Annotated in this window: 58 protein-coding genes and 1 tRNA gene (1 of these 59 running past the window's edge); 29 read left to right on the top strand and 30 right to left on the bottom strand. The window is 42.3% G+C overall.

Going from position 1 to position 57,671, the window contains the following annotated elements:
- Both AACV20_RS01070 and AACV20_RS01065 read right to left on the bottom strand, forming a co-directional pair.
- On the bottom strand, positions 1–83 hold the beginning of the coding sequence (locus AACV20_RS01070) for a siderophore-interacting protein (protein ID WP_094164972.1). The gene continues 709 nt to the left of window position 1, outside the view; the window shows 83 of its 792 coding nt (coding positions 1–83); its start codon is at positions 81–83; its stop codon lies beyond the left edge, outside the window.
- Between the two features lie 187 nt (positions 84–270).
- Positions 271–1,755, bottom strand: coding sequence for a peptide MFS transporter (locus tag AACV20_RS01065; protein WP_170907811.1), 1,485 nt, complete (start codon positions 1,753–1,755; stop codon positions 271–273).
- 305 nt (positions 1,756–2,060) lie between these two features.
- On the opposite strand from AACV20_RS01065, the gene AACV20_RS01060 reads away from it, so the two are divergent.
- Complete coding sequence (locus tag AACV20_RS01060) at positions 2,061–2,933, top strand: YdcF family protein (protein ID WP_170907810.1); 873 nt, start codon at positions 2,061–2,063, stop codon at positions 2,931–2,933.
- Between the two features lie 107 nt (positions 2,934–3,040).
- Here AACV20_RS01060 and focA read toward each other — a convergent pair whose 3' ends face one another.
- Complete coding sequence (gene focA / locus AACV20_RS01055; RefSeq protein WP_026027789.1) at positions 3,041–4,492, bottom strand: formate transporter FocA; 1,452 nt, start codon at positions 4,490–4,492, stop codon at positions 3,041–3,043.
- A gap of 239 nt (positions 4,493–4,731) precedes the next feature.
- Here focA and AACV20_RS01050 point away from each other — a divergent pair, with 239 nt between their 5' ends.
- Together AACV20_RS01050 and AACV20_RS01045 are read left to right on the top strand one after the other, a co-directional pair.
- Complete coding sequence (locus AACV20_RS01050; protein ID WP_013867825.1) at positions 4,732–5,637, top strand: LysR substrate-binding domain-containing protein; 906 nt, start codon at positions 4,732–4,734, stop codon at positions 5,635–5,637.
- Positions 5,638–5,966: 329 nt separating this feature from the next.
- Positions 5,967–6,473: a DUF1097 domain-containing protein gene (locus AACV20_RS01045; RefSeq protein WP_170907809.1), complete on the top strand. Its 507-nt coding sequence runs from the start codon at positions 5,967–5,969 to the stop codon at positions 6,471–6,473.
- A gap of 162 nt (positions 6,474–6,635) precedes the next feature.
- Here AACV20_RS01045 and AACV20_RS01040 read toward each other — a convergent pair whose 3' ends face one another.
- Positions 6,636–8,267 carry an ATP-dependent endonuclease gene (locus tag AACV20_RS01040; RefSeq protein WP_170907808.1) on the bottom strand — a complete coding sequence of 544 codons (1,632 nt, stop codon included), beginning with the start codon at positions 8,265–8,267 and terminating at the stop codon, positions 6,636–6,638.
- 259 nt (positions 8,268–8,526) lie between these two features.
- Between AACV20_RS01040 and AACV20_RS01035 the strand changes: the two genes are divergently transcribed.
- The 3 genes from AACV20_RS01035 (at position 8,527) to AACV20_RS01025 (ending at position 12,230) form a co-directional block, all read left to right on the top strand.
- On the top strand, positions 8,527–10,266 hold the full coding sequence (locus tag AACV20_RS01035) for a bifunctional metallophosphatase/5'-nucleotidase (protein ID WP_170907807.1): 1,740 nt from the start codon (positions 8,527–8,529) through the stop codon (positions 10,264–10,266).
- 498 nt (positions 10,267–10,764) lie between these two features.
- Positions 10,765–11,715 carry a TerC/Alx family metal homeostasis membrane protein gene (locus AACV20_RS01030; RefSeq protein ID WP_170907806.1) on the top strand — a complete coding sequence of 317 codons (951 nt, stop codon included), beginning with the start codon at positions 10,765–10,767 and terminating at the stop codon, positions 11,713–11,715.
- A gap of 323 nt (positions 11,716–12,038) precedes the next feature.
- Complete coding sequence (locus AACV20_RS01025; RefSeq protein WP_170907805.1) at positions 12,039–12,230, top strand: hypothetical protein; 192 nt, start codon at positions 12,039–12,041, stop codon at positions 12,228–12,230.
- 150 nt (positions 12,231–12,380) lie between these two features.
- On the opposite strand, the gene AACV20_RS01020 is transcribed toward AACV20_RS01025, so the two are convergent.
- The gene (locus AACV20_RS01020) at positions 12,381–12,947 is read right to left on the bottom strand and encodes a PhnA domain-containing protein (protein ID WP_026027787.1); all 567 of its coding nucleotides are present in this window, start codon (positions 12,945–12,947) and stop codon (positions 12,381–12,383) included.
- Between the two features lie 203 nt (positions 12,948–13,150).
- On the opposite strand from AACV20_RS01020, the gene AACV20_RS01015 reads away from it, so the two are divergent.
- The 4 genes from AACV20_RS01015 to AACV20_RS01000 all read left to right on the top strand — a co-directional run bounded on the left by AACV20_RS01015 (position 13,151) and on the right by AACV20_RS01000 (position 16,961).
- Positions 13,151–14,233 (top strand): site-2 protease family protein, encoded by a 1,083-nt coding sequence (locus AACV20_RS01015; protein ID WP_170907804.1) that lies wholly within the window; start codon positions 13,151–13,153, stop codon positions 14,231–14,233.
- 272 nt (positions 14,234–14,505) lie between these two features.
- On the top strand, positions 14,506–14,958 hold the full coding sequence (locus AACV20_RS01010; RefSeq protein ID WP_170907803.1) for a hotdog fold thioesterase: 453 nt from the start codon (positions 14,506–14,508) through the stop codon (positions 14,956–14,958).
- Position 14,959: 1 nt separating this feature from the next.
- Positions 14,960–15,193 carry a DUF3389 domain-containing protein gene (locus AACV20_RS01005; protein WP_010320752.1) on the top strand — a complete coding sequence of 78 codons (234 nt, stop codon included), beginning with the start codon at positions 14,960–14,962 and terminating at the stop codon, positions 15,191–15,193.
- 79 nt (positions 15,194–15,272) lie between these two features.
- Positions 15,273–16,961, top strand: coding sequence for an SgrR family transcriptional regulator (locus tag AACV20_RS01000; RefSeq protein ID WP_017046920.1), 1,689 nt, complete (start codon positions 15,273–15,275; stop codon positions 16,959–16,961).
- A gap of 154 nt (positions 16,962–17,115) precedes the next feature.
- Here AACV20_RS01000 and AACV20_RS00995 read toward each other — a convergent pair whose 3' ends face one another.
- Positions 17,116–18,720 (bottom strand): ABC-F family ATPase, encoded by a 1,605-nt coding sequence (locus AACV20_RS00995; protein WP_013867813.1) that lies wholly within the window; start codon positions 18,718–18,720, stop codon positions 17,116–17,118.
- Between the two features lie 267 nt (positions 18,721–18,987).
- Positions 18,988–19,383: a PPC domain-containing DNA-binding protein gene (locus AACV20_RS00990; protein ID WP_017042825.1), complete on the bottom strand. Its 396-nt coding sequence runs from the start codon at positions 19,381–19,383 to the stop codon at positions 18,988–18,990.
- Positions 19,384–19,548: 165 nt separating this feature from the next.
- On the opposite strand from AACV20_RS00990, the gene AACV20_RS00985 reads away from it, so the two are divergent.
- On the top strand, positions 19,549–20,217 hold the full coding sequence (locus AACV20_RS00985; protein ID WP_013867809.1) for a glutathione S-transferase family protein: 669 nt from the start codon (positions 19,549–19,551) through the stop codon (positions 20,215–20,217).
- Between the two features lie 122 nt (positions 20,218–20,339).
- Positions 20,340–20,789, top strand: coding sequence for an RNA-binding S4 domain-containing protein (locus AACV20_RS00980; RefSeq protein WP_212752638.1), 450 nt, complete (start codon positions 20,340–20,342; stop codon positions 20,787–20,789).
- Positions 20,790–20,848: 59 nt separating this feature from the next.
- Here the strand turns inward: AACV20_RS00980 and AACV20_RS00975 are convergent, their stop codons facing one another.
- Both AACV20_RS00975 and AACV20_RS00970 read right to left on the bottom strand, forming a co-directional pair.
- Complete coding sequence (locus tag AACV20_RS00975) at positions 20,849–21,037, bottom strand: hypothetical protein (RefSeq protein WP_013867807.1); 189 nt, start codon at positions 21,035–21,037, stop codon at positions 20,849–20,851.
- Between the two features lie 35 nt (positions 21,038–21,072).
- Positions 21,073–23,424 carry a fatty acid cis/trans isomerase gene (locus AACV20_RS00970; protein WP_170907801.1) on the bottom strand — a complete coding sequence of 784 codons (2,352 nt, stop codon included), beginning with the start codon at positions 23,422–23,424 and terminating at the stop codon, positions 21,073–21,075.
- A 247-nt stretch (positions 23,425–23,671) separates the two neighbouring features.
- Here AACV20_RS00970 and AACV20_RS00965 point away from each other — a divergent pair, with 247 nt between their 5' ends.
- Together AACV20_RS00965 and AACV20_RS00960 are read left to right on the top strand one after the other, a co-directional pair.
- Positions 23,672–25,669 carry a methyl-accepting chemotaxis protein gene (locus AACV20_RS00965; RefSeq protein ID WP_029189957.1) on the top strand — a complete coding sequence of 666 codons (1,998 nt, stop codon included), beginning with the start codon at positions 23,672–23,674 and terminating at the stop codon, positions 25,667–25,669.
- A gap of 163 nt (positions 25,670–25,832) precedes the next feature.
- Positions 25,833–25,907, top strand: a tRNA-Gly gene (locus AACV20_RS00960).
- An 81-nt stretch (positions 25,908–25,988) separates the two neighbouring features.
- Here AACV20_RS00960 and AACV20_RS00955 read toward each other — a convergent pair.
- Positions 25,989–26,201, bottom strand: coding sequence for a cold-shock protein (locus AACV20_RS00955; RefSeq protein ID WP_013867804.1), 213 nt, complete (start codon positions 26,199–26,201; stop codon positions 25,989–25,991).
- A 175-nt stretch (positions 26,202–26,376) separates the two neighbouring features.
- Entirely contained in the window at positions 26,377–27,741 is a 1,365-nt protein-coding gene (locus AACV20_RS00950) for a GGDEF domain-containing protein (protein WP_017046915.1), read from the bottom strand.
- Positions 27,742–27,855: 114 nt separating this feature from the next.
- Here AACV20_RS00950 and AACV20_RS00945 point away from each other — a divergent pair, with 114 nt between their 5' ends.
- The 10 genes from AACV20_RS00945 to AACV20_RS00900 all read left to right on the top strand — a co-directional run bounded on the left by AACV20_RS00945 (position 27,856) and on the right by AACV20_RS00900 (position 36,754).
- Positions 27,856–28,224 carry a late competence development ComFB family protein gene (locus AACV20_RS00945; protein ID WP_013867802.1) on the top strand — a complete coding sequence of 123 codons (369 nt, stop codon included), beginning with the start codon at positions 27,856–27,858 and terminating at the stop codon, positions 28,222–28,224.
- A 10-nt stretch (positions 28,225–28,234) separates the two neighbouring features.
- On the top strand, positions 28,235–28,519 hold the full coding sequence (locus AACV20_RS00940; protein ID WP_026028968.1) for an HlyU family transcriptional regulator: 285 nt from the start codon (positions 28,235–28,237) through the stop codon (positions 28,517–28,519).
- A 289-nt stretch (positions 28,520–28,808) separates the two neighbouring features.
- Positions 28,809–30,359, top strand: coding sequence for a Re/Si-specific NAD(P)(+) transhydrogenase subunit alpha (locus tag AACV20_RS00935; protein ID WP_170907800.1), 1,551 nt, complete (start codon positions 28,809–28,811; stop codon positions 30,357–30,359).
- 11 nt (positions 30,360–30,370) lie between these two features.
- Positions 30,371–31,747, top strand: a complete 1,377-nt coding sequence (pntB, locus tag AACV20_RS00930) for a Re/Si-specific NAD(P)(+) transhydrogenase subunit beta (RefSeq protein ID WP_170907799.1) — start codon at positions 30,371–30,373, stop codon at positions 31,745–31,747.
- 151 nt (positions 31,748–31,898) lie between these two features.
- Positions 31,899–33,353: a sensor histidine kinase VxrA gene (gene vxrA, locus AACV20_RS00925; protein ID WP_170907798.1), complete on the top strand. Its 1,455-nt coding sequence runs from the start codon at positions 31,899–31,901 to the stop codon at positions 33,351–33,353.
- Complete coding sequence (gene vxrB / locus AACV20_RS00920) at positions 33,328–33,987, top strand: response regulator transcription factor VxrB (RefSeq protein ID WP_013867797.1); 660 nt, start codon at positions 33,328–33,330, stop codon at positions 33,985–33,987. The genes vxrA and vxrB overlap by 26 nt, the downstream gene beginning before the upstream one ends.
- A complete protein-coding gene (locus tag AACV20_RS00915) occupies positions 33,984–34,868 on the top strand; it encodes a DUF2861 family protein (RefSeq protein ID WP_013867796.1) in 885 nt (294 codons plus the stop codon). The genes vxrB and AACV20_RS00915 overlap by 4 nt, the downstream gene beginning before the upstream one ends.
- A 60-nt stretch (positions 34,869–34,928) precedes the next feature.
- Positions 34,929–36,119 (top strand): conjugal transfer protein TraF, encoded by a 1,191-nt coding sequence (locus AACV20_RS00910; protein WP_013867795.1) that lies wholly within the window; start codon positions 34,929–34,931, stop codon positions 36,117–36,119.
- A 45-nt stretch (positions 36,120–36,164) separates the two neighbouring features.
- Positions 36,165–36,320 carry a YoaH family protein gene (locus tag AACV20_RS00905; protein WP_013867794.1) on the top strand — a complete coding sequence of 52 codons (156 nt, stop codon included), beginning with the start codon at positions 36,165–36,167 and terminating at the stop codon, positions 36,318–36,320.
- A gap of 275 nt (positions 36,321–36,595) precedes the next feature.
- A complete protein-coding gene (locus AACV20_RS00900; RefSeq protein ID WP_017049555.1) occupies positions 36,596–36,754 on the top strand; it encodes a hypothetical protein in 159 nt (52 codons plus the stop codon).
- A gap of 27 nt (positions 36,755–36,781) precedes the next feature.
- Here AACV20_RS00900 and AACV20_RS00895 read toward each other — a convergent pair whose 3' ends face one another.
- The 11 genes from AACV20_RS00895 to AACV20_RS00845 form a co-directional block, all read right to left on the bottom strand.
- On the bottom strand, positions 36,782–37,156 hold the full coding sequence (locus AACV20_RS00895; protein WP_017049554.1) for a MotA/TolQ/ExbB proton channel family protein: 375 nt from the start codon (positions 37,154–37,156) through the stop codon (positions 36,782–36,784).
- Between the two features lie 482 nt (positions 37,157–37,638).
- Entirely contained in the window at positions 37,639–38,802 is a 1,164-nt protein-coding gene (locus AACV20_RS00890; protein WP_170895284.1) for a cytotoxin, read from the bottom strand.
- 646 nt (positions 38,803–39,448) lie between these two features.
- Positions 39,449–40,780, bottom strand: coding sequence for a zonular occludens toxin domain-containing protein (locus AACV20_RS00885; protein WP_170907797.1), 1,332 nt, complete (start codon positions 40,778–40,780; stop codon positions 39,449–39,451).
- 2 nt (positions 40,781–40,782) lie between these two features.
- Positions 40,783–41,127 carry a DUF2523 family protein gene (locus AACV20_RS00880; RefSeq protein WP_094131635.1) on the bottom strand — a complete coding sequence of 115 codons (345 nt, stop codon included), beginning with the start codon at positions 41,125–41,127 and terminating at the stop codon, positions 40,783–40,785.
- Positions 41,127–42,437, bottom strand: coding sequence for a hypothetical protein (locus AACV20_RS00875; RefSeq protein WP_170907796.1), 1,311 nt, complete (start codon positions 42,435–42,437; stop codon positions 41,127–41,129). Before AACV20_RS00875 ends, AACV20_RS00880 begins: the two co-directional genes overlap by 1 nt.
- 134 nt (positions 42,438–42,571) lie before the next feature.
- Positions 42,572–42,790, bottom strand: coding sequence for a hypothetical protein (locus tag AACV20_RS00870; RefSeq protein ID WP_017041960.1), 219 nt, complete (start codon positions 42,788–42,790; stop codon positions 42,572–42,574).
- A gap of 29 nt (positions 42,791–42,819) precedes the next feature.
- Complete coding sequence (locus AACV20_RS00865; RefSeq protein WP_026028490.1) at positions 42,820–43,050, bottom strand: hypothetical protein; 231 nt, start codon at positions 43,048–43,050, stop codon at positions 42,820–42,822.
- A complete protein-coding gene (locus AACV20_RS00860) occupies positions 43,050–43,409 on the bottom strand; it encodes a DUF1293 family protein (RefSeq protein WP_170907795.1) in 360 nt (119 codons plus the stop codon). Before AACV20_RS00860 ends, AACV20_RS00865 begins: the two co-directional genes overlap by 1 nt.
- Positions 43,410–43,415: 6 nt before the next feature.
- Positions 43,416–44,111, bottom strand: coding sequence for a replication initiation factor domain-containing protein (locus AACV20_RS00855; RefSeq protein ID WP_306685542.1), 696 nt, complete (start codon positions 44,109–44,111; stop codon positions 43,416–43,418).
- Positions 44,112–44,170: 59 nt separating this feature from the next.
- Entirely contained in the window at positions 44,171–44,692 is a 522-nt protein-coding gene (locus AACV20_RS00850) for a hypothetical protein (protein ID WP_249929774.1), read from the bottom strand.
- On the bottom strand, positions 44,689–44,886 hold the full coding sequence (locus tag AACV20_RS00845) for a hypothetical protein (RefSeq protein ID WP_094146970.1): 198 nt from the start codon (positions 44,884–44,886) through the stop codon (positions 44,689–44,691). Before AACV20_RS00845 ends, AACV20_RS00850 begins: the two co-directional genes overlap by 4 nt.
- Positions 44,887–45,071: 185 nt before the next feature.
- Here AACV20_RS00845 and AACV20_RS00840 point away from each other — a divergent pair, with 185 nt between their 5' ends.
- Complete coding sequence (locus AACV20_RS00840) at positions 45,072–45,440, top strand: DUF3693 domain-containing protein (RefSeq protein WP_170907794.1); 369 nt, start codon at positions 45,072–45,074, stop codon at positions 45,438–45,440.
- A gap of 137 nt (positions 45,441–45,577) precedes the next feature.
- Here the strand turns inward: AACV20_RS00840 and yciH are convergent, their stop codons facing one another.
- Entirely contained in the window at positions 45,578–45,889 is a 312-nt protein-coding gene (yciH, locus tag AACV20_RS00835; protein ID WP_170907793.1) for a stress response translation initiation inhibitor YciH, read from the bottom strand.
- Positions 45,890–45,896: 7 nt separating this feature from the next.
- Entirely contained in the window at positions 45,897–46,268 is a 372-nt protein-coding gene (locus tag AACV20_RS00830) for a DUF3319 domain-containing protein (protein ID WP_170907792.1), read from the bottom strand.
- A gap of 102 nt (positions 46,269–46,370) precedes the next feature.
- Between AACV20_RS00830 and AACV20_RS00825 the strand changes: the two genes are divergently transcribed.
- Positions 46,371–47,330 carry a tyrosine-type recombinase/integrase gene (locus AACV20_RS00825; RefSeq protein WP_170907791.1) on the top strand — a complete coding sequence of 320 codons (960 nt, stop codon included), beginning with the start codon at positions 46,371–46,373 and terminating at the stop codon, positions 47,328–47,330.
- Here the strand turns inward: AACV20_RS00825 and AACV20_RS00820 are convergent.
- Positions 47,314–48,318 carry a D-alanine--D-alanine ligase gene (locus AACV20_RS00820; protein WP_129533074.1) on the bottom strand — a complete coding sequence of 335 codons (1,005 nt, stop codon included), beginning with the start codon at positions 48,316–48,318 and terminating at the stop codon, positions 47,314–47,316. The genes AACV20_RS00825 and AACV20_RS00820 overlap by 17 nt on opposite strands.
- Before the next feature lie 171 nt (positions 48,319–48,489).
- The gene (locus AACV20_RS00815; RefSeq protein ID WP_013867790.1) at positions 48,490–49,071 is read right to left on the bottom strand and encodes an SPOR domain-containing protein; all 582 of its coding nucleotides are present in this window, start codon (positions 49,069–49,071) and stop codon (positions 48,490–48,492) included.
- A gap of 219 nt (positions 49,072–49,290) precedes the next feature.
- Here AACV20_RS00815 and AACV20_RS00810 point away from each other — a divergent pair, with 219 nt between their 5' ends.
- Entirely contained in the window at positions 49,291–51,981 is a 2,691-nt protein-coding gene (locus tag AACV20_RS00810; protein WP_170907790.1) for a bifunctional acetate--CoA ligase family protein/GNAT family N-acetyltransferase, read from the top strand.
- A gap of 43 nt (positions 51,982–52,024) precedes the next feature.
- Here the strand turns inward: AACV20_RS00810 and AACV20_RS00805 are convergent, their stop codons facing one another.
- Positions 52,025–52,912 (bottom strand): LysR family transcriptional regulator, encoded by an 888-nt coding sequence (locus AACV20_RS00805; protein ID WP_170907789.1) that lies wholly within the window; start codon positions 52,910–52,912, stop codon positions 52,025–52,027.
- Positions 52,913–53,593: 681 nt separating this feature from the next.
- On the opposite strand from AACV20_RS00805, the gene AACV20_RS00800 reads away from it, so the two are divergent.
- Entirely contained in the window at positions 53,594–53,824 is a 231-nt protein-coding gene (locus tag AACV20_RS00800; RefSeq protein WP_013868597.1) for a PAS factor family protein, read from the top strand.
- Between the two features lie 119 nt (positions 53,825–53,943).
- Here AACV20_RS00800 and AACV20_RS00795 read toward each other — a convergent pair whose 3' ends face one another.
- Both AACV20_RS00795 and AACV20_RS00790 read right to left on the bottom strand, forming a co-directional pair.
- On the bottom strand, positions 53,944–54,150 hold the full coding sequence (locus tag AACV20_RS00795; RefSeq protein WP_017048743.1) for a DUF1289 domain-containing protein: 207 nt from the start codon (positions 54,148–54,150) through the stop codon (positions 53,944–53,946).
- A 109-nt stretch (positions 54,151–54,259) separates the two neighbouring features.
- Positions 54,260–55,345, bottom strand: a complete 1,086-nt coding sequence (locus tag AACV20_RS00790; protein WP_272870259.1) for an IS3 family transposase — start codon at positions 55,343–55,345, stop codon at positions 54,260–54,262.
- A 294-nt stretch (positions 55,346–55,639) separates the two neighbouring features.
- On the opposite strand from AACV20_RS00790, the gene AACV20_RS00785 reads away from it, so the two are divergent.
- The gene (locus AACV20_RS00785) at positions 55,640–55,972 is read left to right on the top strand and encodes a PBPRA1643 family SWIM/SEC-C metal-binding motif protein (RefSeq protein ID WP_170907787.1); all 333 of its coding nucleotides are present in this window, start codon (positions 55,640–55,642) and stop codon (positions 55,970–55,972) included.
- Between the two features lie 729 nt (positions 55,973–56,701).
- On the opposite strand, the gene AACV20_RS00780 is transcribed toward AACV20_RS00785, so the two are convergent.
- Positions 56,702–57,472: an alpha/beta fold hydrolase gene (locus AACV20_RS00780; RefSeq protein WP_026028670.1), complete on the bottom strand. Its 771-nt coding sequence runs from the start codon at positions 57,470–57,472 to the stop codon at positions 56,702–56,704.
- Between the last annotated feature and the right edge of the window lie 199 nt (positions 57,473–57,671).

Below are 57,671 nucleotides of genomic sequence, written 5' to 3'. Positions count from 1 at the left end.
CGTTGCAGGGAAGGCGAAATCTGCTGACTACCCACAACCGTGAGTGGATAGAAAGAGCGTTTAGGTTCTGTTTCTTTTTTCATTATTCTCTAGATTACCGTTTTGTCTTTTGTAGGTATAACCTTAAACTGAGTGCTCAATTGATTCAATGATAATAACTATCATTTACGTTATTTTACTTTGAAGAGATGGGAATATGTAACTTTGCAGATAAAAAGCCCCATACGCATAATGGTATGAGGCTTAATAATGCTCACATTTTGCTGATGTTTAAACTTCGTTAGGTGCAACTTCTGCAAGTTCATCCCGTTCGTTCATTTTTGATGCTTCAAGCATTTTTCGAACAACCAATGAAGCGACGATGGCCACTGCTACCATCACTACGGCTAAGATCGTGAGCATTTTAAAGTAGTCGCCATAAACGCTTTGGACGATATGCTGACTGATCACTTGACCTTTTTCTAATGCGATGGAGGTTGAGAACACCGCACCCACAATGCCGCTTAAGGCGATGGCGACTGAAAAGAGGCTAACCGAAAAGTTTTCGATGTGCTTGGGAGCCACTGACAAAATGAAGGCCACTACTAAACTACCAACAATGACTTCCGCAAAAGCTTGGAAGAAGTGGATCACCAAAAAGACTTCTGGTCTGATGACAACATCAGCACCAATATTCATGACTGCCATGGTTAAAATGCCAAATGCAATGGCGGTAAAGATGAATGCAAAGCCAATTTTAGTGGCTGTTGAAAAATTAATGCCTCGCTTTTCCAGTGAAGAGAAAGTCATAGCAATGACTGGCCCAGCAACAATGCACCACAGTGGGTTCATCGCCATTGATGCTTCAGGAGCGATTGGAATTAATCCAAATAAGTCACCACGCATCGTATTAATGGTTACCATGGTCATGGAGGTCATCATTTGCCCGTAATAGACAAAGAAACAGGTGGTGAGCACCGTCATGATAAGAATAGTGCCCATTTTCAAGGTATCGGATCGATTCGCTTTAAACATCAAAAAGATGAAGTAAAAAATGGCAGCCGCACCAATGGCATAAACGATGTTTTGACCGATGCCCATATTAGAAAACATGAAGAAAACTAGCCCAACCATCGCGCATGATACTGCACAAAAGGCGAGCCAGTTTTTCACACTTACGGGAGCTTGATCAATCTCAGCTGCAGCATTCACTAATGATTTGTTAAACACAATTAAAGTGGCAAAGGCGAACGCTGCCAAAATGGCTGAGAGCATAAAACTACCGTGAAAACCGATCACTAAAACAAACATCGGGAATAAATATTGACCAAGTAGTGCCCCCACATTGTTTACCGAATAATTGACAGGGTAACAGTTTTCAAAATGTTCTTGGGAGCTAAAAGTGCGTTTATATAAACTGGGGTAAGAAGGAGACATTAATCCGCGTGCGTAGCTCGCTAAAGCGATGCCTGCTAATGCCATCGCGACGTTGGTTGTTGAGGCACCCAGCACCAGTAGTGTGTAACCAAGAGCAAAAGCGCCGTAGGCAATGGTTAATGAACGATAAGCGCCAAGGAACTTATCGGCAATAAAACCACCAGCGATCGCAAAAAGGGGGCCAATGGATGAAAATGCTCCTACCACCATCATGGTATCGGCTTCGTTATAATCCAAATCTTCTAGAAAAAAACGGGTTAGGATAACCATTACCCCGTAAAATGATAAGCCAAACATCATTTGGCAGAACATCATTGATTTATTGAGTTTATTCCACATATTAATCTCTCCATGTAGTGGATTTTTAGAGTTTATTCCTGTGGATTTTATCATCGGTAGTTATAAATAAATTGAAGCAATTATCGCAGAAACCTTACTTTATGCACGAGCATTTCTAATGCGTGGCTATCGTTTGAGTAATGTTTAAAAAGCGATTGTTTATTTTATTTTTTGACTCAAGCACTATGCACATGTAGGAGTATTTACGTGTTACCAAACCATACGTTTTAATGCTGCTGCTTTCTTGGTGTCGATTGCTATGACACAAGTTTTATGGTGGCTGGAATGGAGAGAGAAAAATAACGATGGTAGCCGAGCATCTTTATATCGTATTGGGTAAACGACTTGTTGATCAGCAATTAACATTAGAAGGGCGTAGCCGTGTTGATGGCCTCGTTAAGGCGTTACAACGTCATGACATCGATCATAGTGTCATTGCTTTATGCGGTGGGCTCACGCTAGGGCAACAGATTTCTGAAGCGAAGGCTATGTATCATTACCTTCAATCGGAGCTTACTCGGCTCAATGTGTCACTTTCGAATAACCGCATTTTGCTGGAAGAACACTCGACCAGCACAGTGGAAAATATCGAGAACGTCGCGTTAGAGCTGCAAAAAAACGGTGACATTGACACACAAAAAATACTACCTGTCACTTTCATTTCTAACGACTATCACTTGCAGCGTATTTTTGAAATTCAGCAACTAATGGATGAACAAGGGTTACTGCGAGTGCTAAAACAACGCTGTGAAATGATGGGGCTCACGCTGGCTATTTCACCGGATCTGCACGATCACCTAGCGGTGAAATACCCTTATACGCATTTAGCCGCGGAGCTGTTTCTATTGGCCGATCAATTAACGACTTACCGCGTCTACCTTGAAGGTGTTGTGGCGGGCTCATTTTTGCGCGATCTCACGCAAGTGAGAGCCATTCCTTACCAAATAGCATGTGAGGCTATTTTAGCGATCAACCATAAAATCGCAGGCAACCCAAAGTGGGTTTTTGTTCGCTGTCTTACGGATTTATTGATGCAGTGTATCAATGCCACAAAGGGGGCGTTAAGTGTCAGTGAGATTCAACCTTATCTCATTTTGTTCGACAGCAACTTAACGTTATTGAATCGATATCTTGATCCTGAAAACCCGTGCGTCGGACGCTGGTGGCGTCAGGGATAGTAACAAGCGAAATAGATGAATCAAAGAGACCCCGCAATGCGGGGTCTTTGCTTTTTAGTCAAGCGACTTATTTCCTGACCAAAAACCGTTTTGAACAAAACAACGTGTTAAGCCGTTTCTAACGTACGCTCTTTGACCACGCTTAGACGCTCGCCATAAATTGGACGTAGTGCTGCCAGTACATGGTTACGAGTTAGCATACCGACAAACTTGCCATCTTCAAGGACGGGGAGATTTTGTGGTTTGTTCACTTTCATGCTTTTTGCGCGTTCTTCTAAAGAGAGTGAGCTAAAACGAGTAGCAATACCCATGCTAGTAGTAGGGTATAACTGTTCTTTATCGATACATAAAAATTCGGCGATATCAATCAGACGGTCAGATGCATCGATGGCGATAACATCGCGGCTCATAAGATCCACCACTTTTTGCCCTTCGGTAGGGAGGTAGTCTTGGCACCATAAATCCACCATGACATCGTGAGCTGAGAAAAACCCGACCAAACGACCAGCCACATCAACCACAGGAGCACTATCGAGCTGGTTATCCAGCAACATATCAATCGCTACTGCGGTTGGCATTTCCACGCCTAGAGTTACAGGTTGGGTGTTCATAATGTCTTTAACTGTAATTGTTTTATTCATTTTCGTTTCCTTCACTGACGTAATTGTTGCTGTTTCCGTAATAGTGCTAATGTCTGCGGCTTTAAGTTGTGGACGGCGGAAAATAGACCAGTTGGCGAGACCAACCAACACAGCACCGCCGACAATATTGCCCAAAGTCACTGGGATAAGGTTTGCCACCACAAACTGATGAATATTCAAATCTGCGTAATGAGTGGCACTGATACCGATCTGCTGCCAGAAGCTCTCTGGTGCAAAGTTTTGAATCACAATGCCTAAAGGGACCATAAACATGTTGGCTACGCAGTGCTCGAAACCGCTAGAGACGAACATCGCCACAGGCAAAATTGTCATTGCGGCTTTGGTCATTGCATTGGCAGAGCTAAACGTTAACCAAATAGCAAGACAAACCAGTAAGTTACATAGCACCCCAAGAGAAAATGCTTGAACAGGTGTATGGTGCAGTTTGTGCTGCGCGATGTTCAGCGCATTCAACCCCCATTGACCATCATCCAACTGATAGAGACCAGCCCCAGTAACTAAAAGCAGTAAGAACATGGCACCAATGAAGTTACCGATATAAACCTTGCCCCAAATGGATAACATTTTGCTAAAGCTGATTTGTTTATTGGCCCAAGAAATGCTCGACAATACGGAACTGGTAAACAGTTCACCGCCACAAATCACGATTAAAATCAGCCCCATGCTAAAGGCTAAACCACCCGCTAACCGACTGAGCCCCCAACCTGCGTTAGCACTGCCTGTGGTGACAGTGATGTAGAACAAAAATGCTAAGCCGATAAAAGCACCAGCCATAATGGCAAGGCTCAGTGTCATACCGCTACTTTTCTTGGCTTTGCTTAATGCAAATTTCTCAGCTTCTGCCATCATCTCAATCGGTGAGAACAGCTGTTTATTTTCAGAGTAGGCTGCAGACATACACGCTCCCAAAGCTCAATTTCATAATTACCTCCCAAGTTCAAACAAAGCGTCATGCCTTGCTTCCCATACAGACTAACGAACGAGTCATGAAGTAGTAAAATTGATAATTTTTAGATTACTCATCAAATGAATTGATATGAATAAATGAAAGAGTAGAATGAAACCGTTTGCGCATATTAACTCCCTTGAAATTAAAGGTGTGGCGCGCAGTAGATGAAAGCTAAATAGGAAAAGCAGTGCGGTATTCACTCAAACAATTAGCAGTTTTCGATGCTGTTGCCGATAGTGGCAGCGTCAGTCAAGCTGCGGATAAATTAGCGTTAACTCAATCCGCGACCAGTATGTCGCTAGCACAATTGGAAAAAATGTTAGGTCGCCCTTTGTTTGAAAGACAAGGAAAGCAGATGGCATTGACTCATTGGGGAATGTGGCTTAGGCCGAAAGCGAAGCGTTTATTGCAAGATGCTCAGCAGATCGAAATGGGCTTTTATGATCAGCACTTGCTTAGCGGTGAAATCAGTATGGGGGCCAGCCAGACCCCTGCCGAGCACCTCGTTCCAGACCTTATCAGCATTCTTGATAACGATTTCCCAGAGATGCGTATTGAGCTTGGTGTGAAAAGCACCAAAGGGGTGATCGATGGCATCCTCGACTACAAATATGATCTTGGTATCATTGAAGGTCGATGCGATGATAACCGTATTTCCCAAGAAGTGTGGTGTCGAGATCACCTAACAGTGATAGCTTCGGCTCATCATCCTTTTGCCAAATGTAAAACGGTGAGTCTTGCACAGCTTGAACAAGCCAAATGGGTGTTAAGAGAACACGGTTCTGGCACTCGCAATATTTTTGATAGCTCGATTCACCATCTTATTTCCGATTTAGATGTGTGGCGAGAGTACGAACATGTTCCTGTGCTACGCAGTATGGTTGCGAATGGTCCTTACTTAACTTGTTTACCTTACCTCGATGTAGAACGCTTTATTGAGAATGGCCAACTTGTAGCGCTCAATGTGCCTGATCTGAATATGGAAAGAACGTTGTCGTTTATTTGGCGAGCAGATATGGCTGAAAACCCGTTGGTTGAGTGCATTAAGCGTGAAGGACTGCGCATGATGAAAGGACGACCAAGCGTACTTTAAGCTTGTTAATCTTGGTTATGATTTACTTTGTTACTTCTCAATATGGGAGTGTGATAAGTGAAGCTGTTGAGTGTTCGCATTTAGCATCATGTCACACACCCTCATCACCTAATCTAACGCTCATGCTCGATTAAAAAGCACTTCAAATGTGTTGATTTATCGTTTGCGTCAACATTTTAATGAAATAAGTGCAGTTATTGCATTTATTTCATGACTTAGGTCACTAGGCATCTGTGGTTGAAGCTTTTAATATCGGCACTTGATTTATTGATGTCGCTATAGCAACGGCTTGTTAAATGACAGGCAGATAGCGGCTAAATGAGGGCGCTATGAGCACACTATTTGCAATTTCACTAACGACAGGCATTCTTTCTGGTGTTTGGGGCTGGATAGCCGTTTCGTTAGGCTTACTATCATGGGCTGGCTTTTTAGGATGTACGAGTTATTTTGCCTCTCCAACCGAGGGTATTAAAGGTCTTGCAGAAAGTTTGATAACTAATATCAGTGGCGTTTTTTGGGCAATGGTCATTATTCATTCATCCAGTTTGGTGAGCTTGGATATTTTGGGTTACGCTGTCACTTCGGTGGTGGCATTTTTAATGTGCATTCAAGCGTCGAAAGCGTGGCTTGGTTATATCCCTGGAACCTTTATTGGCGCTTGTGCCACTTTTGCTGCTGGTGGTGATTGGCAACTGGTTGTTCCATCACTTCTATTAGGTGGCATTTTTGGCTTTGCGATGAAAACAAGTGGTATGTGGTTGCATCAACGATCTAACCAGCCAACGTTGAGCGATAGCGCAACTGTTGAAACGCGTTCTAAATCCTCAACTTGTTAATTTGTGTTTAAGACTAATGCTGGTGAAATCCGCATTGGTAAAGGTTACCCCCAATTGATCCGTATCGATTCATCAAAATTGTTGATATACCCATTCAATATAAGATTAGTCACATATAGCGAAATGGAAATGATACGAGGCACACCGTTATGTGTGCTTTTTTTATGTGTGGCCATTGGCCATCGTAATCACGCGTTTTAGTGTCCAGCGCAGCAGTACAGGAATAAAGTCCACACCTTGTTGTTCACAATGGGAAACGATGGCAAGCGCCAAATCAGGTTTCGCGTGTTTTTTCAGCACACGTGTGACCACTTTTTTCGCAGGGATTGGATGATCGTAAGGTATTTTAATCAAATCTTTGAAGAAGTGTTCAAAGCCATGAGAGTACAGAAAATGTTCGATATCTCGATCGGGAAGTTCGGTCAGGCGATGCCGTTCTTGATCACCTGTTAGCATACTGCGTACCGTTGACGAATATTTTTTGCCTGCGGGATCGCCATCAGTCACGACATGCCAGTCAATGCCAAATGCTTTCGCCACTTTAATTAAGGACTTCAGCCCAGACTGAGCAAATTCGACAATTTGTACTCCTTCGGCGGCTAGGTTATAGCCACACTGGCGAGCCAGCTCACTAAACAGCCACACCTCAGTTTCTCCTTCAACCAACAACCAGCAGCGAGCAAAAAGCACCCCTGAGCGATGAAAACGGATATGAAAACCGATACGTCGTAGTTCGTCCTTACTCAATCCACGGGAGACCATCGAATTTGCAATGGTACGGTCAGAAGTACGCACCAAACGCCGAATCGAATGAAGGGGAACAGAGCCAAGCAGATCACCACTGTTCGTTGTGAGAATTTTTTGCATGGGTAATAGTTGAAGTAAACTCCAAGCGCGTGCCAGATGAGTAGGGTGCAATCGACCTTCGGGATCTTCGATAATCAGCAGCGGCCTAGCGCAACGTCGTAGGTCAGTTGGGCCTTTGGCTTGCAGATAAGCATTGAGTAAGCCCATCAACAGCAAACGAGTTTGCTTATTTTTAGTCTCTTCAACAAATTGGCTTATGTTTTTATCGGCGGTTGGGCTGGAATAGACTAAACTGTCACGTTGCTGTCTTGGGTTTTTACGTGTCTGACTTTTGAATGAAAAATAGTGATCAACTAATACATTCATTGAGTTAAGGCTACTTCTCATTTCGCCTTTGTTGACATGCCCAGGGATGGCCAGTAAACGACGACAGGTATTATCAATGCGTTTTTCGGCGCGAGAATTTTTACCGTTACCATTAACGAAAGGTCGCTCGAAACGTCGTGAATCTTTCAAACGGATCACTGGGTGTAAGCTCATCAGCTCTTGTGCTAATTTTTCGGAATGATGCAGCGGTAGTGGATTGCCTTCGAGGTCTAAAAACAGGTAGCGAGTGGTAATATCATATCGCTCACGAGTGGCACTGATGCGATAGAATATCCGTTTCGTACCCGTTTCATCTTCAACCCAAATCGGCCTCAGCTTACGATAACGGCCGGATCGAGATTCATTTTTGTCTGTAGAAACAAAGCTTAAGACAATTTGTAAATGCTGAGTTTGAGGATGAGCGATAGAGTAATCGACGTGGAAATCTTGCATTTCAAATTGATAAGGTACACCGTTGGCTGGTAGCACTACTGATAAGGCGTCCAACAATGAGGACTTACCCCAAGTATTTTCACCGATCAATGTGGTGAGTTCATCAAAAGCGAGCGATAAACGTTTGATTCCTCTGAATCCGGAAATTTCAATTCGCTCTAGATGCATAGGCAGACTCCTTTTATAACTCAACAAGTTAGCTTCTCGCTGAGTCTGTTTTTCTTTAAGCATAATGGAAATTATGCAGATAAGTAGGCTGCTGGCTCACATATCAAGTGTTTATGTAGGGTCAGCCGAATGAGACAAAGGCTACAAAGCGTGATGAGGTTGACTTAGCGTAATTATATTTTCAAACTCGTTTCATAAAAGTCACGATTCTGTCATGATTCTTCAGCTAGGATAGAGTGGAAAAAGAAGAGAAAGATAAATGATGCATAAAAAGAATAGACCAGCATCAATTATGCTGGCACACATTAATGACACTCACTCATATTTTGAACCGACATCGCTGCAATTGACTCTCCACATCCAACAGCAGACTTTAACACCGTATGTAAGCGCTGGCGGCTTTGCACGAATTGCAACCCGAGTTCAGCAATTGAAAGAAGATGCGGCGCGTATGAAGCGAGCCTTTGTATTTTTACACGCTGGGGACTGTTTCCAAGGCACGCTCTATTTCTCGCTATTTAAAGGTAAAGCCAATGCGGACATGCTCAACGCATTGAATCTTGATGCGATGGCATTAGGCAATCACGAACTGGATATGGGTAATGAACCCGTTGCCCATTTTGTTAAACGTATTCAATTCCCATTGCTAGCTGGCAATTGGGATCTCTCCAATGAAAGATCGAATAAGCCTTTTCCAATAGCCGGTAGCCCGCAAGTGATAAGTTATCAACCTCAAGGTAAATACGCTCGCTGGATAGAAAAACAGGCTGGTGATGAAACGGTTGCAATTTTCGGCTTGTCACTCGATAAAATGGCTGATATTGCCAACCCAGATCTCGATACTCCATTTATTAACGCTATCCAAACGGCGAAAAATACGGTTGCTGAAATACGCGCTAAAGGGATCAACAAAATTATTCTACTTAGCCATTTAGGTTATGAAGCGGACATTGAGCTCGCACAGCAAGTGGAAGGTATTAGTGTTGTCGTCGGCGGGCATAGTCACCGATTACAAGGCGATTTTAGTGCACTAGGGCTGATAAAAGATGACGAGTATGGTTTAAGAATTAATGACACTTATGTCGTCCAATCCGGTTATCATTCTTTGAGCTTAGGTCATTGTTATATCGACTTTTCAGCCGATGGCAAAGTGGACAAATTTCAAGGTCGTAATGAACTGTTACTGGGCCGTCGACTGTTTCTTGATGCCAGCATGAGCAAAGCGGGCACCGATAACACCCATTTAGCGGCGTGCGAATTTTTAAGCCAACACCCTAATGTGGTGGTGTGTAAGAAAGATCCGCAGGTCCAAGGAATATTGATCGATAAATACATGCCGCGAGTACGTCAGCTGCAACAAAATATTATCGCACATGCTGATCGTTTCTTAAGACACGTCAGAATTCCTGATGAAACTGGGCCGAGTGAGTTGGCTCCTTTGGTGGCTCAATCATTCGTCTATGCCATGCGGCAAAGAGGGCACCCCGTGCAGTTTGCAATACATAACGCTGGTGGAGTCAGAAACTCGCTCAACGCCGGACAAGTTTCGGTGGCAGACATTGCCGGAAATTTATTGCCTTTTGCCGTTCCTATCGGTGTCTACCGAGTGCAGGGAGAAACCTTAATTGAGATGCTTGAAGGGGCGATTAATAATGCGCTGGGCAATGGGGTCGACGGCACAGGTTCTGGCAGTTATCCTTACACCCACAATCTCTCTTTTACTTATGCCGCCGATCGGCCAGTAGGACAACGCATCACAAATGTGTTGTTATTTGATGAGCAAAAAGGTTGGCAACCAATTGATCTTAATAGTTATTATTGTGGAACCTCTTCGGCCTATACCATGAAAGGCAAAGAGGGATATGATGCGATACTGAAAATGCAGGGAGAAGGTTTTGTTTCGAATGTGTCAATGGCCGATGCGTTTATTGAACTGCTGACGGAAAAACCTGAAATACTTAACCACACAGGAACTCAACCCCAACATCATTATCAGTAACTCGGTTTGACATAAATTTACTGGCATAGACTTTGCTTTTTAACTTTCAGTCTTAACGCATCTTCAACCCGATGAAGGTGCATGAAGATGTGAAAGGGGAAAGTATAATGTGGATTAGAGATTGGTTAGATGCTGCTGTCGTCGTTGCTTGGGTCAGTGCATGGACTGTATTGGTGTATTTATTACCACTGGCAGGCGTATAAAAATCTAAGCTAAAAAGGAGCATGAATGGCTCCTTTTTTTGATCATGGCTATGGACCTTTGCAACCAATAGGCATAGAATCCGCGCTGATTGGGGAGTAGTCGCCTTTGTTTACTTATCGTCAGCTCGTTAAGCGCATGCTTATCCGGTAAGTATAAATAGCCTTCCGTTAAAAACGGAATGTTTATTTCGACGAGACCAACGCATTCAGCTCTGTTCATTATGAACAGCGGTTTTTGTTTGCGGAAGGTTTCGATCGGTTAATCCCATCTTATCCTTCCGCCTTTGGAGGATATATGACCCCAACAACCTATCTCAGCTTTGCAATTCTGACTCTATTTCTTGTTGTTATCGATATTTGGCAAACCCGTGGCGGTAAAGTCACTATCACTAAAGCTGCCGTTTGGAGCGTGATTTGGTTTATGCTGGCGTTTGCATTCGCCGCGAGTATCTATTTCTTTTGGGAGAGTTACGCACCAGCCAGTTCATACAGTGCCGAAAAGGCGACGATCTCATTTATTACTGGTTACTTGCTAGAAAAATCGTTAAGTGTTGATAACTTATTCGTCTTTGCGATTATTTTTCATCAATACGCAGTCCCAGAGCATTTACGCCCGCGGGCTCTATTGTGGGGAGTGATCGGCGCTTTGTGTTTACGAGCGGTAATGATTGTGGTTGGCGCACAGCTGCTCGAGCAATATCATTGGTTACTTTATGTGTTTGCGCTATTTCTTATGTGGACTGGTATTCAACTTGCACGCGAGAAAGGCGATGAACAGCTAAACCCAATGCCGGAGAAACTGATTCGACGCTGGTTCAATGTGACGGATCATTACGAAGGGAATGCTTTGGTTGTGAGCCGCAATAAGCAATGGTTTGTGACTCCAATGATGATTGTGATTGGCGTGATTGCTTTTATGGATGTCATGTTCGCATTAGATTCAATACCGGCTATTTTTGCCGTGACCCGCGAACCCTTTTTAGTGTTAGCAGCGAACGTGTTTGCGTTACTTGGTTTGCGATCTTTGTACTTTGTGTTGCAAGGGATGATGGATAAGTTTATTTACCTAAAACCAGCGCTTTCCTTCATCATGATCTTCATTGGTATTAAGATGATGCTAGTCGGTTCTGCGTGGGAAATTCCGACACCAGTCTCACTGGGTGTACTGTTAGTCACTATGATTATTGCGGTGTTGGCTTCTGTCTATAAGCAGAGAAGTCCATTACCTGCTACTCATAAGTCATAATATAAGTAAACGGAGGTAAGTGTTTGACAATACTTACCTCTCTCTTTTATTTATCCTTTATCTAGCCGACGATAAAAACATTAATGTGAAAATTTTGTAAATAACCGGTGTTTTTGTTTTTCATTGCGATTTAAATTCACCAAATCAAACTTAATGTGAATAAGTAGTCGATTATCGTGGATAATAAAAGTATGCATTGTTATGAGGTTGTTTCATTAGAATAACTAATTTGAATGTGGAAAATTTGTCATTTTTTAACCAAAAAAATATCACCTAGAATTCATTTCAACAAAGTAAGTTACCGAATTAACAGAGAGGCTATCATGGCACAAGCAATGAATATGGGTACGATTACAGCACCTACCTCTATGGATAAAAAAACCTACGCGGTTAACTTCAAAGGATTGATTGCACATTTAGTTGATATTCTGTTTGTCGACCACAACGAACCTCGCAGCTACTACGCGAATAATTTGTCTGGTCACATGCAGAAAGATATCGGTTTATACCGTTAATTCAATGTGTAGAGATGTAAAAGCCGACGGATTAAATAGTCGGCTTTTTTGTATTTAAAATTTACTAGTTTCACTGCTCATGAAAACAACGGTTTCCGAAAAACAAAGGCGCAAACTAAGTTGCGCCTTTATTTTATTCGTCAATGGCTATTATTTTTTGCGACAGTATTCAGCAATGATATACATCGATTGGCCATTAGCTTTACCAGAGATCAACTTAGGATCGTCGCTTAAACTGATACCGCGAACCACAGTACCCTGTTTAATGACTTGGCTTGAGCCTTTGATAGGGAGATCTTTAATGATGGTTACGTCGTCGCCTTTTTTCAGTTCTACGCCATTCACATCACGAGGCTTTTCTGCATCATCATCCATACCAATTTCAGCCCATTTTGCAGCTTCTTCTTCAAGATACATCATATCAAGTAGGTCTTGAGCCCAACCTTCAGTGGCCGCAAGGCGCTTAAGTTGACGCCACGCCAGTACTTGAACGGGTTGCTCTTGGCTCCACATGCTGTCGTTCAAACAACGCCAATGGTTCACATCTACTGTTTCTGGGTTCTCAATTTGGCCTTTGCAGACATCACACAACATAACGGCATGGTCAACAGTAACCATAGTGTGTGGCGCTACCACAAATGGAGCTAATGGAGATTCTGATGAACAAAGCTCACATTTTGATTGGCTGCGTTCAAGTAAAGTTGCTTCAGTAGACATAGTACCCACCTTGTAAAAATATGTAAGCGCGTATTATCCACGTTACGACTGGAATTAAAAGGGGAGATGGCAAAAAGCTTGGTATTCGTGAGGGAATTGAACTAAGTCATCTTCAATAGTAAGAAAATGGGCATCGTGCTTTACGCTGTTATTGCCCAAAGGCATAATGAACGCCGTTTTTATGTTTGTATGTAGGTATCACTGTGGAACTCCTTTCCGCTCCATTTTTAGGAAAATCACTTCGTCTCGAAGGTTCAATGTCAGGCTGGCAGCAACTCTATTGGGATAATCAAGTGGTCGCGCAATGCGATGCGACAGGGAATATCGAGGCGACAACGACCCATAGATTTCAGTTGTTAAGTGGTGAAACGCCGATCCAATGTGAACTAAATGTCGAGCTGAGTTGGCAACCTTTTAAACTGAGTTATCAGGCATTGGTGAATGGTGACATTGTCACGCAGGGCGAGCGTTCAGAAAAAGACATTGAAAAACAAACACCATATAGCCCGCCAAAGCCGGAGCGACGTTTTAGCCTTATTGGTCTAGTCTCACTTGGTATGAAAGCACTGAAAAGTGCCAAGCTGATTAAAGTTGTTCTGGCGTCAGCAAGTATCGCAGCCTATTCGTGGTTATTTTCCTTCCAGTTTGCTATGGCGCTTATTGCCTGTTTGGTGTTCCATGAATTTGGCCATATCAAAGCGATGAAGTATTTTGGTATGAAGACTAAAGGCATTTATCTCATTCCATTTCTTGGTGGTTTGGCATTAAGTGATGAAAAAATCAATACACGTTGGCAAGATGTAGTGATCTCAATTATGGGGCCATTTTTTGGTTTGCTTCTCTCGGTTGTGCTGGTTGTCGTTTATTGGATAACGGGAGAGATATTTTTTGCCGGCCTTGCTGTTTTTAATGCCTTTCTCAATCTCTTCAATCTATTGCCTATATTGCCGCTTGATGGTGGTCACGTGTTAAAAAGCATCAGCTTTTCTATGAACAGCACTTTGGGGATTGCGTTGTGTGCCCTTGCGGCGATCGCTGGTGTCATTTTGAGCTATTGGCTTGGATTAACCTTGTTCGGCTTTTTATTAATTATGGGCAGTATTGAAATTGTGATGGAATGGAAGCAGCGTCATCAAAGTCATTTGCTACCTCTGAATCGATATGGACAAATTGTAGCTTCACTTTGGTATGTCAGTTTAGTGGCTGCGCTTATCGCTATTATTTGGGGTTTTGCAACGACAGGGGATGAGCTGCTACAACTGCCATTACGCATTTTAGGTACTTGAGTCGGTACGTTGACACTTGTAAGCCATGTATCAGAGCACTTTTTGTGCTCATCTTTAAGTGCAAAGATGACATCTTTGTATTAAGAGGCTTTTTAGTACCGATAAACTGCTAATGACAACACTGCAGTTAATATTTATGAGCGATCGGATCTGTCTCGAAAATGTGTAGTTGGCAGGATCTCAATCGCTGGAACTGACTGATTACTCGCTGCAAGTTGTTCCTGTTTAAGTATAGAATGAATCATCTTTTACGATGAATGAGACAAAAAAGCATGGATATTTGGAAGAAGCCTATCGATTTAATAACGTTAAACGCCACCTCCAAAAACACCTTGATAGAGCATCTCAATATTATTTATACCGATTATACTAATCACTCTTTGTCTGCGACCATGCCTGTTTGTCACTTTACCCATCAGCCGCTTGGTATGCTGCATGGTGGCGCCTCGGTGGTACTTGCGGAAACCCTAGGTTCAGTTGCCGCGAATTTCAGTGTGGATCAAGAACACTATTGTGTAGGGTTAGACATTAATGCTAATCATGTTCGCGCCATGCGAGAGGGGATGGTTATAGGAACAGCGACACCTATCCATCTTGGTATTTCAACGCAAGTATGGCAAATCAATATCACTGATGAGCGCGAACGTTTGGTGTGCACCAGCCGTTTGACGGTCGCAGTACAAAAAATTCGTAACCGTTCTCAAGCTATCAAGGTTAATTTATAAAATGGTGATTGAATTTTCAGGTGGAAAAATCATCGTAACACCCCATGAATTAGTGGTACGAGTATTGGGTGATCTCGCCATCACGCTACAAGCCCAAGCCGATGCTGTTCAGCTCATTGGGAGAGGGGCGAATGTCATCTCTGTAAATTGCTCAGAAAGTAAATGGTCGATTAAGTTGGACAACGAAGAGCAAATTCAGCAACTTTCTCAACAACTCGGCTGTAATATTCTTTAAACAGTGATTAAGACTATTGCATAACCAATATAAAATGAGGAAACTATCTCTGTTTTTTATAAACTGAGATTTCCTCTTTATGAGTAGCCCACGACTTCGCGTTCAATTTGAATCCTTATTTGAGCACTTTAACGGCCAAGATGTTGGTGTCCAGCTAGAAGAGATCACCGAGATCCTTTTCTGCACACGCCGTAATGCGCGTATTGTTCTAAATAAAATGGAGGATGAAGGCTGGATAGAATGGCGTCCTGCGGCGGGGCGTGGAAAATTATCCGATCTCATTTTTAAACGTAGTCGCAGTGATGTCAGTGAAAACCTTGCGCGTCGATACTTGGATGAAGGTAAAATTGGCCATGCATTTTCAGTACTGGATCAAGATGCTGCGAAACTGACGCAAGTGATCCAAAGCTATCTTGGTGTTCAGCATCAAGAAGGTCTGCAAGTCATACGGTTGCCTTATTATCGCCCGCTTTCAATGCTAAACCCGCTAAAATCCATGCGTCGATCTGAGCAACATATCGTAATGCAAATTTTTAGTGGGCTAACGCGGCTAGATGAATATGAACAGCTGCAGCCAGATCTCGCTCATACATGGGAATCGGTGACAGCAACACATTGGCGTTTTTATCTTCGCCCAGGGGTTCGTTTCCACAATGGTGATTTGCTTACCACCGACGGTGTTATCCAAAGTTTGTGGGAATTGCGATTTCTGAACTTATTCTCCCATCTTGATAGGATCAGCTCGCCCTCCAACTGGGTTATCGATATCTTTTTACAAAAAGCGGATAGTCGCTTACCGCTTCTTTTATCTGAGTCATGTGCCAAGATTTTACTACCAGAGTCCAATCGTAGTGATAATTTTGATTTAATGCCGATTGGTACTGGCCCTTACAAAGTCATTTTAAATGATGAAAAACGCTTAGTTTTGCAAGCGTTTGATGGATATTTTGGATTTAGGCCTTTGTTAGACCGGGTCGAAGTGTGGGTGATTGACGAAGTACATTCTTCGATGGTTTTTCCTAGCTTATCGCATCCGATAAAAACAAAGCGAGGTTCATTTACAGAAGACGTGGATCTTGATCCCGGCTGTACTTACTTGTTACTCAATCGAAAAAATGGCGTCGCCGCGGATGTAAATTGGGCTCGCTACCTTACCAATAAGCTCAGTACTCTCAACCTATTTCGTCAATTACCAGAAGACAAAGTGGTCGAGTTGGGGGTGTTACCTGCTTATGGCCTGAAACCGGGCTGGTATCATCAGTCATCGGGAGATGTTGCCGCTACACCGCCGGGCGAGCGTTCGATCACCATTGCATATCATGCTCAACATCCTATGTTTCCAAGCTTAGTGAAAACAATACAACAGCTGTTAAAAGAAGATGGGATTTCGGTGGAGCTTGTTAAATATGATTTGACGGTTGAAGACACCGATGCTGTCGATGTTTGGGTCAAACCGATGGGAATTGCCAACCATAGAGAAGATGCGTTAGCAGGATGGTTACTTGATTACAGTGATATCGAGCATTTAAGCCGCGCTGAAGATTTTTCGTATTGGTGCCAGTTAGTGGATGAATGGCGCGCTGATCCAAATGCCATATTTCCGGCCAAAGAGATTGGCAAGTCTTTGATAGAAAAACAGCAAGTTATCCCGATGTTCCACTGTTGGTTAGGGATAAGCAAAGATCAATGTGGTGCATTACAAAACGCGAAATGCAACGCGTTAGGCTGGTTTGATTTTAGCAATGTTTGGGTTAAACCAGAGTTATAACAAATTACAGTGATACCCAAACGACTTGAAGTTAAGTCGGCGGCTTGTCACTGGCCGATAAAATAAGCTAAGACTAAACAGTAGAATCTAAATTATCCGTTGTTGCCGTCATTTCTGGCGGCAACAAGTATCAGGAGCTATGACGTTGGTTTGATTACGCCGCAGCTAACAATTTTTGCTGATGAGCCAAGTATTCATCGTACGTTCCTTGGAAGTAGACCAACTGTTTGTTTTTCACATCAATGATCGAAGTGGCCAGCGAAGAGACAAACTCGCGATCGTGGCTAACAAAAATCAGTGTCCCCGTGTAGGACTTTAGCGCGTTATTGAGCGCCTCAATCGCTTCCATATCCATGTGGTTGGTTGGCTCGTCCATGATCAGCACGTTGATATCTTGCATCATTAGTTTGCCAAATAGCAGACGGTTCTTCTCACCACCCGAGCAGTTTCTTGCTTTCTTATTCACATCATCAGCTGTAAAGAGTAGTCGGCCAAGAATGGCACGCACCATCAAATCATCATGTTTTACGGTGCGCCACTGCGAGATCCAATCAAAGATAGTCAGATCGTTATCAAAATCGACAGTACTGTCTTGAGGGCAATAGCCAATTGAGGCATTCTCAGACCATTTCACCACACCTTGGTTGGCCTGAAGCTCTTTGACTAAGCAGCGTAGAAAGGTCGTTTTACCGACGCCGTTTTCACCAATTACCGCCAAACGCGAGCCCGCCTCAAGCAGCAGATTACCACCGTTGAAGAGCTGTTCATCGTCAAAAGCGTGGCCGAGATTTTGTAGTTCAAGTGCAAGGCGATGCAGTTTCTTACCTTCACCAAAATCAATCGAAGGACTGATGCGGCTTGAGGATTTCACTTCATCAAGCTTGATCTTGTCCATTTTTTTTGCGCGTGAGCTAGCCTGTTTTGCTTTTGAAGCATTGGCACCAAAGCGGTTAACGAAGTCTTGCAGTTCGTTGATCTCAGCCGCTTTTTTCGCGTTGCCAGAGAGTAACTGCTCTCGAATCAAGCTTGACGCTTCAAGAAAATACTCATAATTACCCGGATAAATACGCAGTTCACCGTAATCAATATCAGCCATATGGGTACACACTGAGTTCAAAAAGTGACGGTCATGGGAAATAATAATCATGGTGCATTTACGCTGATTAAGTTCTTCAGCCAACCAACCAATAGTGTGGATGTCTAAGTTGTTGGTTGGCTCATCGAGCAGCAAAATATCTGGGTTGGCAAACAAGGCTTGCGCCAACAAAACGCGCAGTTTCCAACCAGGAGCCACTTGTTGCATCAAGCCAAAATGAAACGATTCCTCAATTCCCGCTTTTAACAAAATATCACCCGCGCGACTTTCGGCGGTGTAACCATCCATTTCAGCGTATTCGCTCTCAAGCTCGGCGACTTTCATGCCGTCGGCTTCGCTCATCTCGGCTAATGAATAAATGCGGTCACGCTCTTGCTTGATCTCCCATAGTTTACGGTCACCCATAATCACGGCATCAATTACCGTGTATTGTTCGAAAGCAAACTGATCTTGGCTCAGCACACCCAATTTTAGCCCTGGTGTAATGGAGACGTTGCCTGAGCTGGGAGTTAACGCGCCACTCAAGATCTTCATGAACGTCGATTTACCACAGCCGTTAGCGCCAATCAAACCGTAGCGATTGCCGTTACCGAATTTTGCAGAAATGTTTTCAAATAAAGGCTCAGCGCCAAATTGCATGGTGATATTTGCGGTAGAGATCAAGAGAGTTTTCCTAGGTATTCAGTTTAGCGAATCAGTGATGTGCAGACGCCAAATCAGCAGAACATAAACAATGGTTAAATAGGCGGCGAATTATACAGAGTTATTACAAAAAGAACAGATGTGAGAGATAGCTCACAGACGGAAATTGCTCAACGTCGAATTGCCTATCGTTATTGGGGAGAAATGGGTGAATAAAAAACACGCTTCACCACATTTTACAGAATGCAGACTAGTATATGTGCATTCACTTTTATCATTAAAGGGATTTTAACAAGGTGCCACCAGCTCACTGTAGCCCGTTTGATTATCAAATTCTCGCTCAAACACTAAGTCAGGGTAGGAATGTAAAATCAGCTCTGCGGTAGTATTGACAAGACAACCATCTAAAAGATGACCACCGATCACTTTGCCTGTTTTATCTGCAACCGCAATGTGCAAGTGTTGATGAGATGCGGTTAGCGTGCCTATCAAAGAGACAATTTCAAATGCATCAACAAGGTGTAGCTCTGAAGAGCCATCAGCGAGGCGGATGCGCACTTCAGATAGGCACCCGACACAAGAAGCGATGTTACCCGCTTGTATATTCTCTTGCTTTATCAACGCGGCAATGGATTGCTTTAAATCGTGGCCTTTTATTAAGCGAGACACTGTCACTTTTATCATAGAGAATTTGTTATAAAATTATGGTTATGTTTAGTTTATCGTACATGAGAGTTTACGTCTAAAGAGATTACTGCTTATATACCCTTGTTGATGCACAAAGTGGCAATTTTGCTATTTGCTTAAATCCGTTGAGCAACGTCCATCATTTCACCGAGGAGCCTAAGAATGATTGAACTGTACACCGCCGCAACGCCGAATGGTCAGAAAATCTCCATTGCATTAGAAGAAATGGGGCTGCCATACAAGGTCAACGCTTTTGATCTTTCAACCAATCAGCAAAAAGAGCCTGAGTTTACGGCCATCAATCCGAATGGACGTATTCCCGCAATTGTAGATAAAGATAACGATGATTTTCCAGTATTTGAATCTGGGGCAATTTTGCTTTACTTAGCAGAAAAAACGGGAAAATTTTTGCCCGTAGATCCGAAAGCCCGCTCTCAAGTGATCCAATGGTTAATGTTTCAAATGGGAGGCGTAGGGCCGATGATGGGGCAAGCTAATGTCTTCTTTCGTTACTTTCCAGAAAAAATACAACCTGCCATTGATCGTTACCAAAAAGAAGGGCGACGTCTATTTGAAGTCATGGATAGCCAATTAGAGCATCACCGTTATCTTGCGGGTGATGAATACACCATCGCCGATATCGCAACATGGCCATGGGTGAGAATTTACGAATGGAGTGGCATTAATATTGACGGGCTTGAGCACCTACAACGTTGGTTGGCGGAAATCGCGCAACGCCCTGCAGTGATTAAGGGGCTTACCGTGCCACCACCAAGTCAAGAAAGCGATGAACAGCGAGCGGAACGCATTCAGAAAATGGTGACAAGGTAACCTGAGTGATGTGTGTATGACAAAACGGTGGGCTTATAAGTTCAGTTGAAGTATTTAACAGTGGTTCCTAATTTGTGCATTTAGCATTACACTGCGTGCAAATTCGTGATAAGAAAAGCGTAATGATTAACGATAAAGACACATTAGAAAACGAAGAAATTGAAATAGAGGCGATTGGTATTGAAGTTTCGTCGCAACCTATTGAGCTTTATAAGGTGTTAAAGATTGCTAACCTAGTGGATGGTGGCGGGCAAGCAAAATTCCTGATTAGCGATGGTTACGTGGCAGTCAATGGAGAACTTGAAACTCGAAAACGACGTAAAATGTACAATGGGGATTTTCTTGAATTTAACCAGGAGTACTACGTTGTATTGTGTGATCAACCCGTGACTGAAGTACCTGAAACTGATGTGACGTCGGTAGTGGCAGCAACAAATGTGCCTAAGCCGAAGCAAAAGGCGTCAAAAACCAAACCGGCTAGAAATAAGCCGACGACCACAAAGAAAGAGAAGTCCGATGCACCTAACAGCAAAGATGCTGAAAGTGGCCGTAACTCAATAGACTTTTTCTAATTTTCTGTTTTTTAATGATCTGATAAATAGACGGGAGCGATATGGCTCCCGTCTTTTACTCAGCGCCATTCGTCATTTGTTGTCGAACCGCTATTTAACCCATTAGGATCATCATCAAAAGGGTGTTGTGCCTTATACAGTAACACTTCCAACTGATGTTCTAACTGATTGACTGTCTCATAGTCACCTTCAGAACAGGCTACATAAATTTGTTGTTCTAGTGCTTCAATGCTGTCGCGTATGGTCATTTGGCACCTCTCATCTCACCCATTAAAGGTGACTTTTATCTGTTTTCAAATCTATTGTAGTCAAGTAAACCAGATTCGACAGGTTGATTTTTTCGATACCATGCATGAACTTTATCGCTGAACGGCCAAAACTTCGAAGAACTGCGGCGAATGGCGAACCTATCGAGCAACTTAACGTAGTCCTGCTCATTTTGCATTTTACTCAATAGCATCACCAATTCTGCGATCTCGTGTTCATGCAGTGACAAGTAAGCAGAAGGGTAACTGCCAATGACACCTCTCACTAGAGTCAAATCATCATTCGCTGGGTCACGGTTGCTTTGTTCATCAAATAGACTTGAAATATTGAGATGGGCGTTATTGTGTAACAAAGTAAACAGTTGATCCTCTCCGTTTTCAGCCGTGATCATCAACATCATAATTTGTGGCACAGCCAGCAACCCTTCGCCTTTGATCTTATTAATGCTATTTAACATCTGTTCACTGCGCTTTGAAAAACCAGTGTCAATTATCGAATAACGATTTGATAACACAGGTTGAAGCTCAGACTTCAAAAGATCAAACAACTCAGATTTTGGATCTTGCGTGTGGTAAACAATACTGGTCGGTTGATCAAAAGGGGCAACGTTACGTTGCAAAAAGTCACTGAGTTGAGTGCTTTGATTTTGATACCAACTTGACTGCTCTTGGTGCCTTATCTCTCTAGGCAGCAGAGAGACAAAATTACTTTCACCTTCAAGACGTAGAAAATCCATAAACATGCGAGTAATGAGCTGGTGGCCGAAATTGCCGTAAACATCAAAACCCGCCACCAGTAAATAATGGATTCTTTCTAGTAGGGCATAGTCTAAAACCCATGCTGTTTTGGGTTTTTCTCCCACCAAACCTTGCACTACCGATGCACTATCGAAATGCCTAAAAATAGTCAGTGCCGCATTCGGGTTATAGCCATCACCCATCCACAGTACATCCGTGGTTAAGTTCTCGCCATTTTTGAACCACTGATTAGTAAATTCAGACTTTGCTTTCAAATAACGTGCTTGTTGATGCGCATAACGGACCCAATGAGTAATAGGCAACGTGTTACTTTCCAACTCGCTTGGCAGTTTTAGATTCGCGGCTTGCGAGCGATAAAATTGATTCACTTCGGGTAAATCAGCTTTCTCTGGGTCTAGAAAGAACACCCAAAAATGGTCGTTAATAACATTCAGGGCTAGCTGGCCACGACACACTGGCCCTTTGATGAAAGCCATTATGGTGTTTTGAGCATTGTCTAACATAAATCGAAAGCGTGCTTTAACCGGAAGGGCATCAAATGCCGTCATCGGATTGGCGGCAACTTCAATATCATAGCTAGGCAAAACCGAGACTTGATAATTAGGCCGAATGAACCATGCCTGCCAATCATCTAGACGTTTTTTATTCAACGCATAGGGTAAATGAGTTTTATCTACGATACTGCCTTGCTCAGGGATCAAACGGTAGTAGACGCGTTCTACACCAGGATTATCGTAAGGACGCCTTGTCGCAATTCGGTTAACAGGCTCGCCCGGGGGCGTTGTCGAACGTATCAAAGTGAAAAATCTAGGCTGACCAGCAAGTTCAGAAAAATAAAGGTGAGAAAGAAAAAGATGCTCGTAGATATAACGAGCCATTAACTGATTCTTTGCTGTACCTTTATTTAAAAAGTTTTCGTATTGCGCAACCGATTTCTCCTGATCAGAAGTGAGCGGAATATGGCCATTCATGATTGCGCCATCTCTGAGCCACGTGAGTAGCGTATTGTATTCAAGAGGGCTAAGATTTGGCATGCCATAAGGCATTCCCCACGTTGGGTGATCTTGTTTGTACTGTCCGTACTCTTCAATTGTTGGACAAACTTGTTCGCGATCTATCGAAAAATCAAAACCTTTTAGCTGATCTTGTTCTGGTAACGGATGTTCCTCTTTTTGCATTAATAATTTCGCGACTAATCCTGCTTCTAGATTCGCGGTAGGCGTTTGAGATCTCTCGTTCAGCACAGGATGAAAACCAAAATCTCGCCACTGCTCTGTGTATTGTGCATCTTCAAACAAACGGGTAGGAGCCGACGCCGTCAGACGCGTACCATGATAAACCAACGCTTTACTGGCTCCACGATCAATCCCTTCAACTGAAGACATTTTTAGCTGGCAGGGCGCATCATAACAGGCGTGACAGACCACGCAGCGCTGATCGATGATGGGTTTAACATCATTTAAAAAGAAAGAGGCTTCTTTTGAATCTACTGGCGATTGTCTTGATTGAACGCTTGCTTCACCAAACAGTTGGTCATAGTTCAAGCCCGCATACATTGCACATCCTGAAAAAAACACGATGCTAAGAATAATAAGTCGATGAAAAGACATAACATGAGAAATTTAGGAATATTTGTCCCAATTAAAGCAAAGATTAACAAAATGCACCACAAAACGATGAAAATAGCATATTAGGGATGATAAATCGCCCGAGTGGAATAAACTCCACAACTGAACGCACAATGCTCAATTTAGGGTTATAAGACGAGTATACGGTAGACTCGCATTGGCTATACGCATTTAATAAACCCATTGAACCCGCTATAGTTAAACGAAGAAAATTTTGAGGAGTCAAAGGATGAAACTCTCGATATCAGGGAAGTTGCAATTAAGTTTTTTATTGCTGGTGGTGCTTCTTATCATTTCGACCTTTTTTACCTATCGCAGTATTACGCAAGTCGAAACTCACACCAATTCATTGCTGCAAACGGATCTGCCAACCGTGAATACTAGCCGAAATATTCAGCAGTCGATGCAAGAGGTTATTTCAACGTTACGCGCCTATTTATTGGTGGGTTCTCAAAGTGCAGTGGGTGCAACGCAACTGACAAAACTTGAAACTATTATTGGACAGATGGACAAAACGGTACCGGTGTTAGAAACGCTGATTCTCAGTGAGCAATACACCGCGATCATAAGCGAATGGGCAGCAATCAAAGCGCATATCCAAGGCATCGTATTACTGAGCCAAAGTGAGGATAATTTACCTGCCCACACATTATTCATTAACGAGGCCGCCCCCATAGCAGAAGTTGCCCTTGACCAGTTACAAGGGCTGATTAACGACGAGTCGACTAACAAAGAAGGAGGGGAGCGGAAACGTCTCTTTAAATTGTATGCTGACAGCTATAATTCGTTAGCTAATGCACTGGCATCGTTGCGAGATTTCTTACTGTATGCGAAGCCTGAACATCTCGAAAAATATCAAGACCTAATTAACTCTCACAACCAATCTGTTGCTGAAATTGTGGAAAAGTCCTCTTTGCTATCCGATGATGAACAGAGTCTGTGGTCATTATTTAATGAGATGCAGCAGCTTTATTTCCCACTCGCACAGCAGGTGATTGCAATACGCCAATCTGAGCAATGGAACGGCGTCAACCAAAAAATGGCCACACAACTTATGCCTGCCGTAGATAAAATGACTAACCGTCTTGAAGATGTTATCGCCACTCAACAATCAAAAGCAGAGCAAAGTGGTGAAAGGATGAGTCGTAGCATTAGTAATGTGATTAACGTGTTATTTATCATGATTGCCGTGACTGTTTCAGTTGCTGTTTTGCTTTCCAATTACTTAGGTAAGAATATCGGCCGCAGAGTGAGTCGAATCGGAAAGAGAGCCGAAATCATTGCGGCAGGAGATGTCTCTCAACCAGCACTTTTGTGTGAAGGTAGCGACGAGCTCTCTCAGCTTACCGCCGCGATAAACAATATGAACAACTCACTGCGAACGATCGTTCAGGGAGTCAGTACCAAAGCGCAACAGGTCAGTCAAAACATGGATGAGCTTCTGAACTATAACTCAAACACTCGGCAGCAAGTACAGCAGCAGCGAGCAAGTATTGAGCAGGTTACAGTACGTTTGAGCGATGTGGCGCAGTATTCTATGGCGACCGCAGAAAAAGCTGAACAATCTACGCAATCTCTTTTGTTATCACAAAATGAGCTCAAAGAGGGAGCCTCGGCGCTAGAACAAAATAGAAAAAGTATTGATAAGCTTGATCAAACCATACAAAAGGCAACGCAATTGGTGCTCGATCTTAGTCGAGAAAGCGAATCGATTGGGCGTGTGACCGAAGTAATAGAGGGATTAGCGGAACAAACTAACCTTCTGGCCTTAAATGCGGCGATTGAGGCCGCAAGAGCCGGAGAATATGGACGAGGCTTTGCTGTGGTAGCGGATGAAGTTAGGTTGCTGGCGACTCGAACCACTCAATCAACCACAGAAATTAACACTATTATAAACGCCATACAGTCAGCGACTGCGGCTGTGGTCAATGAAATTAACATGAGTCAGAACCTTGCCAATGAAGGTGCGGCGCAGACCATCCACGCCTTCAACAAAATGATGGACGTACAAGGAAAAATAACGGCCTTAGATAAGGAAATGCACCAGTTATCCTCGGCGGCCGATCTGCAACAACAATCAACACACCAAATGACTCAATTCATGCAAGAAGTTGTCAATTCGGTGGAAAGTGTGGCAAGTATTAGCCAAATCTCAAACCAAACGTCAGCGCAAGTAAAAGATAATGTCACTGTACTCAATCAAGAAATGGAAAAGTTCAAAATCTAAACGCAAGAGTAGATATTCAATTGAGTTAAAAACAACCAAAAGCACACAAATCTCAACCAATTGAATTTACTTTGTTTATTTACTGTTCGCTTGAACGGGTTTTGATAAAAAATGGGTTTTCTTTTTTGCTAACTGTGGCATAGTGAGAGCGTCAATTCGGTGCGCGGGCATCGTATAATGGCTATTACCTCAGCCTTCCAAGCTGATGATGCGGGTTCGATTCCCGCTGCCCGCTCCAATATTCTCGTATTTATCCAGTCTACTAGAAACAAAAAATCCACCCTAGAAAGAGTGGATTAGAGTCGTTCTTTTTAAAAATTTAAACGGGACTGACGCTCTCAGCTTGTGGCCCTTTTTGACCATCAGTGATCACAAAACTCACCTTTTGGCCATCGACTAAGTTGCGGCGCCCTTCACCTGTAATAGCGGAAAAATGTACAAATACATCTTTGCTGCCATTATCTGGGGTAATAAAGCCAAAACCTTTATCTTGGTTGAACCACTTTACAATTCCGTTTACTTTTTCACTCATAATCTTACTCTTGCTATGTTGTTTTGACGTTGCGAAACAGTTGCAACATGAATAACTTAACCAAAGTATTTTGCACAATCTAATGAAGTTTCTGTGAATGTGATGTACGCCTTGTTGAATATCAAATTTTGCGATTTCTATACCAAAATGTGATGCATTAAATCAAGGTAACTGTTCATACTTCAACTCTATTTCTGCCATTTTGTTTAGCTTTATAGAGCGCTTGATCCGCAATTTTTAACACTGCTTCAGGTTTTTCTGAGGCGTAGCTATCAGCAACGCCAATACTAACCGTAATAGAGACAAGATTTGATGGTGTTTTCTGCTCACGCTTCTTGGAACCGAGCTTATCGTCTTTTGGTCTGTCTTCTGCGTTCCTAATGACCATTTGGTACTGTTCAATATCTTTGCGAAGCAAATCTAAGTAGATTGCAGCTTGCTGTGCATTTTTTCCTTTAAATAGGATGGTAAACTCTTCACCACCGTAGCGATAAACACGTGCGTTTCCTTGAGTCAACAATAAACGGCTAGCAATCAACTTAAGCACATCATCGCCAGTGTCATGACCATAGTGATCATTGAACTGCTTAAAATGGTCTATATCTAGCATCGCTATCGCATATTTTTTGCCTAAGTATTTGATGTCAAGATCTAAGGCGTGGCGACCTGGGATACCCGTTAAGCGATCAATAAATGCCATTTTATGGCCCGCCGAAATTAGATATAAGATCAATAAAACCCCGGCTAGAGAGAAAAGTGTGCTTGAGATATAACTCACGTGGAAAAAAATAAAGGTGACGGAGGAAAGTAAAATACTGGCGTAAATGCTGGTGTCTAAGATCTGGTTTCGCGTGAGCACAAATATTGCGGAGACCCCAATTAATGCCAAGAGGTACATCACCAACAAAAATGGCAATTTCGATATTTTCGGTATAGTTACTAACAAAACTTGGCTAAAATTCTCAAATCCGCCATCACTGACGTACATCAAAGTAACAACGGCCCAAAACATTAACAGCAGCAAAATAGCGATGTATAAGCCATAAGTTTTACTCAATACAGTAGCATTACTTCCTAACGCATAAGGTACTAAACACAAAACGGGTAATAACAAACTTAATAACGAAAGCTCTAGCAAGGTTGTTCCCGTAGAAAGGGGCATCTGTAAGCGCCACTGGATGATTGCGTAGGCCACCATCATCGCTGTCGAGATCATAGCCAAACGCCCTTGCTTAAAAATGTGTCCTAATGCGATTGCTACCGTGAAAAGAATATAAGGCAGGTTACTAGCGAAGCCAATATTGGCGCTAGTGATCAGAATGACGTTTTCCATCCCCAACATAATGGCTATTAGCAACCCTATTGGGAATAAGAATCGAAACCAATGAGATGATACAAAACTTGTCGGCATTAATAATACAAATATGACCTTTGTGGCATTTAAAATTAAAATTGATAATAAGGCCCATAGCATACTTTTATTTAATAGATTGCCAAGCTTTTTGCTAGACTTACTAAATGAAAGCGAGCACTTGAACAAAGTTTAGACGACAACGCATCTAAAAGTTGTATAAAATCACCAAGGTACGTTAAGTTGTTACTGCTAAGTTCTATCTAAATATTTTGATTAGTACGAAGAGGAAGGAGTGTAAGGATGCAAATCAGTGTTGATGTACATAATTACATGGAAACACTTGTCGGACGCGTATTGGCTGAAGATAAGTATGTAAATCACTATGATAATGAGCAGCTTGCCGATCTTGCTTGCTTATCCCTTGCTCAATTGAGACCGATCTATATTCGATACGACATAGATTTTCTCTCTGCGCTACCTGAAGAAAAATTGGTCATACTTAAAGAGAATGCACAAGTTGCCGTTGAATCGGCGGAAAGCATGATCGTTAATGATCGACGTAGACACAGAGAAGATGATATTCCTATCATTCTAGGCCAATTGCGCTTTGACGATAACTTAGAACTAGAGTGGTTCGAGAAGCCGATTATTGAAACAAACAAGTCTTAAAGGAGTTCTTGTGGGATTTTTTTCTCGTTTATTTAATCAAGGGTCAGGCAATGACTCAAAAATGAAGCTTTTAGATCCCATTGAATATAAAGGTTTTTTAATTTACCAAGATGCAATGTCTGAATCAGGGCAATATCGTGTCGCTGGTAAAATTAGTAAAGATGTTAATGGTGAAATATGTACTCACCGTTTTATCCGCTCCGATGTCGTAGCTAGTAGAAGCGACGCTGATGAGCTTATGCTTAAAAAAGCAAAAATGCTCATCGATCAGATGGGCGAGAAAATCTTTTCCTAACATCGTCCAACTTGATAAAAATCATAATGAATATCCTCATTAGTCGATACCCTTATTCATTGAGTAAAATACATGGCTAATATCCTGTTTTTATAGAGCTTTGTGATAAGTGGTTCGACCTCTGCTTTGTTTGGATGTCGTTGTGTTTTTGTCTTTCACCTATGACAATCACTCATTACTTAACCTTATATGTAATAGCATTTTGTATTTTTATTACAAACTGCTTGCAGTTATGCTGGTGGTTAGATAAAAACAGAATAATCATTGTGCCAATAGTCAAGGAATAACTATGCAAATTGGTGTACCAAAAGAGACCCTTACGGGTGAAACACGGGTTGCAGCTTCACCGAGTTCGGTAGCGCAATTAATCAAACTAGGCTTCGACGTCTCCATTGAAACTCAAGCTGGGGTTTTAGCCAGTTTTGATGATGCGGCTTTTGAGGCGGCTGGTGCCACGATTGTTTCGACACAAGATGTTTGGAATTCAGACATTATCTTGAAGGTCAATGCGCCGATTGTTGATGAAAAACAATCGATTGATGAGGTTGCTTTGATCAAAGAAGAGGCAAGCCTAATCAGTTTTATCTGGCCTGCACAAAACCCAGAATTGATGGAACAGTTATCAAGTAAAAAAATCAACGTGCTGGCGATGGACTCAGTGCCGAGAATATCCAGAGCACAAGCTTTAGACGCTTTGTCATCAATGGCTAACATTGCTGGCTACCGCGCTGTTGTTGAAGCTGCACATGAATTTGGCCGCTTCTTTACAGGGCAAATTACCGCAGCGGGCAAAGTCCCGCCGGCAAAAGTACTGGTTGCCGGAGCTGGCGTTGCTGGCCTCGCTGCTATCGGTGCCGCAGGAAGTTTGGGGGCAATTGTACGAGCTTTTGATGTTCGCCCAGAAGTAAAAGAACAAGTTCAATCAATGGGTGCAGAGTTTTTGGAAGTCGATTTCCAAGAAACGGCTGGTTCAGGCGATGGTTACGCCAAAGAGATGTCTGATGACTTTAATAAAAAGGCCGCTGAACTGTATGCAGCGCAAGCTAAAGATGTCGACATCATTATCACGACGGCTTTGATCCCTGGACGTCCAGCCCCTAAGCTAATCACCAAAGAGATGGTCGACAGTATGAGCGCTGGTAGCGTGATCGTCGATCTTGCAGCTGCAAACGGAGGGAACTGTGAATACACGGTTGCCGATCAGGTGATTACAACCGCCAATGGTGTGAAAGTGGTCGGTTATACTGATATGGTTGGCCGCTTACCAACACAATCCTCTCAATTATATTCAACAAACATCGTTAACTTGCTGAAATTGTTATGCAAGGAAAAAGATGGATCCATCAACATTGACTTTGAAGACGTTGTTTTACGTGGTGTGACGGTCGTGAAAGAAGGCGAAATAACGTGGCCAGCACCACCGATCCAAGTCTCTGCGCAACCGCAAGTCAAGACCGCACCAACTAGACCTGACCCCAAAAAACAAGAACCCGTTTCTGCGACGAAAAAAATTACTGGCTTAGTTGCTGCCGTTGGCGCTTTTGCTTGGATCGCATCGGTCGCACCTGCGGCTTTCTTAAGCCATTTCACCGTTTTTGTTTTAGCGTGTGTTGTGGGTTACTACGTCGTTTGGAATGTTACTCATGCTTTACATACTCCTTTGATGTCCGTTACCAATGCAATTTCCGGCATTATTGTAGTCGGAGCTTTATTGCAGATAGGTCAAGGGAGTGGTGTGGTCACTTTCCTCGCGTTTATCGCTGTTTTAATTGCAAGCATTAACATCTTTGGTGGTTTTACAGTCACCAAACGTATGCTTGAAATGTTCCGTAAAGACTAAGGGAGTAATATATGTCTGCAGGATTAGTACAAGCCGCATATATTATTGCTGCTATCTTCTTCATCATGAGCCTTGCTGGATTATCAAAGCAGGAATCAGCAAGAGCTGGTAACTACTATGGTATAGCGGGTATGGCTATCGCACTCATCGCCACTATTTTTCGTCCAGATGCGCAGGGCTTAGCTTGGGTATTGCTGGCGATGGTAATTGGGGGCGGTATCGGTATTCATTATGCTAAAAAAGTAGAAATGACCGAAATGCCCGAACTTGTGGCTATTCTCCACAGTTTTGTGGGCATGGCTGCGGTATTAGTGGGTTATAACAGCTATATCGATGCGCCAATTGTACTCGATCACGCTGAACACGTGATTCATTTGGTTGAAGTGTTCATTGGGGTATTTATTGGTGCCGTCACCTTTACAGGATCTATCGTCGCCTTTGGTAAACTGCGTGGAATCATTTCGTCGTCGTCGCTCAATCTCCCCCATAAGCATAAGCTCAACCTCACGGCCATTGTTGTCTCCACATTATTAATGATTTACTTTGTTAATAATGGTGGCAACATGTTTGCATTGATTATTATGACTCTGATAGCGTTCGCGTTTGGCTACCATTTGGTGGCTTCGATTGGTGGTGCAGACATGCCCGTTGTGGTATCGATGCTTAACTCCTATTCAGGTTGGGCAGCGGCAGCGGCTGGCTTTATGTTAGCGAATGATTTGTTGATCGTAACCGGAGCACTGGTTGGTTCTTCAGGTGCCATTCTTTCTTACATTATGTGTAAAGCGATGAACCGCTCTTTTGTTAGTGTGATTGCCGGGGGCTTTGGCCAGAATGTGGCTATCAGCGCAGACGTTGAATACGGTGAACACCGTGAAATAAACGCTGAAGAAGTAGCCGAAATGCTGAAAAACTCTAAGTCAGTGATCATCACTCCAGGGTATGGCATGGCAGTGGCTCAAGCACAGTATCCTGTTCACGAAATCACGGAGAAGTTACGTGCACAAGGCATTAAAGTTCGCTTTGGTATTCATCCAGTAGCGGGACGTTTGCCTGGCCATATGAACGTACTGCTTGCTGAAGCAAAAGTGCCTTATGACATTGTGTTAGAAATGGACGAAATAAATGATGATTTTACTGAAACGGATACGGTTTTGGTGATCGGTGCAAATGACACAGTAAACCCAGCAGCATTAGAAGATCCGAACAGTCCGATCGCCGGAATGCCAGTGTTGGAAGTATGGAAAGCGCAAAATGTCATTGTATTCAAGCGTTCAATGAATACTGGCTACGCGGGTGTACAAAACCCTCTTTTCTTTAAAGATAATACCTACATGCTTTTTGGTGATGCAAAAGAGAGTGTAGACGCCATCTCAAAAGCGTTATAGCATCTACGATTAGGATAATAAAGAAGCCAGCATTTTGCTGGCTTCTTCTGTTTTTGAGCAATCATTATTGACATGGATATAACACGTACAATGTATTATTAGTTAATAATGTTATATAGTTTTTAATCTAAACCATTAATGAAAATAAAACTTGTTTAAAGCGATTAAGACCTACTTTTGGGCTATTTTAGTTCTAATACCTATTCAAACCTATGCCGATTCGTTGCCAGAACGCATCGACCTTTTTACGTCGCTTTTTGATTATAGTACCGCTGATGTAAGTTATGATATCCGTACTTTGCAGGTTGATTATCCAACTCGCTTATTGACTCCCGAATCAATGTTACCGCAAACTGCTGAATACCCTTTAAAAGATCTACAGTTGTTATACAAATTATCTCAAAGCTGTACAGGTAAGTTGCCGCTGAGCCCACTCATAACAGAGCCATTAGTCTTCACGAGAGCTATCTGTAAAGGATCCCCATTACCGTCGAAATGGTTTGCGAGAAGCGCTTTGATTCACCCAGGAGGTGGGACATATGCGGCTCGTTATGTGAAAAAATACCCTGAGAAATTTGTAGAGTTACAGCAATATATGCACATACGAGAGCGCACCAAAGCAAGTATGGATTCTTTGCTTGGCCGCATCCAAAACATGAATGAAGATACGATCTTAGCACTTATATCAGGTGCAACCATGTTTGTAGAGAACAACGATCTTTGGCTGAGAAAAGGGGATATTTATTACGTTTTTAACGAAGACGTATGGTTAGACAACGCGAGTAAAGCAGGACTCAGCTATAGCATGGCCTCGGAAAATTCGACCTGTTTTATTCAAAGAGGCAACATTTGTTGGAATGTTGAAGATCATTCCAACGTGTTACGGATAAGTATGGTAATTCTTGTCCTAGCTAACATAATACTTGTATTAGGCTGGTCCCTTTATCGTTGGAATTCAAAACGACAGGAAATGAAAAGTCGTATGTTGGTGCTGCAGATTCTTACTCACGAGCTCAGAACACCCATTGCAAGTCTATCGCTAACCGTTGAAGGATTTCGGCGCGAATTTGAAAGGTTACCATCAACTGTTTACGATGAGTTTAGACGACTATGCGAAGATTCCAGACGTTTACGGCAACTAGCCGAAGCCAGTAAGGATTATTTACAGTCAGAGAGCAGGCCGCTTGCAACAGACTGGGTACCTTCCGTTGAAGAATGGTTACAATACAAAGTGGAAGAAGAGTTTCGCGAAAGCATAGATCTTGTTATAAACAAAGATATTGCAGCTAAACTGAATGTTTATTGGCTTGGGACATGCATCGATAACTTAATTAGAAACGCAGTAAAATACGGTGTTGCTCCAGTTACGTTAGAGGTAACAACTAAACAAAATTCAATCACGATCAAAGTTACAGATCAAGGTCTGTTAAATCATCGAGATTGGAGAAATTTGCGTAAACCTTTCGTCAGCAAAAGTGGCTTAGGTTTAGGTTTGACTATTGTAGAATCAATGGTAGGTCGGATGGGTGGTAAGATGACACTCGCAGGACCGCCAACCACATTTATATTGGAGATCCCCTGTGAAACAGACATTGCTTCTCGTTGAAGATGATAAAAACCTTGCCGATGGCTTATTAGTAAGCCTTGAACAAGCAGGGTATGACTGTTTACATGCAGAAACTATTGCAGATGTTAAACAGCATTGGGACAGTGCAGACTTAGTCATCCTCGATCGCCAATTACCCGATGGCGATTCTGTTCAGCATTTGCCAGAATGGCGTAAAATAAAAGAGTTGCCAGTAATTCTTTTAACCGCACTTGTTACGGTCAAAGACAAAGTGGCTGGATTGGACGCGGGGGCAAATGATTACTTAACCAAGCCTTTTGCCGAGGCTGAATTATTTGCACGAATTCGAGCCCAGCTTCGTTCACCAGAATCAGAAGGGCAGGATGACACGAAAGTGGTTACACCCAATCTTGTTATTGATAAAGCCACAAGAGAAGTTTTTTTTAAAGAAGATTCAATTACCTTAACGCGTACTGAATTTGACTTACTCTTATTTTTAGCAAGCAATCTCGGGAGAGTGTTTACGCGTGACGAATTGCTTGATCATGTATGGGGTTATAACCACTTTCCAACGACAAGAACCGTAGATACCCACGTGTTGCAATTGCGCCAAAAACTTCCAGGCTTAGAGATTGAAACCTTGCGCGGTGTTGGATACAAGATGAAAGCGTGATGCAGAAATCTCGTTTACTATTGGTAGGCATAGCATTTGTGACTATTCCTACCAAAGCACAAAATGTTGAGTGGTTTGATCAAATCACACCGCTTACCCAAGCGCATCAGAATCTTTTAAATAATAATTTAGAAGCAATGTTTAACTCACTTGTCGAAGTGTGGCAGCTTGAACATAACAAAAACATTCAGAGCCATCTCAATGAATTATTATTACAATCATTAACCGTTGATTGCGGTAAAAGTTTAGACAAAAAACCACTCCCTGAATGGCTTAAATCAATCACCATTAATAGGCAAGAGATCCAGAGCCCAGGAAGAGATGCATTTCATGTTGATATAGAAGTGGACGCTGAGAAACCACTTGCTGATATTAGGCTGGCGCAGTGGGTCGATAAAAGTTTATCAACCGATAGTGTATTAACGACCACTTCGAGTGACAGCGTCACTGGAAAGACACATTACTTAAAGCGTTATAATCTCAATAGTAAAATTACAATGGGTTTATACCGTCTTGATATAACAGCCAAAGATCAGCAATCTTGGAGCGCATGGATTGTGCTTGGTGAACCCAAAGCAAAGCAAATTGTACGTTGGGCTTCGAAAGATCAATGGCAAATTGAAAAAAAAGCGCTACTCAATCCATATTGTCCTTTACCTGAACTCAATGTATCGCTGTATGATTATATCGATGGAAAATACTCTGAAATATGGAGTCAACGATACGAGTCTGAGTATCCTAATGAACTTGAAATCACTAATTTGGCTGCAGACCGTTATGTATTAGCGGTATCAATGACTCAACAGCGTTGGCAAGGGCCGATTATCATTGAGCAATCTCAAGTAATCAGTAAAACCTACGATGTTTCAGTAGATGAATAATTAAAGATAATAGACAATGTGCCGTTATAGACATAAAGGAAACGACACGTTTATAACATTATGAAAAATTTCATTAAAATACTCCCACTTGCAGTCGTACTTACACCATCTTTCAGCTTCGCAGCCAATTATGCAATAGAGGCACGAGGGGATGCGATGGGTGGTGTAGGGGTTGTATCTGCGAACTTTCTCACGGCTCCATTTTATAACCCTGCACTTGTGGCTATTTATCGTCGTAACGATGACGTAGGTATGATCGTTCCGAGTTTCGGGATTTCTTATAATGATGAAGACCACATGGTCGATGATTTAGACAGCATTTCAAGCTTCATAGAAAAAAAAGATTACACAAATACTGAACAGCTGCAGAAAAGTTTAGATAATTTACAAAATGATAAACTAAAAGCCGAAATTGGCGGTGTTGTCGCCTTTGCCATTCCTAACCAATTTATAGCGGCTAATTTATTCGCCAAAGCCTATACCGAAACGTTTGTCACTCCTGATATTTACAGCGGCGAAAATACTGCATCATTAACTCCTGAGCTACAAACTGTCGAAAACGCAGAGCTCAGCGCAGTGAACGCTGTTTCCGTTGGGGTAACAGAAGTGGGTTTCTCGCTAGCCAAGTACCAAACATTTTTAGGCCAACATATTGCCTTTGGTGTAACACCTAAACTTCAACGCATCTACACCTATGTATATTCAGCAAGCGTAACCGATTACGATATCAAAGATGCACGAGATAATGGCCAAGGTGAAACCATGTTCAACCTTGATGCCGGCGCATTGTGGTTTTATGGGCCTTTAAGAGTTGGATTTTCCGCAACCAATTTAGTCAAGAGAGACATTCAAACTCAATCTTACACTAAGAGTCTTAAGAGCCAATTCGGTAAAACACGAGACATCAATATTGGCTACGCATACCAAATGAGGCCACTTTATACAGTAGGCGTAGGCATTGTTGCAGACTATGCCACATTAAGCGTGGATTATGATCTTAATGAAGAAGAGCGCTACACTAATTTTAACGACAATACACAGATGATTCGAGTAGGTGGTGAAATCGATATCATGCGTCAGTTAAAATTAAGAGCAGGATATAAGAAGAACTTAGCATACGATAATGTTGATGGAACAATCACAGCAGGGGTAGGGATCTCACCTCTCAATCTCTTCCAACTGGACATTGGAGCTAGCTATACAAACGATAATGCGATGGGAGCTTACATAAATTTCCTTGCTAGTTATTAACTCGATCTCTATAGTCAGGCTCCTAATCAACCGGAGCCTTTTTAAATGTTTGATGATATTCCAACTTTATCTCACCAAGAACAGCAAGAAGCTGTTGAGAAAATTCAACAACTAATGGCTCAAGGTATCAGTACCGCAGAAGCCATAAAAATCGTTGCATCCCAAATTAGAGCAGAAAAATCTGCAGATAAAACGAATTAATTCTCAACCTAACTATTTCCATTGCATAAGAGCGTTCACTCACTAGTGGACGCTTTTTATACCCTTATTATCTCGACTTTAAATCATTACAAACCAGAAACGAATTCATTGCACATATCGAATTCGATCGAACAGAAAAGGATAATTTTCAATAAAAACAACAAGATATGGTAGGATAAAAAACTGTACGAATATCACGAATCGACCTAGTGTAATTTTATTACATGTCACTGCGTTCATCTCGAATAAGTGCTGATCGTGTTAGGGTAAACAAAATGCACTATAACAGAATGGAATTGCCGACAGGGCAGCTTGTAACACCCCAAGAAATTTTAGCCGGTATAGCGTTGTTAGAAATTGAGGCGGTCAACGATGTGAAAACACTATCTAAGCTGCTTAAATTCGCGCGAGCAATCAGCAAAATAAAGGCATAAATTAGCCCCGTAAGGGGCTTTTATCTTTCATTTAGTCGATTTGCTCATTAAATAAAAAGGTAAAATCAACAATGCGATAGAGAGGCCGTAAAAAATAGGAAGTAAAGAAACACTTATACCAGCCTGAAGAATAACGCTATCACCCATGGCATCTGAAAAAGTTCGTATAAGCCCGATAACCGCACCCAAGATCCCGCTCAAAATTAAAGAATAAAAAGCGCAATGAATTGCAGCAGTTTTAGATTCAAACCAACCAACAGCACAAGCTAGAAGACTAGGGATAGCCACAATTAAAAAGCTACTCAAATCTATAAATTGCAATACATCACCAAGAGACGCTATTTCATTTATTATAAGAAAAGTACTAACTACATATAAAATTTTTATAAATTTACTAATCATATTTACCACCAAAAACCGTACATAAGACTGTCAGGGTTACGTGGTAGACGCAGCATAGAATCTCTATCTTGCATGTAACGCCTTACAAAGTTTCGTTGTTTAGCACCTGCTGATGGTAGATCACTGATTGCAGCAATTAACCGCTGGACTTGAGGATCGCTAATTGGCTTTCCACTCTCCAACGCCTCATGAAGCTCAGGAACAAGCACTTTATACAATTTATTAGCAGCATTTCTCTCGGACACACGACCATAGATTTGCTCTATAGCACTCGTGATTAACGATGATGACATAACATTCTAAGCAACAAAGTTCATAACAAGTGATTATCATAAAAGAAATCTAACAAAGAATGCCCAAAGAAAAACACAATATTGAACCAAGATTACCACAGGAAATTATGTTAAATCGCTAGGTTTCCCCCCTAAAACATCCCTCAGACGCTCATTCGTATACAGCTAAAACTCATTATTACCTCAGAGTTAGCGCTTTATTACAATGGTTCCCGTTTCCACCACGCGAGACTCCTTCGACGCCAGAACTTTTGCCGTGTGTTTTTCTTGTGAGAAAAGTGATTTAGCTGATGTCATAGGTTGGCTGATACAAGGGGCATGCTCTTGCTTCTGATAATGAATTTCCCAATTTCGAATTTGAGTGTTGTAGCGCATAAAAGCAAAGCCTGTAATATTCTTAATAGTGGTGCTACCTTTTTGGTAAAAACCATAATCACGAAAACTCATATAATTAATCAATCCTTTACCGTGGTTCTCCACGTCATTGTATTGCTTATCTTCTTTGCCACCTTCCACATGGTAAACTCTGATTACTTCATCTCCCCAGTCATCCACAACAAAAGAGCAACCGCTAAAGTTTGGTGTGAAAACATATAAATGGTCGCGATGAGGATCGGGGTGTTTGGGTATATTGAGATATTTGCCTTGCGCGACCCAGTAGGCCATCTCTGATGTATTTTTATCGGGCTGTTCACCTGAGAATGTGTCGATGACTTGGATAGTACCTACTGTTCCATGAGTGTATTTGTACTGCATGCCACTAAAAACAAGTTCACCACTCTCTCTTACTTCCTTTTGAGTCTCAGGGCTGAGTGATGAGATCTGAAGAGCGACGACGTCAGTGCTAACAGGCTGATTAGCAAAGCTGGAATCAAGTAGATCAGATGGCAATACGCGTTTTCCTATCGCATCGTTCATTCCCATTCTTGATGCTGGCATAGGTGACAAAATTGCATCAGGAAACTCTCGTTCTTCACCCACATAAATATGGTTATTTTGTTTTTCCACTTTACGGTCAGCGACTATCTTCTTTCTATGCTCAGCGTATCGAGCCTCACTAGCTTGAATTTCTTGCCAGCTTTTTTTTCGCTCCTGAAGTCGTTCTTTACCCTGTCTTTCAATTTTTTCTCCGGGGCTCTCTTTTGTTATTACGGGTTCCTTAATAACTTGCTTTACTGGCATTAAAGAGCTTGTAGGCGCAAAATTGCTAGCAGTAGCGCGATCTAATGCTGCCTTTGATGCAGCGGATTCCCTAGCCATCTCACAACTCGCACAAGGACACTCTAGCGGGTTAGGATGCATCACGGGACACTTATGAGGTTTAGAAGGGTCAAAAATATCGGCTAAGTTCATATCACAATCCATTCGCTTTATCTGAATATACGCATAGTACTATTACAAAGAAAACATGTGCGCAATATATGCGCTTAAGTTAAACGGAACTGATGTCACCATAAAAATCATCTTTATTTGTTTTGTTGCGTATTGCTACAAAAGAATAATGAAAAAACACCGCTAAGCCTGATAGTTAGGTGGAAAGTACCCCCGTAGTACCCCCGTAGTACAAGACGGGGGTTCTCGTTCGCTCTCGCTCCTCCTCCTCAGTCCTCGTCGTCGTGCACGCTCTCTCACGAGCAAAGATCCTAATTCTCAATAAATGATCCTGTATGAAAGAGGCAAGGGCATTGCTCGACACTCGCAAAGCCCAAACGCTGAACGTCCATAGGGTTGCAGTGGCATAAAGCCCCACTGATGCGGAGAGGCTCTGCGAGGGGATGTTCTAGCAGGATGAAGGGTGGCAGCATGTCGATAAGCATGGGCAGTTAGAAACCGCGCCGATTGAATCTAGAGAACCACTAACCCTAGTCGGGCGGCTTGGTGCATCGTTCGCGCACGCGCTCTCTTATCCCTACGGGGTTGGTATGTCATTTTTTGACATACTCGCGCAAATCGGTATGTCATTTATCGCTTGGCAGTAAAAAGGCCGCTAAGCGGCCTCTTAAAAAATAGAGTTGAGTTTGACTTCAGCGCGTTCAGGAACTGGCGCATCCAGTGCGCGCGGTTTGCAAAATACGTTTAGATTCATGTTGTCTTTTGTCAGCTTGAGCAAGCAATCGTCATAGTGAGCGTATTTGATATCGTTGGCCGCGAGAAACGTATCATCAAAATAATACGTTCCGTCTGGTGTTTTGGCCTCAAGCGTAATAAAGAACTTGAAACCATTTGGCCCTTTTTTTGTGGTATGGCCCGTGTAGTACAAGTTTTGAATATCATACAAGCCAAGCATCGAACGTAAACCATCTAAACGCCCAGAACCAGATGGACCACCGGAGCCACTAGCAGCCGTATTGCTATTCCCACCATCAGATACAGAAGAATTAGACGAAGAATCCGCCTTATTGCTGACACTGGACGATTGAGAAACGCTAGATTGAGTCGAGTCCGCTTGCGCGTCCTGAATCTCCGAAGAAGAACCAAAAACCAGACGGGATAAACCATACGTTAAGTATCCTATGCCTAAAATGATAATTAGAAAAACCGCAATGAGTGCCGGATTTTTCGCTAACACATTGAGAGCGCCAGAAGCACGAGCAATACCCGTCGCTGTTGACTTGTAGAGCAAGAACGCATCAAGCGGTATTTTTTTCTTGGTAAGATTAGGGTCTTTGCCCTTTGGTATCACTGGCGTTGATGTGTTTTTAGCGTTTTTAGCGTGCTTATAGATGTAAGGCTTGCGTTTTGCCCAAAAGAATTGGTCACGGCCTTTATGGAAAAAACATTGCTCAGCCGGTGCGCGGATTGCTGAATCAATTTGACCCCAATCAGGCGATAACAACTCAATATCCCAGTTATATTTTCTATGACGCTGAAAACCCTCATTAAAAGAAAATGGGTAGATTATGCGGCCTTGGTCGTCATATTCTGCTCGACCTCGGTCGTCAGTCTCAGACGGGTCTAAATTAGTCATATCAGCAGGCGTATAGCGAGAGTAAAAAAACGATTCGTAATCCTTGGGAAGTTTTGGCAAGAATTCAGACAAAGGACGATAAAATACTTTATCCATCCTGAACCCAATGTTTTTAGAGAAGATGTCCTGACACTCATCAATAACAATCAGTGCGCCAAGAGGACACCAACAAAAAATACGAATAAGGCGAGTAGTAGACGGGAACTCTATATCAAGACGCTTCTGAATAGCATCAAGTGGCTGCATCCCTTCAATGTTAGTGACAACAACGCGCCCCGCCTTTAAGGCTTCAAAGATAACAAAATAGACAGTATAAGCGGATTTATAAGAGCCATTCGGGCCAGTTCTAATCGTGATAGCCATCGTTAAAACCTCGACACTGAAATAACAAACGCAGTGGTAAAGCCTGTAAATATGATGTTTATCGCCTGTGGTATCTTGAAAAGGAAAGCATAAAAGCGCAACTCGTCGGGCAAAGCATTAAACGTTAATATGATTATTTGAGTGAATCCAATATCATTTAATAAATATGAGGCGGTTTTATAGGCAAAGACCAAAGAATAAACCATCCATTTCAACTTCAACTTAATATAATAAGCATTAATAAAAATGGTTAGTTGTTCGAAGTAATCTGGAATATTCAAAAAGAAATCAATGATAGTCTGAAAGAAATCACCGATTGACTGAACGATTAATAATAATGATTCCATTATTTACGACTCCCTAGAATTGCTTTGACTGCAATAACTGATGCAATAAACAAGATTACAGCAGCAATTAAATTAGCTTGGTCAATAAAAGCAGGCAATACGCCGGACTTTAAATTTAATTGTTTTCCGTTGGGTAATACAAAGTCTAATGAATGCTCTTTATATTGACCGCTGTTTAATTGCGATACATCAAAGCTAAATATCTTTTTAAACTCATCAATTTGTTGCTCATATTGCTGTTTTAACTCTTCAGTATCAGCAAGAACGGACTCAAGCAAATCAGGCTTATAAAGGCCAACAGTATCGAAGTCGACTTTTCCTTTGAACTCACGACTAACATAAGAGCCAGTGGAGAGCGCATCGTTAAGGCTGTCAATACCTTGACCAAGAGAGTTTAAACCACCTTTAAGCTCGCCAGTTTGATTATTAAGTGCATTAATTACACCAGAATTATCGCCGCCACCAGAGCCGGAACCCATATTAGAATCAATGTTTTCAAGCGTCATCATAATATTATCAAGATATTGATTAGATGTTAACACCGCATCTTTAGTAAGACGGGTATTCATATTGGTCATATCAATGGATAATTTTTGATTTAACAGCGCCCTATGTGTTCTCTCTGTATTTCCTTTTATATTGGAAATATAAAATGAGTAATCATTACCAGAGCCGCCGCCATTATTAATATTATTAAGTGTATTTAAAATGGAATACAAAGGCTCTGAATAATTAGGAGTTGGCTTATTAGCCATATTTGACAGTATATTTTTTTGACCGCGCGAAACATCAATTAAGTCAGCAAGTAAAGGTGAAATTATATGAGTGGATTTAGCCACCTCAGCATTCATATAAGCACCAATTCGTAAAGCCTTTGCTAATTGTGCGGATGATGAATCAAGACCGGAGATAACACCGGGCATAACTGCAAGTTGACCATCTATAACGTGATTATAATGCGGGTCCGTAGGGTCGGGGTCAGGATTAGAACCGCCGTTGTCAGTGCAATTACCGTTAGCGTCACAGGTGCCATTGGTGTCATCAGAGCCCGTACAGGCATCACCAGTTGTCACAAAATAGCCCGTACAATATTGAAGTTTATCAGAACACGTCCAAGTATTTTGCCCCTCGATACCCTCAGAGGCTCGACAGCCATCAACACAAGCGGAAGCAATACGAGCAGTGCCAAGTGGCCATTTTAAAGACGGAGTATTTCCAATTGGGCAAACAGCAGCATGAGACGCAACAGAGGTTAGGAACGCGAGCAGTAAGAAGAGAATGAAAAGAGCGGTATTGATTGCGCTACGCATGTAACCCCCCAGAAGTAAGAAAAAACGCCCCCAATCAGGAGGCGTTGATACCAGTGTAGACCCCGTAAACGAACGCCCCACCAGTTGAAAGAGCAATAAGAACAGTGATGACGTCCGAAACGAGTTCTAACATGTTATTTCATTGCACCTACAATCATGCGCAGACCAAAGCCAACCGCAGCCATTGTAATTAAGCCAACAACAACAAGGCTGTAGTTTGACTGGCCAGAAGTAACAGCCGCTTCGATAGACTCTGGAACAGTAACAGCGAATGAACTTGCAGAAGCTACCGCAGCAGTAACACCAGTTGTGATAGTTGCAGCGTGTTTTTTCATGACGTTGATAAATTTCATAGTATTTACTCTCTTTACTAAGTTAATGATTAACCTCGACCGAGGCCTTTTAAAACACGATCCAAAACATGACCAGAGACGAAAGCTAATAATAAATAACCGCTAACGTCAGCGTATAATTGAGGGTCGATAGTTAACGAACCTAGCGAACTGCTTTGTAATTGTTCCAACTCACTAGGCGTTAATATGACGTAAGTACAATTAAACTCTTGTGGGGCAAGCATTAAATAGCCGTTGTATTGTATTACGCAGTTAGACATTATTTAATTAAACCACACGCTTTAAAGTGGGCTTTAATCTCTTCATCCACTGGAATTAATTTCGTAACGATAGAGCCCGAAAGAGGGTCATCCATATTTAAGCCTAAATCCACTTCATACTCACGGCGTGGAACGAGAGCACCAACACGCTCAAGCGCATAGTTAAAGTCAATGATTAGCGGCTGGTCATACTTGGAGACTTCACCCGATTCACCAACAGTACGACGAGTCATTTTAAACTTGTCGTTATCAATATTAAGCGGCTTTAGAGGACGCGAAATATTAAGTTGTGCGAATTCGCCTTTAAAATCGTTTTTGAAAAATGAAATACCCAATACAAAAATAGATGGACGAGACATAGTAATTTACTCCAAAGCATTAATTAATTTTCGGTGCATAGAGGGATACAATAAAACCGTATCGTCCCTAACCAGGGTGGTGACAACTTTTTCAAAGTCGCCTTGATAAAGTTCAAGTAAAGAATTAACCAAGCGGCCATATTGTCGCTTAGCCCAATAAGACGCAGCTAATACATCACAAGCAACGCGCTTTCTAGATTTAGTTTTTGTTATTACAGGCTCAACGGTATTTGAGAGTAAAGAGGCGGCATAAGCATTTAATGCAACAAAGCCCCCGACAGGATTTAATAATATATCCGTGTCCCATTTTTTTAATTCAACCTCAGAGCGATACCACGAAAAATCCTCAGCCGTAATATTACGCTCTAATTTCTTGTTATATACGCGCCAATATACGAGCGACTGACGAGAGCCAAAATTACGCTCTTCACGAGAAAATATTTTATTGCCGCTCTCGTCCCAATCCCACTCATCGCCATTGGATATTTTAGGACTGAAACCACGAGAACGCTTAAAGCCACCGAGACGCGAAACGTTTTCCGCAGCCTCACAAGTATGTAAACCGTCGTAATCATCAAAGGCTAAATCAATACGCGAGAGTTGCTTACAACATAAAACCGTTGAAATCCAATGATGCAAGAAACGACAAGAGCGATTAGCAAACAGATGCTTGCAGCCGTGGCCTGTAATCTGAAAATGCACAGTATCGCGATTTCCGCCGAACCCAACTTGGCCGCAATAGTCATCGCCATATTCGGAAGTTAAAACAAACGAATCCTCGTAGAACTGGAAGCCTTTACCACGTTAAAACCAAGCACGTATTGAATAAAACGTCTTAACGTTTCTTGCAGGTAATCCATTGTCACTTCACGGAAGTAGCGATTATAAGCCTCAATAATATCATCAATCGTTTTCGCATGATGTTGTGAGAACTTAGGAGCCTCAGGAAAGTGAATACCAGAGTAGGGCGCGTCTTTTTTGCAGTGACGCAGGTCAGCCAATTTAACGGTAAAACAGAGGTAATCGATAATCACAGGTGATTGCTCGTAGTCCTCGATAAAGGTGTATTCGTTAACGGTATGGTTAACAAACTCAGGGCGTAGACCGGATTTTTTAGGGCGATACACATAGTCAGATTGTACTTTGTGACCTTGTGACTTTTTCCCGAAGACCTGAACGTTGTCCATATTAAGCTGATAAAGCATCCCTGAGCGGCAGTCAGGACAGCAGCAATTAACCGGAGATTCGTAGTTAGTACCACAGTCCATACAGGCGAATTTCATGATTCAATCCCCATGATAGCCAGACGCTCGGTCAGTGTGGTGTTGGTGATATCAACCAGCTTGTAATACAAGCCTTGAGCGTTGAGATAGTTAACAAGGCCAGTGTAAGAGCTGAAATAATCCCATTCGCCGGAAATGTAGACAGATACGGAGTTGTCAGGCATTAAGTCGTAGTAGATTTTTTCAGCAGCCATGATTAAGCCCCAACCAACACAAAACCGACAACGCCCTAAAGTTGTTTGAGCGGCCACCCCAGAAGCTTAGGGAGCGACCTAATGTAAATTCCGATTTAACGGAAGATTAAATCCGTTTATCCGGAAGTTCAAGATACGAAGAATCGGAAGAAATGAGCTAGAATGATCAAAACGGAGGGATTGCCATGTATCAAAGTCAGCTATTAGATGCCTATAAAAAGGCCCAAAACTACATACAAGACAAACAAATTGCGCACGATTTGAATCTAAATCCATCGAGGATATGCGAAATGCGCAAAGGTATGCGCTATATATCTGATGAGGAAGCGGTTTTTCTCGCAGAGCAAGCAGGAATTGACCCCGAGCTGGCTTTACTCGGATGCCACGCAGACCGCAACGAAAACCCAAGAATAAAACAGCTATGGGAACACATAGCAAAAAAGCACAACGGGCTAGGATTAAGAACAATATCAATGGGTTGCGGAGCATTGGCGCTAATAGTTAGCACCAAAACGGAAGCTATATTACAGTGCGCATTATATATCTTATGTTAAATGAGTGATAGCAAAATGAAAGCGCCATACCTTTGTGCGCTTTCTAGGGATGTAGTCATTAAACATAATCAGTATTTACCATAAAATACCTAATAACTAGTCTGATAATCGAAGATTTCATTCTAGTTATTAATACGTTAATTTCCGGCTAGTTTAACTCTGAAACCTTTCTTTTCTAAATAAGCTTTAATTTTGTCTCGAGCATCACCCTGGATCTCTATTTCACCATCTTTTACTGAGCCGCCACACCCACAACTTTTCTTGAGTTCTGCCGCGAATAGCTTTAGTGCTGTATCATCTAAATCCAAGCCGGTCACGATACTCATGCCTTTCCCTTTTCGCCCTTTTGTTTGACGATGGATTCTAACCACTCCATCACCTTTAGGGCGTTCTATAACTTCAGGCTCAGCTTTGATACGGCCTAAATCCGTAGAATATACAAGTGTCATAAATCATTTACTTCTTTAATTGTTCTGCTTTCTGTTTTGCAAGCAAATAAGCTTCGATATGTTTTTGAATAGCCACTTTTGAACCTTTGATTAAGCGACCATTGAAAAAGCAATACCACCCATTGAGCTCACCTGTATCATTCTTCAGTGTAAAGCCGCCAAATTGCTCTTGTTTACCATTTGGAGCTTCTCTCTTCTTACCTACCGAACTGAACTCTCTAGGATCAATGATAGAGGCAGTATCACACCACCAGTCTATGCTTTTTTTAACTGCCGCAAGGTTACCAGTCAAAACATGGTTTTTGATCTTAACTTGCCATATATCTGTAGAGTTAGGCGCAGATGTAAGGGTAAATCCTCGATACGTCGCTATAGCCATATGTTATTGGTCTTTTTAATTATAGGTTAGTTAAATAATAATTGTATCTTCACCGTTATCAAGTATATTTATCGATAAACCATGTTGTTATAGTGCATCAAGATGAAAAAAAACATCCCTCTCATCACAGATCCTATGATTTTAAAACAAAAGGTTACCGAATTTTCCGGCACAGTTTGCTTTGAACAATTTCAACATTTGACACATTGGCAATATTCGAAGAACTCCGCTTTGGCCATGGCTAAAGATTGGAATCATTTTGTTATATTTTGCAAAATGAGATGTGTTACTCCTCTTCCTGGCTCGACAACAGCTGTTAGGCAATTTATCGAAACGGAAGCTCGTTTGAGAAAATACGCGACAATCAGGCGTTACATAGTCACCATTGGTATCATCCATCGCCTACTTTCGATGAAAGACCCCACGCAAAACCGACTCACTCAACTTTCTTTGTTTCGTCTTAAAGGAGAGAAAGGTGATGATGCTAAGCAAGCGACACCGTTAACGAAAAAACATTTATTGGCACTAGATATACAACTTATTCATTCACCTCACAAAAAGGATATCCGCGATCTTGCCATCTATTATGTGATGTTTGAGTGTGCTTTGAAACGAAGTGAGCTTAAAAAACTGAGTACAGGCCAAGTCTTAACTGTGGATGGGCAAATGAAGATCATCGTGGGAAATGTCGATTATTATCTTTCTGAATCGGCCTCTCTTGCACTTAAAAAGTGGCTACAATTACTCAATAAAGAGTCGAACATTGTGTTTTGTTCAATCGATCGCCATGGCAATATTTCAAATAGATCTTTAAATGATGCATCTATTTTCCGTATCTTACGTCATGCAGGGCAACGTTTAGGCATATTTGAATTGAGGTTTTCAGGCCAATCAACCCGTGTTGGTGCAGCTCAAGAACTGGCTAAACAAGGTTATAAAACTCAAGATATTCAGCAATTTGGACGATGGTTAAGCCCTGCAATGCCAGCTCAATACATTGGTAAGCTCGACATTGCAGAAAGTGAACAGATGAAATTTAAGGTCATTAAACCTTTTGATTGAGTGACGTTGTCACGCAATTGGCTAGAAATTCATGAAACCTATGCCCATTATGCTCTAACATTTTAGGAAACATTGAAATGGGAGTCATGCCTGGGAAGGTGTTAACTTCATTAAGATAAATGTTTCCTTCTGGGGTTAAAAAGAAATCAATACGTGCAAGGTGCCTAAGCTTCATGTGGGTAAAAACCCTAGCAGCACAATCACTTATCATTTCTAATTGATCTCTAGTTAAATTCTGAGCTTGTACTTCAGTCATCGAATGGCTAGTCGCACTGTATTTTTCTTCATAAGTATAAAATGCGTCTTCTGGTGCGATGATCTCACCCGGCTTAGAAAGATATAAAACACCATCAAGCTGATAAGCGGCAACTTCTAATTCCCTAGGTTTCACTGCTTTTTCAACCAGAACTTGTTCCGAGTAGCTAAAAGCCGCATCGATTGCGCTGTTGAGCTGGGAAGCCTCGGTGACTTTGTAACAACCAACAGATGAGCCTTGTCTCGCCGCTTTAATAAACACACTTCCCCATTTTTCCAGAGCCTGATTACACTGCTGATGCGCTTGTGCATTATTTTCTGAAAGAAAAAGATAAGGTGTATTAGGAATACCCAGCGCATCGTACCAAAGCTTAGATGTAATTTTATTAAAACTGTTAGCACTGGCTTCTGGACCACAACCTAAATATGGGATGCCAGCCAGCTCGAGCATCGATTGAATGTCGCCCGTTTCCCCTGGATAACCATGAATGCAAGGAACCACAAAATCGATATTGACGGCGACACCATTGGTATTCAACGTTGCAGCATTCGTATCTAAGAAACTCAGATCGCCCTTTTCACTGTACCAACCATCGGGTCGCATTTCGACGCGAATAACTTGAAAACCTTCTGTTTTTTCAAGTTGTGCTTGTAAATAGTTGGCTGACACAAGTGAAACTTCATGTTCTGACGAACCGCCACCACATAATAATAGGATTGTTGTTTGAGTCATTAAAATCTGTCCATGCTGCTGACGAATAAACTATAAAGCATGATAATCAATTCAGTGTGAAGTTACACGGTTTTAGCCAAGGAAAACCTTTTTACCGTTGTAACAGGCTAAGTTATAAGCAATAAAGGGGCATAAGCCCCTTTGATCATTTATTCGCGATAAAATCCAGAATCAGTTCAACTTATTGAGTGTCGGAAATTCCGAATTTTTGATGGTATCAATACTTTTGGCAAAAGGTTTCATGGCTTGAAACTCGGTTGGCAGTGTTTTGATTGCTTCAACAGCATCGGCACGAGTTGCGTAGTCACCATAAAGTACGGTGTACCACTTGGTTCCATTCACTACTTTATAATTTTCCCAAATAGGTTGGCCGTCAGAATTGGGCAGTTTACTGGCAAACTGATCAACTTTATTCTGTGATCCAACAGCAACGACCTGAATGGTGTAGCCAAAACGCGGATTCATTGCCGTCTGTTTAGCTGTCGGTGGAATGAGCGCTACTGCGGCTTTGCTTTGAGGGCTCATCTTAACGACTTTTTTCTCTGTATCGTTAGGAGACATCTTCACCACATTCGTTTCGACATTGCTCTCAGAAATTCCAGTAGCCATGCCTTCTTGAGCGACTACTGGTTGCTGAACCGGAGCAACTTTGTACTCTTCACGATGGCTTTCAGAGGTGACATCGGTAATGTATGTATCAGATGCACAGGCAGCCAGAAGCACTGATAAACCGACAATTGTGATTTTTTTCATGAATTGTTCAACGCCTTAAGTAGAAATTACTATAAATCATGCCGATAGCGACGCTCAGAATCAAGCTCGCTTTGTGATTATATACCCTTGTACTGTGATTTATGGCACAAAGTCGCAGTTGTCTCACGACGTAATGATCACAATCAAACCAATATAGTGAACAAGGATAGCATTTGTTCGCTAAGCTAACGGTAATTTGTGAGTGAAAGGTTCATCAACATGAACAATTTAAATCCATTCCTGAAACCAAAATCGATCGCGGTTGTTGGTGCATCAGTACGCTCGCTTCGTGCTGGCAATATCGTGATGAAGAACCTACTTCAAGGAGGCTTCGATGGTGCGATTATGCCTGTCACGCCTTATTATCCATCCGTCTGTGGCGTATTGGCCTACAAAAGTATCGCATCTCTGCCTATCGTCCCTGATATTGCGATTTTATGCACGCACGCAACACGCAACGTCACCTTATTTAAGCAATTGGCAGATAAAGGCATCAGCTCCGTCATCGTACTTTCATCTGATATGTATACTGAAGATGCTCAAGGAGTCGAAATCCAAGCCCAATGTTCTAGAATTGCAAAATCGGCAGGAATGCGCATTTTGGGCCCCAATAGCTTAGGGCTGATCCTACCTTGGTTAAATTTCAACGCTTCGTTTTCTCCTGTCACAGCCTTAAAAGGTAACATTGCCTTTATTTCACAATCTGCAGCGGTTTGTACCACGATTTTAGATTGGGCAAATGACAAAGAAATCGGATTTTCAGCATTTATTTCTCTTGGTAATGCCAGCGACATCGATTTCTCTGACTTGCTTGATTGCCTGAGCACGGATAGACACACCCAAGCCATTTTGCTTTATGTTGATACGATTAAGGATGCTCGCCGTTTTATGTCGGCAGCGCGTGCCGCGTCACGTAACCGGCGAATCTTAGTATTAAAAGGAGGAAGAACGCTTGCTGGACGTAAAGCGGCGCAAGCACATACTGGTGGAGACAATACACTCGACATTATTTATGACTCCGCAATTCAACGCACGGGTATGTTACGGGTGAATAATACCCATGAACTCTTTGCCGCTGTTGAGACACTCACTCACTCCGTTCCATTGCGAGGTGAACGTCTTGCTATTATTACCAATGGTGGCGGGCCAGCTATTATGGCCGTCGATACCTTGTTAGATCGAGGCGGAAAACTTGCCGATCTTGAAGAGTCTACTTATCAAAAACTAAATCAGTGCCTGCCTAAAAGTTGGTCTCACAGTAATCCGGTCGATATGGTGGGTGATGCGGATCATACTCGCTACGTTAATACACTAAATGTGCTGCTAGATAGTGATAAAACCGATGCCATTCTCATTATGCACAGCCCATCTGCGATTGCGCAGTCTGAGCAAACCGCTCAAGCGGTGGTCGACGCGATTAAAGCGCACCCTCGCCATAAACGTTTTAACATCCTAACCAATTGGTCAGGTGAACTTACCGCGCGCCCGGCTAGACAAATATTTACCCAAGCGGGCATTCCAACCTATCGAACGCCAGAAAGTGCAGTAGTGGCATTCATGCACTTAGTCGAGTACCGTCGAAATCAAAAGCAACTAATGGAAACGCCGACGACCGCAGAACCCGTTCACGTGTCAGAAATACACAGCGCGCAGCAATGGATAGCGGAGCAACTGGATATACACCCTACCCGCCACCTTGATACACACCAAATAGGCAAGCTATTTAAATGTTTTAATTTTAACGTATTGCCAACCTGGATAGCTTCTGATGCCAGTGAAGCAGTACACATTGCCGAGCAAATTGGTTACCCAGTCGTGGTGAAATTACGTTCGCCCGATATTGCGCATAAGTCAGATGTGCAAGGCGTGATGCTCAATCTACGCAACCGCCACGAAGTGGCAAGTGCAGCGCAAGCGATATTGGATCGCACGCAGATCTCGTATCCTTCCGCTAATATTCATGGGTTATTGGTTCAGGCAATGGCAAAGCTCGCTGGCGGCGAAGAGCTCAGGATCAAAGTGATTACTGATACAACCTTTGGCCCGGTCATTTTATTGGGACAAGGTGGTTCAGAATGGGATGAATCAATCGATGCCGCCGCCGCACTACCCCCACTGAATATGACGCTCGCTCGTTATCTGATTGTCAGAGCAATACGCAGCGGGAAAATTCGGCTGCAAAAACTACCAGAGCCAATGAATATTGATGGGTTATCTGAGTTTTTAGTTCGTATCTCGCAGATGATTATTGAATGTCCACAAATAGATGAATTAGATATTCACCCGGTTTTAGCCAATGGCAATCAATTCACCATATTGGATGCCAACTTAGTCCTAAAAGATTACCAAGGTGACGGACAAAGTAGATTAGCTATCCGCCCCTATCCAAGTGAGTTTGAAGAAAGTGTGATCCTAAAGGACAACTCGGCCATTACCTTACGCCCAATCTTGCCCGAAGATGAGCCGCATCATGCAGAGTTTATCCGTAACGTATCAAAAGAAGATTTGTACAAACGCTTTTTTTCGGATGTCGGCGAGTTTAACCATGAAGCCTTAGCCAATTTTACTCAAATTGACTATGACCGAGAAATGGCTTTTGTCGCAGTGGATCATACCAATGATCAAGAGAGTATTATTGGCGTTTCGCGAGCACTCATTAACCCTGAGAATAGCGATGCTGAGTTCGCCATCTTGATCCGTTCGGATTTAAAAGGAAAAGGTTTAGGTAAAATCTTGCTGCAAAAAATCATCGACTATTGTCGCTTGAAAGGAACCTTACAAATTTCCGGCATGACCATGCCAACCAACCGAGGCATGTTGACGCTAGCGCAAAAATTAGGTTTTGAGATTGAAGTGCATTTCGAAGATGGGACGGCAGATATGGTTTTGATCTTAAATAAACCAGAATAAAGCCGTAGCGATCAGATTTGATCACTGCGATCCGCCCAAAATTTTAACTTAGCACCCAGTTTTTCTTGAGGTATTGCACACACCACGACTTTGCTTCGCCCATTTTATTACGCCGCCATGCGATAATGATCTGCATCGATTTATCTTCAGATCCGCTGATTGCTTTCAGTTTACCTGAGGCGATCAGTGGCTCTGCTATCTGTTTCGGTAATGTGCCAATACCTAACCCTTCCACTAACGCGGCACATTTTGCGCTGAAATTAGTTACCGTCAGGCGCGGCTGTTTTTGCAAAATATTCACGCTCATTGCAGGCTGGTCACGCGCGGTATCGGCAATCGCAATCACTCGATACTTTTGCCTTGCTTCTTCATCAAATGCACCGCTTCGTTTGTGCACGTAATGCGAGCTGGCCGCTACCCAAACCATTGACATAGTTCCTATGGTTTCTGCTTTTACATCTTGTGGTAACGTATCGATACGTGGGCAAATCAGCAAATCGGCTCGATCGGTTGAAAGTGACTCCCAACACCCCGCTAAAATTTCTTCTTGAAGACGGATTCGTGTTTTACTGACATTACCTAACGCTTCAACCATTGGGAAAAAATTATGAATAGGGATAATACCGTCAAATGCGACCGTCAAATCCAGTTCCCAACCATTCGCTAACAAGGTTGCGTCATTCACCAATTTTTCTGTCGCCGATAAAATGGCTCTACCCCGCTCAAGAATGAGCAAGCCGGCTTCAGTAAACGTCGCTTTATGCCCTGAACGGTCAAAAATAGTGATGTCTAAATCTTGTTCCAATTTTTGGATCTGATAACTCAGCGATGATGGTGCACGGCTTAGCTCATTTGCCGCCGCAGCAAAGCTGCCTCGTCTATCAATCGCATCTAAAATATGAAGCGCTTCTAAGGTAATTGGACTTTGCAAAATGGACATCCTTTGGTGAAATTGCAGTGAATATGCAATAACGAGTATGCCTTATTTATCATCGCTATGGTATCTCTGACGGGATGGAAAATAGACAAGGGGGACTGGTTTGGAACCAAAAATCGTAGAAATAACAAAGCCAGTTTAATACTGGCTTTGAGACACATTCATTTAAAAAGGGGTAGAAAAGTTATCAATGAGTGAGTCTATTTCTTATTTTCTGACATCTCTTTCTTAACCATGACCGCTGCAGCCACGATAAAAACGATGATTAATCCAAGCTCCATGTAAAACCTCGATAAGTGTTTAAAATTAAAGGTTAAAATATAAACAACGCGATTCTAGCAGACTAGAAAAATATTGACAGCTTTTAACGTATTGCTAACGTTTTTAGCGACTCAGTTCAAAAAGAGCGTGAATAAAGAAAAATGGTAATTTTCATCACATCCGTAACTCTAGATTGTTATATTCTCTTCCTACTTGAAGTACAGCGGTGTTTAACAACGTACCGCCTAACTCAAAAACCCACTGTAAACACTGAACTTCAATTTTGCACTAAAGTCGCCAAGCGTTGACAATCCCTCTTGAGCCGTTTGTTATGTGATTGTTGCACAAGATTTACATTAAGGGCTCAGCTATAATCCATACGCACTAAGTTAACTATAATAAAATGGACATGATATGAAAGCTCTTATTTATGAAACTCTTATTAGCCTTGCAAACCAAGACCCTGAACAACATGCAAAAATTCGCGAAAATCTGTATGAACAGTTGGGCTTGCCTTTGGACAAACAATTAGCTCTATACTCTAGAGCCCTTGGGCCAGCAAGTTCAGGAAAACTTGAAAATGACCAAGCGATCAATAATGCAGTTGAAAGTGCCATTAAGCTGCTAGAAACACCTGAGCACTAGCCTTGCATTACTAAATATCAGCGGCTCACAACGTCAAGGGCCGTTTTTATATGCTCATTTTCTAACAAATTCTCAACGAATTTAGACAAAATTATCACTAGTAATACTTTTAGAGAAAACTAAAACCTCGATTTTTGAGACAACTCCCTTCTTTGACGGCATGCAATAAGAATCTTGTTCTTTTCAATTATCGTTGAAGAATGCCAATCAATAATTTCATTCAACGATCTGAAACATCCCAAACAAATATCCATTTCATCTAAACAGCACTGTTTAATACACGGTGACTTGGGCTCTTCGACCTCACTCATTTTCCTATCTTCCATAACAAAAATCCTATCACATTTCCGCAGTAGTCTTTATTAATGAAATCATAGTAAAGAATTCGGCGTACACTAGCACTAGTGTACCCCACAAAAAGTGGACACAACATAGCTACACACTTTCGTACGCAACTGGACTGACGTAGCCCAACGCTGAGTGCTTTCTATTTCGATTGTAATAGATCTCGATGTATTCGAAGATCCCCATTCGAGCTTCTTCGATATTCTGGTAGTCTTCTGCATATATCAGCTCGACTTTCAGTCGACTGTAAAACGACTCCATCACCGCATTATCCCAGCAGTTGCCCTTACGGATCATGCTCGGCACGCCACCATGCTTACGCATGAAGTCCTGATATTCATGTGCTCTGTATTGTACACCACGGTCTGAATGGATTATGACGCCTTTCGGCGGCTTACGTGACTTGAACGCCATTTTCAGGGCATTGGTAATCAGTTGAACCGTCATCGTCGTATCTAACGACCAACCAACAATACGGCGTGAATGCAAGTCCAGAACCGTAGCTAGGTAGAGCCAACGGCTCTTCACCCAGATGTACGTAATGTCTGTCACCCACTTTTGATTAGGGCGCGCTGCTTCAAAGTCTCTACGTAATAAATTATCAGCTACATTCGTCATCGCGGCAATATCCTTAGTGTATTTGAATCCTATACCATTGCGCGCTTTGATACCCTTTTCTTTCATAATATCAGCAACATAGTTAACGCAACAGGCATGGCCTGCTTCGTTCAACTCATCGGTAATTCGAACAGAACCATAACGAGCACGATGCTTGGCAAAGGTGCACATCACTAACTGTTCAAAACGGCACCGCCGCTTTGAGCGTTCACTTGGCTCTCGATTCAACCACTTGTAATAACCACTAGGCGATACATCAAGGGCGTGACACATATGGATAACTTTGTATTCCCCAACATAACTTTCGATATACTCGTACTTCACTCTTGCTGCTTCGCGAAGCTCTTCAGACTCTTTCTTCGTGTAGTCAACACCGTCTAAGGTGTTAAACTGTTTATCAGATAGGCGTGTAAATTGACGCTTCCAGTTCCGTATTTGCTGGGCGCTGACGCCCAACTCCTTGGCAACGGAGACGGCCGTTCGACCAGGAAGACTGGCCAGGCGCACTGCTTCTTTGCGGAACTCTTCGGTGTACGCTGGATTTCGATGTTTAGCCATAAATCACCTCTCAATTAGACCCTAGATCTAACTTAGTAAAGTGTCTACTAAACGTGGGGTACTCGGGCACATAACGCCCGGTTAAGGGGCTGACAACGCAAAACACCGAACCTAAAATAGCAACCGTAATCACAAATGTTGATTTAAGCAAAAACCGCCACGCGTTGGCAATCCCTCTTGAGCCGTTTGTTATACCGTGATCCGATGCATATTGTAGGAACTTCTTTATCAATTGCCATAGTGCCGTATAATCGCGGCCAAATTACACCACAACAATCCATCAGTGAGTTGCAAATGTCCAAACTATTTTTCAAAGGTCGAATCGATGCTAGACAAAACCACGTCATTTCAGGCTACAACGTAAACCGTGATGTAAAAGCAGGCACTGACGAGGCTCCAATCAATGTTGTCGTCCCAACCGAGGCTCGTAAAGCAGAAATAGAAATATTACTTTCTGAGCACTCGATAGTGGCTGATATTGTTATTGGCTCAAAGCAACCAGAGAACACAGTTGAGCTTAATACGCTATTAAACAAACCTAAAACTATTACCTATGACAAAACACCAAACCGTAATGAACCGTGCACTTGCGGAAGCGGGAAAAAGTACAAAAAGTGCTGTGCTTAAACCCTCGATAATTACGTCCAAAGCCGTCTTCTGACGGTTTTTTTATAAACTAGAACCTATACGATGCTCTGCGCGTAAGTTAAAACGGTATAACGCCCGCCTAAGGGGCTGGCAACGCATAGCCGAACTCAAAAAACACACTGTAAACGCTGAACTTCAATTTTGCACCAAAGCCGCCAAGCGTTGGCAATCCCTCTTGAGCCGTTTGTTATGAAAATTCAATAAGATAAACTGACTTTACTCGATCAAAAGCCACGATTGCAATGGTTGAGTGATTCAAGAACCAACCCAAGTAAGAACCGTGATAAATAAGCAGCCAAAACAAAGCCCACCTTTCAGCAACCAACCAAGCTTTTGAATCAGACAAACTCAACAAGCAAGACTTTCAGCAAGTGCAAAATGCTCGAATAACTTGCTCTTTCCACACTTTGCGCACGCTGAATTGGCAACAAACCAGCACCAAAACTCATTGAGGCAAACAAAGAACCTTGCCTGTTTTACGGTTTGAGTTAACCACGAATTTGAGGGTGAAAGTGCTCATTTGCCGACAACACAAAACGAATGGTCAGAGAAATCCCAAAAGATTGAATCCCTAAATTTACCTGAGTTGCATAACGCCCGCTTAAGGGGCAGACAACGCTACTACAAAGCTTCCGCATAACACCGTAATCACACAAACCAACGCATAGTGAAAATGCCGCGCGTTGGATGTCCCTCTTGAAGCGTTTGTTAGTTTTTATGCTGCAACAAGAACTGCTCTAACATTTTACCCACCAATTCCGGTGATTCTTGATGCGACGAATGTCCTGTCAATGGGATATTGGCAAAACTACAACCTGCAATTTTCGACTTTAAAGCCACTGCCTCATCCAATGAAAACAAGAAGTCATTATCACCTCGCATTACTAATGTCGGGCAACTAATTTTTTCAACTAATTTATGTGGATAGCCAGATTCTGTTGTATCAAGCCAGACTGTTTTTACAGCGTCTACGAGTTTAGGGAAATCCGGGTTAGGATTTGACGCCTCATATAAAGCAACATCATCGGCAAACCTTGATGACCAAAATTCAGCCGTCAAACCACTTAGTAATTCAACAGATGGATCATCTGCCTCTAATCGCCACTGCGAACCCAGTGTCACCAAACAAGATACTCTCTCCGGTTCTTGTATTGCTAAACGATAACCTACGATACCACCGTCACTAAAACCAAAAATCGAATATTTCTCAATACCCAAATAGCTAAGAGCATGCTGAACGTCTTGTTGATATTGCATGTAACTAAGTGGACGATTGCCTAAAAGGGACTTCCCGTGACCACGGAAATCTATACTTATCAATTGATAGTCAGCAGCAACATATTTATGCATTGAACTTAACTCATTCAACGAACCAAGACCGCCATGAAGCATCAATAATGGCTTGCCGTCATGATTACCTGAAAGCTCGTAATAAATCTCGGAGCCACTAACACTTACATAACCATTTTTATTTTTCATTTTATCGACCAACTACGTTTGTATTGATTGCCACCCCTAAACCACCGCCTTGGGCGGTGGTGATTGAACCTCGGGGCTATTGCCCGCAGAAGTGCCCATGTTAGAAGTAAACCTCTTATTCACCACAAGTAAGAGGAAACAAAAAACATGGGCGACTACAGAAGTTCATCACATGTCCATTGGCGTTGTAAATACCACA

The sequence above is a fragment of the Vibrio sp. B4-6 genome (assembly GCF_963888245.1).
Classification (GTDB): domain Bacteria; phylum Pseudomonadota; class Gammaproteobacteria; order Enterobacterales; family Vibrionaceae; genus Vibrio; species Vibrio anguillarum.
The sequence above is the reverse complement of the archived record's forward strand: the minus strand, read 5'-3'. Positions and strand labels throughout refer to the sequence as shown.

What these genes read in the sequence shown, in the direction of transcription:
- AACV20_RS01045 (WP_170907809.1), top strand. Translation starts at nt 5,967, where the DNA reads ATGAGCACACTATTTGCAATTTCACTAACGACAGGCATTCTTTCTGGT.
- AACV20_RS00980 (WP_212752638.1), top strand. Translation starts at nt 20,340, where the DNA reads ATGATTAACGATAAAGACACATTAGAAAACGAAGAAATTGAAATAGAG.
- AACV20_RS00885 (WP_170907797.1), bottom strand. Translation starts at nt 40,780, where the DNA reads ATGGCTATCACGATTAGAACTGGCCCGAATGGCTCTTATAAATCCGCT.
- AACV20_RS00955 (WP_013867804.1), bottom strand. Translation starts at nt 26,201, where the DNA reads ATGAGTGAAAAAGTAAACGGAATTGTAAAGTGGTTCAACCAAGATAAA.
- AACV20_RS00870 (WP_017041960.1), bottom strand. Translation starts at nt 42,790, where the DNA reads ATGAAATTTATCAACGTCATGAAAAAACACGCTGCAACTATCACAACT.
- AACV20_RS01060 (WP_170907810.1), top strand. Translation starts at nt 2,061, where the DNA reads ATGGTAGCCGAGCATCTTTATATCGTATTGGGTAAACGACTTGTTGAT.
- AACV20_RS00840 (WP_170907794.1), top strand. Translation starts at nt 45,072, where the DNA reads ATGTATCAAAGTCAGCTATTAGATGCCTATAAAAAGGCCCAAAACTAC.
- AACV20_RS00845 (WP_094146970.1), bottom strand. Translation starts at nt 44,886, where the DNA reads ATGGCTGCTGAAAAAATCTACTACGACTTAATGCCTGACAACTCCGTA.
- AACV20_RS01035 (WP_170907807.1), top strand. Translation starts at nt 8,527, where the DNA reads ATGATGCATAAAAAGAATAGACCAGCATCAATTATGCTGGCACACATT.
- AACV20_RS00865 (WP_026028490.1), bottom strand. Translation starts at nt 43,050, where the DNA reads ATGTCTAACTGCGTAATACAATACAACGGCTATTTAATGCTTGCCCCA.
- AACV20_RS00945 (WP_013867802.1), top strand. Translation starts at nt 27,856, where the DNA reads ATGCAAATCAGTGTTGATGTACATAATTACATGGAAACACTTGTCGGA.
- yciH (WP_170907793.1), bottom strand. Translation starts at nt 45,889, where the DNA reads ATGACACTTGTATATTCTACGGATTTAGGCCGTATCAAAGCTGAGCCT.
- focA (WP_026027789.1), bottom strand. Translation starts at nt 4,492, where the DNA reads ATGTCTGCAGCCTACTCTGAAAATAAACAGCTGTTCTCACCGATTGAG.
- AACV20_RS00905 (WP_013867794.1), top strand. Translation starts at nt 36,165, where the DNA reads ATGTTTGATGATATTCCAACTTTATCTCACCAAGAACAGCAAGAAGCT.
- AACV20_RS01025 (WP_170907805.1), top strand. Translation starts at nt 12,039, where the DNA reads ATGGCACAAGCAATGAATATGGGTACGATTACAGCACCTACCTCTATG.
- AACV20_RS00860 (WP_170907795.1), bottom strand. Translation starts at nt 43,409, where the DNA reads ATGTCTCGTCCATCTATTTTTGTATTGGGTATTTCATTTTTCAAAAAC.
- AACV20_RS00990 (WP_017042825.1), bottom strand. Translation starts at nt 19,383, where the DNA reads ATGATAAAAGTGACAGTGTCTCGCTTAATAAAAGGCCACGATTTAAAG.
- AACV20_RS00900 (WP_017049555.1), top strand. Translation starts at nt 36,596, where the DNA reads ATGCACTATAACAGAATGGAATTGCCGACAGGGCAGCTTGTAACACCC.
- AACV20_RS00975 (WP_013867807.1), bottom strand. Translation starts at nt 21,037, where the DNA reads ATGACCATACGCGACAGCATTGAAGCACTAGAACAACAAATTTATGTA.
- AACV20_RS00815 (WP_013867790.1), bottom strand. Translation starts at nt 49,071, where the DNA reads ATGAAAAAAATCACAATTGTCGGTTTATCAGTGCTTCTGGCTGCCTGT.
- AACV20_RS00785 (WP_170907787.1), top strand. Translation starts at nt 55,640, where the DNA reads ATGTCCAAACTATTTTTCAAAGGTCGAATCGATGCTAGACAAAACCAC.
- AACV20_RS00875 (WP_170907796.1), bottom strand. Translation starts at nt 42,437, where the DNA reads ATGCGTAGCGCAATCAATACCGCTCTTTTCATTCTCTTCTTACTGCTC.
- AACV20_RS01030 (WP_170907806.1), top strand. Translation starts at nt 10,765, where the DNA reads ATGACCCCAACAACCTATCTCAGCTTTGCAATTCTGACTCTATTTCTT.
- AACV20_RS00780 (WP_026028670.1), bottom strand. Translation starts at nt 57,472, where the DNA reads ATGAAAAATAAAAATGGTTATGTAAGTGTTAGTGGCTCCGAGATTTAT.
- AACV20_RS01010 (WP_170907803.1), top strand. Translation starts at nt 14,506, where the DNA reads ATGGATATTTGGAAGAAGCCTATCGATTTAATAACGTTAAACGCCACC.
- AACV20_RS00825 (WP_170907791.1), top strand. Translation starts at nt 46,371, where the DNA reads ATGAAAAAAAACATCCCTCTCATCACAGATCCTATGATTTTAAAACAA.
- AACV20_RS01020 (WP_026027787.1), bottom strand. Translation starts at nt 12,947, where the DNA reads ATGTCTACTGAAGCAACTTTACTTGAACGCAGCCAATCAAAATGTGAG.
- AACV20_RS00985 (WP_013867809.1), top strand. Translation starts at nt 19,549, where the DNA reads ATGATTGAACTGTACACCGCCGCAACGCCGAATGGTCAGAAAATCTCC.
- AACV20_RS00795 (WP_017048743.1), bottom strand. Translation starts at nt 54,150, where the DNA reads ATGGAAGATAGGAAAATGAGTGAGGTCGAAGAGCCCAAGTCACCGTGT.
- AACV20_RS00910 (WP_013867795.1), top strand. Translation starts at nt 34,929, where the DNA reads ATGAAAAATTTCATTAAAATACTCCCACTTGCAGTCGTACTTACACCA.
- AACV20_RS00970 (WP_170907801.1), bottom strand. Translation starts at nt 23,424, where the DNA reads ATGTCTTTTCATCGACTTATTATTCTTAGCATCGTGTTTTTTTCAGGA.
- AACV20_RS00800 (WP_013868597.1), top strand. Translation starts at nt 53,594, where the DNA reads ATGAAAGCTCTTATTTATGAAACTCTTATTAGCCTTGCAAACCAAGAC.
- AACV20_RS00895 (WP_017049554.1), bottom strand. Translation starts at nt 37,156, where the DNA reads ATGATTAGTAAATTTATAAAAATTTTATATGTAGTTAGTACTTTTCTT.
- AACV20_RS01000 (WP_017046920.1), top strand. Translation starts at nt 15,273, where the DNA reads ATGAGTAGCCCACGACTTCGCGTTCAATTTGAATCCTTATTTGAGCAC.
- AACV20_RS01005 (WP_010320752.1), top strand. Translation starts at nt 14,960, where the DNA reads ATGGTGATTGAATTTTCAGGTGGAAAAATCATCGTAACACCCCATGAA.
- AACV20_RS00935 (WP_170907800.1), top strand. Translation starts at nt 28,809, where the DNA reads ATGCAAATTGGTGTACCAAAAGAGACCCTTACGGGTGAAACACGGGTT.
- AACV20_RS00810 (WP_170907790.1), top strand. Translation starts at nt 49,291, where the DNA reads ATGAACAATTTAAATCCATTCCTGAAACCAAAATCGATCGCGGTTGTT.
- AACV20_RS00850 (WP_249929774.1), bottom strand. Translation starts at nt 44,692, where the DNA reads ATGAAATTCGCCTGTATGGACTGTGGTACTAACTACGAATCTCCGGTT.
- AACV20_RS00880 (WP_094131635.1), bottom strand. Translation starts at nt 41,127, where the DNA reads ATGGAATCATTATTATTAATCGTTCAGTCAATCGGTGATTTCTTTCAG.
- AACV20_RS00965 (WP_029189957.1), top strand. Translation starts at nt 23,672, where the DNA reads ATGAAACTCTCGATATCAGGGAAGTTGCAATTAAGTTTTTTATTGCTG.
- AACV20_RS00790 (WP_272870259.1), bottom strand. Translation starts at nt 55,345, where the DNA reads ATGGCTAAACATCGAAATCCAGCGTACACCGAAGAGTTCCGCAAAGAA.
- AACV20_RS01065 (WP_170907811.1), bottom strand. Translation starts at nt 1,755, where the DNA reads ATGTGGAATAAACTCAATAAATCAATGATGTTCTGCCAAATGATGTTT.
- AACV20_RS00830 (WP_170907792.1), bottom strand. Translation starts at nt 46,268, where the DNA reads ATGGCTATAGCGACGTATCGAGGATTTACCCTTACATCTGCGCCTAAC.
- AACV20_RS00820 (WP_129533074.1), bottom strand. Translation starts at nt 48,318, where the DNA reads ATGACTCAAACAACAATCCTATTATTATGTGGTGGCGGTTCGTCAGAA.
- AACV20_RS01040 (WP_170907808.1), bottom strand. Translation starts at nt 8,267, where the DNA reads ATGCATCTAGAGCGAATTGAAATTTCCGGATTCAGAGGAATCAAACGT.
- pntB (WP_170907799.1), top strand. Translation starts at nt 30,371, where the DNA reads ATGTCTGCAGGATTAGTACAAGCCGCATATATTATTGCTGCTATCTTC.
- AACV20_RS00890 (WP_170895284.1), bottom strand. Translation starts at nt 38,802, where the DNA reads ATGAACTTAGCCGATATTTTTGACCCTTCTAAACCTCATAAGTGTCCC.